Consider the following 56848-nt stretch of genomic DNA (forward strand, 5'->3'; position numbering starts at 1 on the left):
TCCACTTATCCACAGTAGCGTAGTATCCTGCGCTCTGTTTCCCCCTGGTCATTTTTCAACCGTAATGGGTGGTCAATTTTAAACCGGTATCAACACTATCGATCTTGCGCAATAACTCAGGTAATTCTTTTTCACTCAATCGCGCGTGATTGGTTTTCTTAACAGGCTTCAATACATCTGAAGGCTTTATATCTGCAGTTGGGTTACGTTCCGCTAATTCATGTGCCACGGCATAGCGCATAACCTGCCCGCACAAGGTCAATACCCGCTTGGCAATATCGAGCGCACCTCGTGATTCAACCTTCCGTATCAGCGCTATCAAATGCATGGCTGTGATGTCATTAATCGATTTTGCACCGATGGCCGGGAGTATATCCGCTTCCATGCGTCGCATCGTATAATCTGCATGGCGTTCTGTCTTGTCATGTTTCCAGTGATTCCACCAAAGACGGGCAATCGTTTCAAAGCTGTTCGCCGCTGCTATCGCTGCCTGTTGTTTCTCTGCCTTGCGGTTTTCAGATGGGTCTATACCTTTGACTAGTAATTCCTTGAAGCGGGCGTGTTCATTGCGGGCTACTTTTAATGTCACATCAGGATATACCCCTATGGAAAGCATTCTTGCAGTGCCATTAAAACGATAACGATAACGCCACCATTTAGCGCCGGAAGGTTGAACCAATAAAACGAGTCCATGACCATCAGGGAGTGAGAAGGGCTTTTCTTGGGGTTTTACTGCTTTGATAATTGAGTCAGTCAGTTTCATGTGAAAACACCCTCTGCCAGTAGCTTGCACAAATATGTGAGTAACATTTTCATGAGTATTATAGTTACTCACGATCTTACTCACAAATTTATCTTGTTACTCACATTTCACATAATTGGCTACGGTTAACAAATAATCAGCTAAACTTATTGTTTGTACGGGTCTTGTTGGTGTTGTTGGGTATTTATTGGCAGATAAGTGGCGGAGAGGATGGGATTCGAACCCATGTGTCAAGTTACCCTGACCAACTGATTTCGAGTCAGCGCCGTTATAGCCGCTTCGGTACCTCTCCATTGATTGTGAATTATCTATCTTTTGCTATTTTATTTGCGACTGAACGCACATGCTATGAAGCAAACTAATATTGCGCATCAGTTGCAATCACACCACGCATTTTTTGCAGCGCTTTGGCTTCAATCTGGCGAATACGTTCTGCTGATACACCTAATTCATCAGCCAGGTCATGCAACGTTGCAGTATCTTTCTCTCTTAACCAACGAGCCTCAATGATGTGGCGACTACGATCGTCCAGACAATCCAGAGATTCCTGTAAGCTTTTTTCGCGTAAGTGTCTGTTTTGCTCACTTTCTAAAATTTTTGACGGTTCTGTGCCATCCGTTAAATAACTGATTGGATTGAATGTGCCTTCTTCTTCATCAGTCATGGGTTCGAGTGAAATATCTGAGCCATTGAAACGCTTTTCCATTTCGACGACTTCTTCGGATTTGACACCTAATTGTGTAGCCATAGCATCCACTTCCTGTGGATTCATCGTGTCCAATCCTTGCTTCATGCTTCGCAAGTTAAAGAATAACTTTCGCTGCTGCTTAGTGGTGGCTATTTTAACCAAGCGCCAATTGCGCATGATGAATTCATGAATTTCTGCTTTGATCCAGTGCACAGCAAACGATACCAGACGTACACCGCGTTCAGGATCAAAGCGTTTGACTGCCTTCATTAAACCAATATTGCCTTCTTGGATTAAATCAGCTTGTGGCAGACCATATCCTTTGTAACCACGTGCGATGGCAGCCACAAAACGCAAATGTGACAATATTAATTGTTGTGCAGCTTCAATATCGCCATCACGCCACAGACGCCGCGCCAATCTAGTTTCTTCCTCTTGGGAAAGAATGGGAAAAGAATTAGCAGACTGAATATAACTTTCAATACTGCCGCCCATTGCAGGTAGTGTTAAAGCATTCGTCATTATAATAATCTCCTAATGATAATCTGTGTTTACTCTTTATCTTTCTGATTTTTATTCTAGCACTCTGGAAATGAGAGTGCCAATTTTTCGAAAAGTTTCGCTATCGAAACCGCTATTTTATCTCGGTTCAATTTGCCAGAGATGGCTTGCAACCGATAAACGCGCCCCCAACCATCCTAACCAGGCTGAAAACAATAATAAGCTGATGCTATCCTCAGGAGAAAGGTGTTGTAAATGTAAATCAAAGTTATAAAGTTGGACAATTTCAATGAGCTCCGCATTGACCGTTTCAATGGCGAGTGCAATGATGGACCATGCAGTAATACCACCAGCCAATCCTTGAATGGCACCGAAATATAAAAAAGGGCGACGAATAAAGCTATCGGTTGCGCCGATTAATTTGGATATCTCGATTTCATCTTGCTTGGTAAGAATCTGCAAGCGAATCGTGTTGAACATGATGGCAATAATCGCAATACTCAACAGAATTGCCAGCATAAGCACAACAAAACGCCCCAGCTTGAGCAGTGCGTGCAGGCGTTCTACCCAAGCAGAATCAAACTGCACGTGTTCGATTGCCGACCATTGCTGCATTGCAGCCCGCAATTGCTCCAATGTTTCAGTGGTGTTTTTCAGTGTATGCACAATGAAGGCATCCGGCAGCGGGTTGCGTATTAGGCTGGCAGTGAGATTGTCGAGTCCGTTACTTTGCTGTAACTGATGCAGCGCAACATCCTTCGAGACAAACTGAAAACTTACGACTTGCGAATTTTCTTCCAGCTGTTGTTTGATTCTTGCAATATCTTCTTTTTGCGCATCCAGTTTAAGGAATAAACTCATCTGTGGAGAGCTTGCCGTTTGCCCGGAAATAGATTGCAGATTCTCCATGAGTACATAAATACCTGCCGGCAGACTGAGGGCAATACCCATCACAATGATACTAAGCAAACTGGTAACCGGCGTAGAAATCAGCCGCTTGAGCGTAATAAAAAATACAAATCCGTGCTGCATCAGCCAAGCGCGTATCATACTGCCAATTTTCCTTGCTTTAGTGACAGAATATGATGTTGCGTATCTTCCAGTAAGGAAGCATCATGCGTTGCGATCAATACTGTGACCCCCACCTGATTGAACGACGTGAACATAGCCATGATATCGCGCGCATATTCAACGTCCAGATTACCGGTCGGTTCATCGGCGATCAAAATGTTCGGACGATGAACGACTGCACGGGCAATGCATAGTCGTTGCCTTTCTCCACCCGATAGCGCAATGGGCATAGCTTTTTCTTTTTTTAACAAACCGACCTTATCCAATGCTGCACGGACACGACTGGCTACCGTCTTGTTATCAAAGCTGCTGATTTGCAACGGCAATAAAACATTGTCAAAAACATTGCGATCAAATAATAGCTTGTGATCCTGGAAAATGAAGCCGATTTTACGACGCAAATAGGGAATCGCGCTAAGCTTGAGTTGCGCGATGTTTTGCCCGCTGATCGTAATGGTGCCGGAAGTCGGACGCTCAATCGCAGCGATTAATTTCAGTAGGGTGCTTTTTCCTGCACCCGAGTGACCAGTCAGAAATACCATTTCACCGGATGCAACGGTCAGATCAATGTTGTTTAATGCAACATAACCATCCGGATAGCGTTTGGAAACATTCTTGAAGATGATCATATTTGTGTTCGTGTTATCAATCGATCAATCAAACATTGCTTCGACAAACGCTCTCGCATCAAACGGCTTTAAATCATCCAATCCCTCGCCAATACCAATAAACCGTAATGCCGGCGGATTCTGCGGATATTGTCCAGCAATGGCGGCTACCACCCCTCCTTTGGCGGTGCCGTCCAGCTTGGTTAAGACCAAGCCGGTGACATGCAGTGCCTCATCAAAGGCTTTAACCTGAGTAATTGCATTTTGTCCTGTATTGGCATCCAGTACCAGCAACACTTCGTGTGGTGCATCCGGCATGGCTTTGGCGATCACGCGTTTTACCTTTTTAATTTCTTCCATTAAATGTAGCTGTGTCGTCAAACGGCCGGCAGTATCTGCCAACACAATATCAATACCACGCGCTTTGGCTGAATTGACTGCATCAAAAATTACTGCAGCCGGATCGCTTTTTTTATCCGGATCGCTATCCGGTGCGATGACGGTGACATTATTGCGTTCGCCCCAGGCAATCAGTTGTTCGCGTGCTGCCGCACGGAAAGTGTCACCGGCGGCCAAGAGCACCGATTTGCCTTGTGCTTGGAAATATTTGGCAAGCTTGCCTATGGAAGTTGTTTTTCCCACACCATTGACACCTGTTATCATGATGACGAAAGGTTTCTGGGCAGTGGTATCCAATGGCTGAGCAAGCGGTTCCAGCATGGCGATGAGCAACTCCTGAAGCACTTGTTTTAGCTGTACAGCATCCGTTAGTGCATCGCGCTTTACCTGTTTGCGCAGATCTTCAAGTAACTGATGCGTTGCATTAACGCCAATATCGGAAGTTAGCAAAATAGTTTCCAGTTCTTCGTAGAGCGCTTCGTCTATCTTGCCACCGCTAAATAGGCCTGATAGCTGCTTGCCAAAATTCTGCCGAGTACGTGCAAGACTTTGTTTAAGCTTGCTGGCGAAGCTTATTGATTCATCGGGACGGGATTCTTCTGGTCCTGCATCCGGTGTATCCACTGTTTCAACGGGATCTGCAGGATTTTTTTTGGATTTAAAAAAACTAAACATTCTGGTAGGCTCTAATATGCATTGAAATTCTCAAAGCGCAATTTTATTCTGTTTACTCACACTTAGGTTAGTAAAAATGAAACCTGACTACTGTATTACTTTTTCTCGCTTTTTTTCGTTCTTTGGATGGCTCATGGCAAGTCAGCTGATCGCATTTCCGATATTTGCCAACCCGCATGAGTATCTGCTTGATAATGGATTGAAATTGATTGTCAAGCGTGATCATCGTTCACCTGTTGTGGTGACACAAGTCTGGTATAAGGCGGGCAGTATTGACGAAGTCAATGGCGTAACCGGCGTGGCTCATGTGCTGGAGCATATGATGTTTAAAGGTACAGCAAAAGTGCCGAATGGTGAATTCTCAAAAAAAATCGCAGCGGCCGGCGGACGTGAGAATGCTTTTACCAGTTACGATTACACTGCTTATTACCAGCAACTGCATAAGCGTAATTTACCCATGGCGATGGAACTGGAAGCGGACCGGATGCGTAACCTGATTCTGACAAAGGAAGAGTTCGCAAAAGAAATCAAAGTGGTTATGGAAGAACGGAGATTGCGCACTGACGATCAGGCACGCGCTCTACTCTATGAAAAGATGATGGCTGTTGCTTACCAGGCGCATCCTTACAAAAATCCGATTATTGGCTGGATGAATGATTTGGAGAATATGCATGTAGAAGATGCGCAAGACTGGTATGACCATTGGTACGCGCCTAACAATGCCACGTTGGTCGTGGTTGGTGATGTTGAAGCGGATGAAGTGTTCAGGCTAGCACAGAAAAACTATGGTGTTATTGAAAAGCGCCCATTATCACCAATCGATACACGAAAACCACAAACTGAGCCGCCACAAATCGGTACTAAGCGGATCACTGTCAAAGCGCCGGCAGAATTGCCTTATCTCATCATGGCATATCATGCCCCGGCGATTAGAAACGTCGCCGCAGATTGGGAACCTTATGCGCTGGAAGTGCTGGAAAGTGTATTGGATGGCCATGCCTCGGCAAGACTGAACAAATCATTGGTGCGCGAAAATCAAATCGCCAATTCGGCAAACGCTAGTTATAGCGCCATGGCACGCGGCCCGAGCATTTTCTTTCTTAGTGCCGTACCCAGCGCAGGTAAAACGGTGACAGATCTAGAACAGGCATTACGTGGCGAAATCGAAAAAATCGTTAAAGAGGGTGTCACCGCAGAAGAATTGGCGCGTGTCAAGGCACAAGTAGTTGCGAGCCATGTGTATCAGCGTGATTCTATTTTTTCTCAAGCCATGCAAATTGGACGATTGGAAAGTATGGGACTGTCTTATCGTGACATTGATACCATACTGGAAAAATTGAAGGCAGTTACTGCCGAACAAATACGCGATGTGACCAAAAAGTATTTCAATGATGACAGCCTGACCGTAGCGGTACTAGATCCACAACCATTGGAACAAAAGGCGCCCGCGAAGGCAAGCGGTGGATTAAGACATTGAATCCATAGATGCTCTGACAGTTGCTTGGGATAAATCAAGTGACTGTCAGAGCAGCAGGGTGATCTTTTCAGCTTCTTAAACGATTATTATTTTTTTGTATCGCTAGGTGTATGATCCCCATCTTTTGAATGACTGTGTTTATGTGCGTGTTTCATTTCTGTATCATCTAGAACACCATCTTTATTGGCATCTTTTTTATCAAACATGGCTTCGTGATGCTTCATGAACTCTTCTTTACTGATTTTGCCATCTTTATTGAGATCCACTGATGACATTTTATTACCACATCGATGGCCGTGGTGGTCGCCTGATTTCACGTCGGCATGACCAGCGGCTTGTCCGCCTTCTTTAGGCGCATCAGCAGCGGAAATTGCCGTTGCGCTGAATGTGAACAGAAATACAGTGCCAACGGTAATAGCAATCAAATTTTTTTTGTGGAGCATTTTGTTTCTCCTAACTTAATTTAGTGAATGAATGAAAGGTGAAGCTTCTCTTTCACTTTTTAGAAACTGAATAGGTCAGAAAAGTTCGGAAAGCTGTCAGAAAACACGAGTCCTGGTAATATGCTGTTCAAGCAACAATAAAATGCTGACGGTAGTACTTGAGTTCATTGATGGAATCATAGATGTCCGCCAAAGCTTCATGTTTGCTTTCTTTAGTTAAGCCTGACACAATCTCCGGCTTCCAGCGCTTGACTAGCTCTTTAAGCGTACTGACATCCAGATTGCGGTAATGAAAGTATGTTTCCAGATGCGGCATTGAGCGAACCATAAAGCGCCGATCCTGGCAAATGGAATTGCCGCACATGGGAGACACACCGGAAGGCACATGTAATTTTAGAAATTCGATCATCTGTGCTTCAACCTCGGCTTCGTTGAAGCGAGACGCCTTAATCTTATCAATCAAGCCGGATTTGGAATGTGTAGACTTATTCCATTTGTCCATACCATCCAGAATCTCATTGGGCTGATGTACTACCAAAACAGGGCCTTCAGCAATGGTGTTGAGTTGTGAATCGGTAACCACCAACGCTACTTCAATGATACGATCGGTATCCGGATTCAGTCCAGTCATTTCCATGTCGACCCAGATGAGGTTATTGTTATCTTGTGCCATAATGATTTTTATATTTTTTGAATGTAATGTTTTTAATTGTGTCATATCGACATCAGTCCGTCACTGTTAAAAACCCTTTAACTCAATTTATAACCTATGCAAACATTTACATTGATTTTTCTGATTGCGCTGCTGCTCACAACCGTGACTCAGATCTGGTTGTCAGTCAGACATATTCGCCATGTACGCGCTCACCAGGGCAAGGTGCCGGAAGAATTTGCCAGCCATATCAGTTTAAGTGATCATCAGAAAGCGGCGGATTACACCTGCGCCAAAACACGGGCGGGGTATCCGAGCATATTGTTGCACGCGGGATTGCTACTCGTTTTTACGCTAGGCGGCGGTTTAAATGTCCTCAGTGAATTCTGGGCGGGCTGGTTGAGCGATCCCTTGGCGCATGGTATGGCGCTGATTATCAGTACTTTCTTTATCATGAGCGTCACTGAGATTCCATTGAGTTACTACCGCACTTTTGTGATTGAAGAGAAATACGGTTTTAACAAAATGACTCCGGTCATGTTTTTTACCGATCTGATCAAACAATCCGCACTGGGTTTATTACTGGGCGTACCCTTGCTATTTTGCGTATTGTGGTTGATGGAAAAAATGGGGGAAAACTGGTGGTTGTATGCGTGGTTTGCCTGGATCGCTTTCAATTTATTTATCCTGGCGATTTTTCCCACCTGGATTGCGCCGCTGTTCAATAAATTTACGCCATTGGAAGATGCCACGCTTAAGACGCGCATCGAACAACTGATGAACAAATGCGGCTTTAAAGCCAGCGGATTGTTTGTCATGGATGGCTCGCGCCGCAGCAATCATGGCAATGCATATTTCACCGGGTTCGGCAAAACCAAGCGCATCGTTTTCTTTGATACCTTGTTGTCACGCCTGAATCCAGGCGAAATCGAAGCGGTGTTAGCGCATGAACTGGGGCATTTCAAGCATCGCCACGTAATCAAACGCATCGTGATATCGTTTGCCATGAGCTTGGCTTTTTTGTGGATACTGGGATATTTGATGGGACAAAGCTGGTTTTATGAAGGCCTCGGTGTGCCGGTTGCAACTGTACCGTCAACTGCGATGGCACTGTTACTGTTTTTCCTGGTGATGCCGGTGTTTACCTTTCTGCTACATCCGATATCGAGCATTTACTCACGCAAACATGAATTTGAAGCCGACGCCTATGCTGCACAGAATTCATCCGCAGATGATCTGATTCATGCATTAGTCAAATTGTATCAGGACAATGCTGCTACGCTCACGCCGGATCCGCTGCATTCTGCTTTTTACGACTCACATCCACCGGCAGCCATCAGAGTGGCACATTTACAAAGTCAGGGGTAATCATGAACAACATCGTGTGCGATCTTACTTCTAAGCAGTGCAAGCCTTGTGAAGGTGGTGTACCGCCATTGTCTGCCGATGAGGTTGCTGCCTTTTTGCAGCAAATTGAGGGATGGCAATTACAAAATAAGCAGATCAGTAAAACTTACGCATTCAAAAATTACTATCAGACCATGGCATTTGTGAATGCAGCAGCATGGATTTCCCACCGGGAGGATCATCATCCGGATATGCTGGTGGGTTACAATCAATGTGTGGTCACGTATACGACACATGCGATTGATGGCTTATCCGAGAATGATTTTATCTGCGCGGCCAAAATCGACAAGCTGTTTTCAATTTGAGTGCGCGCTCCAATAACGCTAAGCAGCAGACGGAGCGCTTAGGCGGACAGGTTATCGCCACATTTGGGAGGCACTGTTCCGTTGAAACTGAAACGGGTGAGATCGTATCCTGTGTAATGCGTGGCAAGAAAACCGGCATTGCTTGCGGCGATCAGGTTGAGTGTCAACTGATCACGCCAGGGCAGGGTGTTATCGAAACCATAAAGCCGCGTACATCACAGTTATACCGCAGTGACGCCTTCAAAGAAAAAATCATTGCCGCCAATGTGACACAGATCATTATTGTGGTGGCTGCGATTCCGAGCTTTAGTGAAGAATTGATCAATCGCTGCCTGGTCGCTGTTGAGAGCGAAAATATTGCTGCATTGATTGTGCTGAATAAAGCCGATCTCGCAGAACCTACCCGGGCGGCAATGGATACCCTGTCGCTCTACGTGAAGCTTGGCTATCCCGTATTACAACTCAGCGCGCTCCAAGATGTTTCTGCGCTTCAGCCCTATTTGCAAGGCCACCTCAGTGTATTGGCCGGCCAATCCGGCATGGGCAAATCAACATTGCTCAATACGTTGATCCCACAAGCTAAGCGCGCCACGGCAGAAATCTCGGTAGCATTGGACTCCGGTTGCCACACCACTACGCATTCACAGCTTTATCGCATCGATGCGAACAGCGCCATCATTGATTCCCCCGGGTTCCAGGAATTTGGATTGCAGCACATTAAAGATGAGAATCTGGCATGGGGATTTACCGAGTTCCATCCTTATATCGGGCAATGCAAATTCAGTAATTGCCGCCATAACGGTGAACCAGCCTGTGCTGTGGTATTGGCAGCACAGGAGGGGGAAATTCATCATAAGCGCTTGGCTTTTTATCATCGATTGCTGCGTTAACTTCTGATGCCTGCCATTAGTTGATCTTTACGTTCAAAAGCTGATGCAGATCGATCATCTGGCCTAGGCGAGCATGAAAAAATCATCAGTCGGCACTTAAGTTTCCCCTAATTCCCTCAGGTTTCGATGGGAGCAGTATAAATTCTCAGAGATTTCAGCGTTTGCTAATTCGCAGGTATTCGAACATTTATTCGGCTTCCAAGCGTTTTGCAGGGTATGTACATTCTCGGATAGCCTGACCTTGAAGATCTTGGCAGATGTTTTTCACTAAGTTTGATGTATAAAGACCGCCATAAGCAATCAATTGTTAATAGAAATCTGTGGTTAATAGCTACATCATGCCTGCAACCAATAGAAAGACCGGGCAGGAATCATTAGATTCTCATTTATAGCAGGCATAGACTCTCCATTACATAAATTTTTGATTGAATCGTACTGAAAAAACCCCATACGCTGTAAAGGTGATAGATTCAAAAATTGCGGTTCAGCATCAAAGTTTCCAATGATTAAAACTCTTGAACTGCTATTGATTTGGTCAAATCGTGAAAACACAAAAAGATGGGGATTATCGACGCTCAATAATTCACGATTGTTTCTATCTGCAAAAGCCGGTATTTCCTTACGTATAGAAATCATTTTCTTTACTGCATTGAAGATGCTGTATTCGACTGTTCCTGGTTGTGTTCTTTGCATAGCTTTTTCCCAGTCCATCTTCGGACGATGTACCCAGCGACTGTCGTTGTTTTTTGATTCATCATTAAGATAAGAATCATCATTTAGTGTTCCGATGGCATCTCCGTAGTAAAGCATCGGAATCCCGCCAAACGAAAGGATCATTCCGTGTAACAGGAGAATAGTTTTGATGGCCATACTAATGGCATCGGGGTCGTTATTTTTCAGTGCACGTTCGAGCCCAGCGAGTGAAGCCAACGATCCAGAGATACGTGCATCGCCGGTCTCCGAATTTCTTCCGAAGGCAAGTCCGGCCGCGAGTGATCCTTCGTAATTTCCAGTAAAATAATCAACCAGGAAGCGCCGATGCGACAGCGGTTCATATCCTGCGGTGACAATGTCAGCGTCGCTGAAACCCCAGCCAATATCATCATGACAGCGCACATAATTGAGCCAAGTTGCCCGCTCAAGTTTTTGAGGAATATCATGTATCCCTTTGTTGAGCAGTATGGTTTTTTTGGTTGCCACTGCATCCCATAGCAGTGCCATAAAAGTCGCGTTATAAGCGATTTCGCACTCTTTAGCATTGATGGCATCTTCACCGAAGTACTTGATTATCTCGGTAGGTGCAACGATAGCCTCCGCGATAAATATCACACCGGGAGCGGTGACTTGGCAGCAATCCTTCATCAACTGCAAAATCAGGTGCGCTTCGCGCTCATTCTGGCAAGAACTGCCCATTTTCTTCCACAGAAATGCCACTGCATCAAGCCGCAGAATATCTGCACCGCGATTGGCCCAGAACAGAATGATGTTTAACATTTCTATAAAAACTGAGGGGTTACGGTAGTTTAAGTCCCATTGATAGTTATTGAACACGGTCATCACCCATTTGCCCATCGACTCATCCCAAGTGAAGTTGCCGGGTGCAGTTTCTGGAAATACTTCCGGCATGGATTCTTCATAGATATCCGGAATCGATCGGTCATCAAAGATGAAATAATAGTCCTGATATGCCTTGTCACCTTCTCGTGCTTTCACAGCCCACTCATGCTGGTCGGAGGTATGATTGACAACCACATCCAGTGTCAGAAGCATGTCACGTTTTTTCAGATTAGTAACCAATTTATCGAAATCTTCAAAGGTACCGAAGCGGCTATCAATCTTGCAAAAATTTCTTACGGCATAACCGCCATCACTTTTGCCTTCGGGGCAATCGCAAATGGGCATGATGTGCACTAGATTAACTCCCAATTCTTGCAGGTAACTCAATCTAGGCAGCATGTCCTTCAGGTTGTCAGCGTATCCGTCGCAGTACAGTGCCATGCCGACCCATTTCTGATTTAGAAACCAGTTGTGATCTTTTTCGCGCTCAAGATCAATTTTCTTAAGATGACCGGATCTGCTGCTATATTGGCGCATTAGCGTCTCTACTAGCTGTAGCATGTGCTTTTTGAAATCTGGATGATCTCCATAAAGCGTATTGAATAGCGAGTAAATAGCATAGAAATTTGCTCCCAGCCGAGTATAGAAAAATTGCATATTCTTCTGCGGCTTATTTTTTTTCTTCAGCTCAACCAAAATGTCATTGAGCAAAGAATGTGAAATTTGTTCATACATAAATATATACGCTTAGAGTTATTTGTTTTTCTCAATCCGCCAGTTATAGTGCGCCAGGCCTTCCAGAATACCGTCAGCTTGGTGACCCTGCGCAAAATATATCTGCTCCAGGTCGCGCAGTGGCTCGAGTTCCGAACTGTAGTTACCAACCACAATGCCTAGCGTATCACCGAGCAACATTTCCTTGTCATTGCCAGAATCACCTACCACCAGAAAATCCTCTAGAGGCAATCCCCACTTGCAGGCTAGATAGCGGATGGCATGCCCCTTGGAGGCACGTATCGGCAAAACGTCTAAAAATTTTTCGTGCGAATAGATAAGCCGCGCATGCAAACGATGTTCCCGTAGCAATCGGTATAAATCCTGCAGTGAGGGCATCTTCTTTGATATTACGTTATAGCTTAGCTTGAATTTACGCTGGTTCTCGGCAGCTTGAAGTGTCAATCCAGGCAGGCCGGATAAAACTTGCTCCAGTGCATCACGTCGCCATAGATGGGCAATGCGGTTGGCCCATCCGACATCCGGTTGTAGCCTGGGGCCATAATTGATTTCGCTTCCAACTGAGGTGATTAGTACATTCGGAATTGGAACCCGCGCATTCTTGAGAACTTTCACTGCACTTTCCAGAGAGCGCCCGGTAGCGACACCGAAAGCTACTGATCCCGCATGTTTTTTTAGCCAGCTAATCAATTGTTGCAGCCCTTCTTTGTTCCCAAGCAAGGTGTTGTCTATATCGCTGACCAAGGCTCTTCGCGCCAGCGGCATGGGTGATTTGCCGTCTTGCATGGTGAATGAGATCTGGCGTCGCATGCGCTTGCGATCACGACGCAGTATTCTGCGCACTTCCTTCATATATTTGCTTACGTGAGCATCCCAACTATAGTGGCGGCGTGCGCCTATGACGCCATTCTTTGACCACGTCTGCCATTGCTGTTTGTTCGATAATACATTGGATAATGCTGCAGCAATATCAACCGAATCCAACGGATTCACCAACAAACCATTACAACAATTCGCCAAAATATCCCGCGGTCCGCCATCTTCGGTAGCTACAAATGGCAAGCCGCTCGCGGCGGTTTCAATCAAGGTCAAGCCAAATGGTTCAGTGAGTGCCGGATTGACAAATACACCGTGGCGGCGCGCAGCCAGCCGGTATAGCTCCGGCACATCTTCGGCGGTATGGTGTTTGGGTATCGCCACGCGCCCCCATAAATCATAACGATCTATATCCAGCAACAACTCTCTCAGTACTTTCTGCGAAGCGTCATCCAGTTCACGAATGTCATCACGATTGCCGGAGACGATAACCAGATTGGCCATTTCCTGTAGCTCGGGATTACCTCCATAAGCTTCGATCAGACCTTTTAGATTCTTGTGAATGGAAGGACGGCAAATTGCGAGGATTATCGGCTTGGCTGGATCTGATAGAAATTTATCTACCATTTGCACAACATTAGGATTAATTTTTCTACGTCCCGGCGGCGAGAAGCGTGTAATGTCTGTACCTGGTGGAATCACGACAAAGCGACTACGATTATGATTGTGATACATGCCATACTGCTCGACAACCTCTTGCCGCGTGCTGGTGACTACCATGTTAGCGCTTACCAGCAAATCCTCTTCTACCGCGATGCGGCGTTCGAAGTTGAACTGACGTTCAATAGCGTGCTTTTTTCGGCCACTTGCCAACAAGCACGATTGCTTAGGGCGCCCCAACGAGTGCCCCGTATGCACTTGAGGTATACCTAAGAGTAGGGATAGCTGCTGCCCTACATACCCTGCGTCGGCGTAATGTGTATGTATCAAGTCCGGTAATCGGCCCTGTTGACGCAAAAAATGCAAACTGCGATCCACCAGTTGATCGAGATGAGGCCATAGCAATTCCTTGCGTATGTAATGCGATGGACCGAAAGGTAGGCGCAGAATACGTGCACCGTTACCAATTTCTTCAATGGGCTGGGAATAATCTGAAGATACTGCGGGATCATCAACCAGCCGCGTCAGCAAATCAACTTGTCCGACATCGCAATGGCGTGCCAATGCACGCACAAGCTCCACCACATAGGTGGTTTGCCCGCCAGTATCGGCATCTCGCCCCAACTCCATGTTATTTCCTCTGATCAGGCCGTGCGGACTGATCATCAAAATGTACAATGGATTTTCGCTATTGATCAGACCCATCGTCATATATTCCAATCCTTTATGAACGGTTCATAAAAAACCGGAGAATCTGGAATTGCTCCTTGTATTTCGCACAAAGTAGCGGCAAAGGCATTGGCGCGTAACAAGGTAAGCTTAGTCGGCCAACCGCGCAATACACCAAGGATGTAAACAGAGGCAAAACCGTCGCCTGCACCAACCGTATCCACCAGTGGTCGTGAAGATGAGGAGCCGTCAACACTCTCTACCTTTCCCTCGCTATCGAGTTGCCAAGCTCCCTGTTCACCGCATGTAACCAAAACGCTGTCCAGACCAAAACCTCTGATCAACGCATCAACATTTTGCACTTCATTTTGACCGGACAGCTGGAATAACGATGTCAGTATATCCAGCTCTTCCTGATTTATTTTTACCAGGTTTGCGCGTCTCAGCGAGCGCTCTATGGTGGGTGCGTCATACCAAGGTTTACGTAAATTGATATCCAGCAAACGTGGCGCGTCGCTGCTGCGAATCAACGCGCTCAGGGCTTGGGCGGATTTTGCACCGCGCTGGGCCAAGGTGCCAAAATATATCAGTTGCGGACGCACTGCCAAAGTAATCATATGCGTTATGCCAGCATGTATGTAGTCATACGCTTGTTCCGGTAGAATTTCAAAGCGGTGTTTGCGTTCTTCCATGTGCACCATCACTTGACCAGTCGGATGAGAAACATCAAGCTGTATACCGAAATCATCCATGCCGGCATCCTTTATCACCGCAAGCAATTCACGGCGAAGTTCGTCGTCTCCAGTGCGCGTTATCAGTACTGGATGCAATCCAAATGCTTGCAGATGACGTGCAACATTGAACGGCGCACCTCCAAACACTTTTCGGTCATCGAATATATCTGCCAGTACCTCGCCGAATAATAAAATTGTTTCTGCTTGAGTGGGTGTCATAGATACTAGTTACCATATCACAAAAATCAATCACCCCAGTTGAACTCGGTGACGATGACTCCATGGGCGATGCCGTGGGCGCACTTAGATGTCCTGTGAACAACGCATGCGGCTGGGCAACTGGGATTCGGGGGGACCAAAGAGGAAGATAGTGGATCGCTCCTAGCGATACCAGAAGCAATGATTTCTCAGGTAGCTCCATAATCCATAGTGCAAATGAAATCACTACGGCCGAACCTAGTTGTACACCAAAGAAGACGAATGAATGAGTGGGTGTTTATTCATTGAAATCTTCGTTCTTAACAATTGGTATTGACTACGTTGCACATGGCAAAATGATTATTATGAACAACATAGTACAAATTGTCTAAGTCTAACTTGAACTGAGTACTGTAACGACATCTAAAACGGTGCAACTTACAAAAACTGTTTACAGATGTCGTTTTATTCAGGTTTTAAGAAGGCTAAAACTTAATGGTAGCCATGGTATATCCATAATTGGTATCAGCGGAAATACCTTGTGAGACCTTATCAAAGTAATCTCCCTTGAAAATATGACTATACCCTATATCAAAGCTCAAACGTTTCAGGTAACTCCACTGGGGATCCCATCCGAGACTGACATCAAGCATATTTCCTAAAAAGCTACCTGCTCGACCAGTCTGATCTTGTAAACCGCTACCTACATACGCACCATGCTTATCGGCTAGCCAATATGCTCGGTGGGACAGCATAAGCCTGACCTGAGGCGTGGGTATCAACGTCGCGCGGAAACCAACAGGAGAAAGTAAGTTGGAGGGAAAAAATGGCCCAAACATCCCAGTTGGTCCATACTCTACGCGACGTTTTGCATAGAGAATATCGAAATTTTTGTTAGGATCACGACTGCCTGAGGAGAAATCGAATAGGTAGACCAACCTGGTAGGCATATTCCGATCGGAAATTTTCGTATCGAAAGAATACCCAACTTCTCCATGATGGCGGTGCGCAAAAAGGCTTTCATCTTGAGTATCTCCAAATTGATACATGGATTCAATCTCATAATCAAGCTGACCTTTTGTAGGTTTGGCAAACACTCTAAAACCTGTCGTCGATAAATTGCGTTGCCTAAGTTTATTGCCTTCGTTTAATTGTAAGAAATAGGCGTCTACATTAGCCCATGGAAGATCACGGTTGGTAATTTGTATGCCCGAAAAATAGGTGGCAGGTGTGTTCCAATCCAGTGTTGTGGGTTGCCTGTCGACGGGTCGTGTACCAAAAATCAAAAGTCCCCATTTTTCTTTATCATTGCCAACCGTAAATTTCATCCCATCAAATGTTGGCGTGAAGGTGCCCCAACGATGCCCCCCTAACAGACGCGCCTCTCCTGTTTCCAGCAGGAATCGTCCGACTTCAAATTTTGCGCCATATCCTGTTCCAAATAAATTGTTAGTCACAAGTCCAGCGTGAAGTTGAGTAAAATCAAAGTGATTAGCAAAAACCGGTGAATGATCTTGTCCAAAATTTGCCATCGGAGCACGTATATCTGTCAACTCCATTGTAAGCCGAAGAGGGTCTATAATATTTTTGATCTCCATCAAGAACCTTGTCCGTTGATGAATCTGATCGTTAAAACCCGGAATATTTCTTGTAAAACCATGGTCATATACGTCGTAGCGCGTTCGGTGCTCAATGGCTATATTGAGCCAATCTGGCGTCATCGTAGCAAGCGGGGTTTTGTCTTCCTCCATCAGCTTGGTTAAATTATCAAAGTCAAATCGAGTACGCCCTGCAGTTTCTTGCGCACTGAATGGAGCATCATTGCCATTGCGTGCCGTAGTATTGTTTCTGAAGATAACTGATGATTTTTCAGCTTTCTTTTTTTTCGTTTCTTCCGTTTCTTCCGCTTCTGCAGCGAATGTATTATTATTCCACGCTAAACATCCAAATATGAATAAGATCTGCAAGCCGGTTATTCGCATATTGTTCCGTGCCATTTTCTTATGCCTCTCTTTTTTTGTAGTAATCAAAAACAGAACAGTTTTATGAGTTTCATTTAAATATTACTAAAGAATAATGAATGGCAATATCCGTGCTGACACGTAAGGGGAAGCCCTTATATGCTAGCAGATTTGCAGAAAAGAATCGGAGATCGCCGTAAGCTTTCTTACATTTTTTCCACGATATTTGCTACAGGAATATAATTTGGTTGATGCGCTAAAAGACTTAAGTTTCCAAGCAGTATTCAATGCGGCAGAGGATGCAATGCTTTTGATTGAAGATTCTGGTCACATAGTGTTGGTAAATCCGGCTGCACAGAAATTGTTTGGTTATGCTGAAGATGAGCTAAGGGGGCAAGCGATTGAAATGCTTATAGCGCCACGATATCAAAAACAATATAGCTACTATCAAGAACTTTTTTTTAGCAAGCCGGTAAAACGTTTCATGAGTGCTGCCAATGAACTTGTCGCATTAGACCGCGACCGCAAGGAAATATTGTTAGATATTAGCCTCAGTCCCATAAAAGCACAGCGTCAACTTTATGCCTTGATCATATTTAATGTTACCAGCCGACGACTTGAGGCCGAGGAGGCGCTTCGAGCCAGCGAAGAGCGCTTGCGCTTGGCCAAGCAGGCAGCAGGTTTAGGTATTTTCGATTACGACCTCAAACGTAATATCGTTTACTGGGATAAACAAATACGCAAACTATGGGGTAATGATTCCGATGAAACCATAAGTTATGAAGAATTCGTAGACAGGATACACCCCAAAGATCGTGAGGCGAGACAAGCAGCCATTGATTATGCAATGAATCCTACTGGTAACGGCGAATTCAAAGCGGAATATCGCGTTGTTAATCCAGTCGATGGCGTTGAACATTGGATATCTTCAGTGGGGCGAGTGTATTTCGAAAATGAACGTCCGAATCGGCTGATAGGCGTGACACGGGACGTGACAGAGCAGAAAAATATCCAGAAAAAGCTACAAGCGCAGCGCCATGAAACAGAAGATATCCTTAAACAACAAGTGGCGGCGCGAACAGCTTCTGCGATTGCCCATGAGCTTAACCAGCCGCTAGCCGCAATTTCTGTATATAGCGAAGTAATGTTGCACACATTACACAACGATGATATCAACTTCGAAAATCTAAAAAGAGTGCTTAAAGGCTGTGTGGAACAAGCGCAACGTGCTGGTCGTAGTTTACATGAATTGCTTGCTTTTCTACAGAAAGGCGAATTAGTGACCGAGCGGTTAAATCTCAATGATGTTGTAAACGAAGCACTAAAGATTGTATTTGATGATGATTATGTGAGATTCAATCCAGTGCTTCAACTGGAGCAAAATATTCCCGCTGTTCAGTGTAATCACACTCAAGTACAGAAAGTTTTGGTAAATCTATTTAGAAATGCGGCTGAAGCTATGCGTGCAACAGATTTACCAACATTAACGATTACAACTTCGATGCAAACTTTGTCTGGAAAAGATATGGCTATGATAATAGTACAGGACAATGGGCCGGGTCTTGATCATGACATGGCTAAATGCATATTCGAGCCATTTTTTACGACCAAGCCAACGGGTATCGGTATGGGACTGGCTATTAGTCGTGCATTGATTGAAACCAATGGCGGTCAACTCTGGGTAGATCTTGATGCTAAGCCAGGTGCTAAATTCCAATTTACTTTACCTTTTGCGCCATGAGCACTCATGAACCAACCGTTTTTATCGTCGATGACGATGCGGCGGTGCGAGACTCACTCACGCTGATGATTGAACAGGCTGGCATTAAAGTACAGTCCTTCGAAAATGCGAAAACTTTCCTGCATGCTTATCGACCAGATTTTTTTGGTTGCATCATCATAGACATAAAAATGCCAGAAATGGATGGTCTGCAACTTCAAGAAGAATTATCTCGGCTTAAAATCGTAATGCCCATCATTTTCCTGACCGGGCATGGCGATATTCCGATGAGTGTCAAAGCGATCAAGGCTGGGGCGGTAGACTTTCTGACAAAACCGGTGATACGTGAGAAACTCTTAGTCTGCGTGCGCGCCTCGCTTGTAGAAGCTGAAAAGAGGTATGATGAGCTAGTACATAATCAGGATGTGATATCCTGTCTGCAGAAGCTCACTGAGCGTGAACGGGAAGTGATGATTCTAGCTGTTCAAGGACGTTCCAATAAAGAGATTGGTTGTTTTCTGGGCATTAGCTATCGCACGGTAGAAATCCACAAATCCAAGATCATGCAGAAAACCGGTGCAACCAATTTGCTTGATCTAGCACGTATTGTCAGTGAGAGCGATAGGAGCCGATAAGCTTGATGATCGGTTACATTTATCAATACCCTATGGTCTTGCCACGGGATCGTTTATTCCTAGAGAATATTTGATCCTTCCTTTAGGTCATTCATAAATAAAAAGCCCGCCGAAACGGATTGTTATGTCAAGAATTCTTTCTGTGAAGAGTTTCCGGCTTCTTAAGAGAAGTGGTATTTGCTCCGGGGGGAAATTTTTTTAATTCAGAATCTTCTTGATCTTCTTTGAAGTTTATTACTTCTCGTCCTAGTTGGTCACGAGCTACGTCAGAATCTTTTAATTGGGGAAATATCTTTTTTTTTCTTCTCTCACATGATGTTCAATATATTCTTTTAATACCGTAACTTTTGCGTGATAATAGCTTTCATCCGGACTCATGGCTTGTAATTCGGCTATTAATTCTTTTGCACCAGCGTATTCGACATCTGCCTCGTCCATTAAATCTTCATCGTCTATAACTACGCTTGCTACAGAATAAACTATTGTTTCTTCTGCCAATGTATGGAGAGTTAGTTCTGTACATATTTGTTGCACAATTTTTGCTTTTTTATCATTACTACCTTTTTTTTCCTGAAGTTCTTCATATTCTGCAAAAAGAGATTTAATCTTTTTGTGGTCTTCTTTTAAAAGATTAGTCAGATTGGTTCGAGCAATTTGGTTTTTATTTTCAATGGTTTGATTTGTCATAATGCAACTCTTTCTTATAATGAAGAAGAATTGATTATGCTTAGATACCTACCTACCGTCAGTACGTAAACACACACACGCGAGTTACTACCTATGCAATTAAGATATTGGAATGAAGTGAGATCGGGTTGGTAGTTAGTTCGTAAACGAGCAGATGTGTAATCACTTTCAACCAGGCCGTTGAAAAACTATCTGCGTTGCCGCTACGGTGTTAAAAACAAGCTCAAAATGCTCATTTATTACGCATAAACTGCGCTTTCTCGCCTGTTTTTGCCTTGTATCGGCTACCTCGAAAACGTTTTTCAACTGCCTGCTAGAGAATCTCTCCATGCTTCCAGTTCGCCCAGTATCCTTCCGACACTTCCGTCTGCTTGATATGTCTCACGCAATACCGCAATCTGCGCGGAGAATTCGGCAAGGGTAATGCTTCCGCCGCCAATACCTTGCGCCAGACGTTGCAGACGCATCTGTTCCCAATGTTCCATTTCTGCTGATGTCAGTGTGTCCGGCCAATTACGGGCGCGATAGCGAAATAGCAGCTCAGGAAGTCGCTTGTCATGAAAATCAATTTGCATCTTTGCCAGTTGTTGCGGTGAAGCGCGCCGTATCCGTGCCAACGATGTAGCATCCGCATTATCCAGAAAACCATCATACAAGGCCGCATCCACATCACCGGACGATTCAAATGTTCGGCTGGTATACGCGGCGGCCACGCGCTGAAAGAAATCCTGATGCGTACACAGTGTTTGCCAATGCCGGTAACACGCGTCCATATCGAGCGCGATGCGTTCAGCGGCTTCAACGTCCAGGGCATTGCGCGGCGCCAGTGCTGGGCATTTATTGATCTTCACCGATTTCACCGGCAGTCGTTGCATGCCTTCGGGCAACTCGTCGTTGCGGGTAAACAAATATTGACTCAGATCGTCCACGCTGAGCGGTAGAAACATGTCCGGGTCATGCCGCAAATCGTACACCAACACGCTGTTGTTGTTACCTGGCTCTGTGATCAATGGCATGACCAGAGAGGTGCAGCCGGTTTTTGCCGGATACATGCGCGTGGTATGCAGCACCGGATTGTGGGTGACTAGATCAAGCTGGCCTGCCGCCTTGCGCTTATCCCGCAATTGCAACAGCCAGTCGTACAGACGCGGTTGTTGCGTGCGCAGCAGACGTGCCAGCGCAATGGTGGCGCGCACATCGGATAACGCATCATGTGCGGATTCATGCTGAATGCCATTGGCCGCCACCAAATCTTCCAAGCGGAAACTGGGTTGGCCTTCTTCATGTTGCGACCAATGGATACCGGCGGGGCGCAGGGCATACGTCATGCGCACCAGATCAATGATGTCCCAGCGTGAATTGCCTTGCTGCCATTCCCGTGCATAGGGATCATAGAAATTGCGGTACAGCGTAAACCGCGTGACTTCATCGTCAAATCGCAGCGAATTGTAGCCGACACCACAAGTGTTCGGCTGCGAAAATTCGGCATGGATACGCGCGATAAATTCCGGTTCTGGTAGCCCTTTTGCATCAGCGAGTTGCGGTGTAATGCCGGTGAGTAAGCAGGCTTCCGGGTGCGGCAGGAAATCGCGAGCTGGCTTGCAGTAAATAACCAGCGGTTCGCCGATTTCGTTCAGTGCCTCATCGGTGCGCACGCCCGCAAACTGGGCGGGGCGGTCGCGTCTCGGGTCGGCGCCAAAAGTTTCGTAGTCATGCCAGTAAAAGGTAATGGGCATCGTGCGTATGGATTTTAAAAAATTAAGGAGCCGCTGAATACTTGCTCGGCAACTGGCTCATTGCGCAATTATAGTGGTATCTTACGCAAAAATTCTTAAACTCAATGAAAGGACAAAATAATATGGCACGTAAACTCATCAGCTCAGGTTCCACCTTTGAACACGAAATCGGCTACTCGCGCGCGGTGGTCGAAGGCAATTGGATTCTGGTTTCCGGCACGACCGGCTTTGATTACAACAAAATGACCATTTCCGATGATTTATTGGAGCAGGCGGAACAATGCTTCAAGAACATCGAAGCGGCACTCAATCAAGCCGGATCAAGCATGAAGGATGTCGTGCGTGTCACGTATGTGTTTCCCAAAGCGGAAGATTTTGAAAAATGCTGGCCGATCATGCGCAAGTATCTGGGCGATGTCAGACCGTCCGCCATGATGCTTGCGGCGGGTTTATCCGATCCGCGCATGAAGATTGAAATTCAGGTGACAGCTTATCGTGATTGAAAACTGATGACAGGAAGAATGGGGGTTTCTGTGTTATGGATCAATAGAAGAGCTTTTAACATTGCTCCAGTGCTGAGCTATCAATGATGATTTTTTGAACGGTCAATTTTTATTCATACTAAAAAGCCTGATCAATAGAATGCCAACCATGCCACCTGCTGAATCAATGAGGAAATCGGTGACCAAGGGAGTTCGTCCGTTGATATAGAGTTGTACAATCTCAGTGCCGCTGGCCATCATCAGAATGATGGCCATGATTTGAGCCACAGGCTGTTTTTTCAGCATTAAACCAAGAATCAGTCCCAGTAAGAAAAAGAAGCACACGTGCCAGACTTTGGATAAATCCCATGGAATGATTGTTTTAAACGCAGGACTTTCTGCGTCAATCTGCGTTTCGACTTGATGCGATACTAAGTCTTTCATATAACCCGGCAGGCTCGTCCCTATGACAATGGAAATAAAGGCAAAAGCCAGCAATACACGGGCAAGCGTGGATCTTTTATCTGCAAAAAGGCATGAGCCGACCAGTAACAGAAAAAAAGCGCCCCATGAAACAAGAGTAATATTTCTGATCCACAGATAGGCTTGGGTTTCGCTCACAGGATAAAGCTGCATATTCCTTACTTGAAGTGAACCCGTGGATTGATTGAGTTCTGCGATCACGCGGACGCCTTGGGTTTTAGGCGTCACGTAAAAAAAATTATGGTAATTTTTCCAATCATGGGTGCCGGTCAGCGAGGTGACAGTGAGTGGCAGATCCCAACGATCCTCCTTCCCATCATTTTGCACCAATATCAGTCTTGCTAGGCTCCATGGCTTCTTGCCTGGTACCACGTTGTCGCATTTGACCTCAGCGGAAAACATTAATACTGCACCATGTTCAACCGGTGGAAGATACTGGTGAACGCTGACGCCGGTTCGCGGATCACTGGAAAAAAGCGTCAATTGATTTCCCACGACATCAATCCGGTTGTCTCCGGATACCTTGGAAATCCAGTTGCCGGTCAAAAGCTCGGATCCAACTTGTTGATAGCGATCAACCCATATTTGACAGGCAAAGGTTGCAGCTACCAGAAGAATAAAGAGAAAGCTATTTGTTTTGAACAAAGGCATACGATAGATACTGGAATGTTTTTATATCAGGGTTGCTATTAAGTTTTGGACCAGGAAATGCTATCACCTCTCCAATGAACCCCGGTTTATCTATGTATGCCGACAGGCAAGGCGGTTTGCAACGTTCTTTAATCTAGAAATATTGAACCATTAAGGCTATATATCCAACAATAAAAATAGCCATGACAATAATAACAAGCTTTTTCATCGAGTTAGCTCCTTTCAGTTAGATGTTGATTAATCATTGCTGAGTAATAGCACATAAGTAAAACGCATCCTATACTTTGTCGTCAAGTGCTATTCGTTTGTCTTTCTTTGCGTCATTCGAGTTCGGATCATTGTTCGTTAAGATATTAACAGAGCGTTGTGTGGTGGAGATAAAGTCTATGCCCTTTAATCTGTAGTAGCTCAAACTCGATCTAACGGCTTTAAAAGCTAATCATCCCTGCAGTCTTTATGTGACGAATGCCACAACGATGCGTTTGAGAGTCTCGAGGGAATAGTCATATAAATAGCTGTGAGTGTGATAAATGTCATAGAGAATTCATTGACCTTGCAATATGATCCGCGCTGTAACGAAGAAGCTGATTGCCGAGAATAAAGGTAATGGCTTGTGAGTTATGGCGGCATTCGATTGAATTTCAAACAATACTAAAGGAGCACAAGATGGGGATGCATAATATGTCTGCTTTGAAATTGGTTAGGATTACACTGATGGTTCCGGTGTTGCTATGGCTAAGTATGTCTCTGGCCATCGCAGCACCGCCTTCCAATGACGACTTTGATAGCGCCATTACAGTAACTGAGCCGCTGCCATTTACTGATGGTACGAATACGCTTGAGGCGACAACGGCTCCGGATGATCCGGATTGCTTTGGACAAGGACCTACAGTGTGGTACTCATTCACCCCAACCGAAAACATGCGAATCCAGGCCAAAACTTTTGGCAGTGATTACGATACCACTCTTTCAGTGTATACCGGCACACGCGGCAATCTCTCTCAAATTGCCTGCAACGACGATGCAGGAAGTGTTCAGTCATCAGCGGTTTTCGATGTTGTTGCTGGTCAGACTTATTTCTTCATGGTTGGAGCATTTGGCGGTGGAGCGGGTGGCAATTTGGTATTCACAGTCGCAACAGCTCCACAGCCCGTTACAGTCGACTTCAGCATTGATCCGATCGGTTCATTGGATCGGGTAGGAAATGTCACAATCCGCGGTATCGTGAACTGCTCGGCGCCATTATTTATTAACGTGTCTGGCGAGCTTAAACAAAATACCGGACGCGTCTTTATCCTGGGTTTCTTAGGTACTGCCTTTATGTGTAACGGTAGCAATACGCCATGGGAAGCGATAGTCATTCCTGAAAATGGACGCTTTGCAGGCGGACCGACCAAAGCCTTTGCGAACATATTCGCTGTTGATCCGAATACAGGTGAGTTTATCCAAAGTTCAGCATCTGCTACCGTGAAGCTGAAACGTTCACAGTAACCTCTTGGTAGTACCGACAGATTACTGGGGGGGGGATCTGTCCCTCTCTATTATTATTTTTAGCAAATAAGTGATCAAGGAAATCAGGATAAAGATAATGTGCGTTAGGGATCGGGCAGCATGCCCTCAGAGGGGGCATATCCTTCGCGCCAGTCGGCGACGGCTACTCTTATCTCGCAATAATCTGACAGGTAAGGCTTACAAGGCTTTGGAAATATAAATTTTAAGTCAGGCAGATGGATTCAAAGAGTTTATTATGACATCTCGCACCACTTGAGCGCGATAACTTGATCTAGATGGAAAGCGTAACAGTTTAAAACCAGCAGTCATGCATGCTTTTTCTACGAAACTGCTTTTAGCGCGCGCTTCTCGCCGGATATTGTTGGTATCATCTAACTCCAAAACAGCAACTATCGTGAGCGTTCGTTTTTCACAAAGTATGTAATCAAAATGCTGAGGCGGAATTCTATAGATTGCAGCACTACAACTTCGTACATTAAAAATTTCATCCGGCGTAAGCACGTCAGTAATACGCACTTTTGCAAATATCTCATAATCATTTGATAAAGATTCTTTTAACGCGAGCAAAAAAGAATGCTCGGTGCTAGAAAGTATTTCTTCCTGGGACTCATATTTAAAATGAGAAGATTTCTTGCGAAATTTCAACAATGTAAATGTCTTACTAAAAATTGCAACAATATTCATAATTGAATGTTAGCTGACCAAAGAGTAAGGTTATCGGCAATAAAGAAGGAGCTCTAAAGGCGTTCGGAAAAATAGTGTGACCGGGATAAAGAAAGCCTGTTTTAGTCAAGCGTTAAAAACTGTTTTATAAAAAGCACATTAGATTACTATTGAATATATAATAAATAACTCATTGATCAATTTGATAGCTTGTCGATAATTACAAAATGAAAGAAGAAATTAAACAAAGATTGGAAAAGCATGAAACCTGGCAGCGTGTACTCTATATGTTATTTTTCATTTTCATCTATACGATTTCAAAATTTCTAATTGTTGGTGTCATGTTATTTCAGTTCGTTACTATTATTTTGACCGGTAACATAAATGAGCAATTGCTGAAATTTGGCCAGAATCTGAGTACGTATCTTTATCAAATTACAATATTTTTGACTTATAACAGCGAACAACGTCCATTCCCCTTCAGCGCATGGCCAGATGGCGCACCTAATCAGAAAGCTTATTATCTTGACGAATAAATGCACCAGGATTTAACTTAAAATGAAGGTTCTTTACCGTCTTTAGCAATGGGGTATTTTGCTAGAATGTGGGTAACTTTTACTTCACACAAAGCTACGTGGTTGTGTATAAAAGATTGTGCGGCTTATCTTCATGTGCTAGTTCAGGTCCACCTCGACGTGATGCGCTTGGTGGTCGTCTATCAGAGGAATCATGCCTTGTGGTCGCCCTGATTCATCGACACCCACGCTATCAACCACGGTACCATCCACTGTTACATGGATCTCATGGTTGGGTTTCTCACCGTTGCATTTGATGGTGATGTGATAGAAAGTTTCGCGAAAGCGGTAGTGAATACTGTACGATTTCCAGTGCGCCGGAATACACGGGGTCATGCGCAGATGGTCCACTTCCAGTTGCAGACCCAACAGCGTTTCCACGGTCAATCGGTACATCCAGCCTGCCGCCCCAGTGTACCAAGTCCAGCCACCCCGCCCAGGTGTGGTGCTGCACCATAAATATCCGCGCACATGACGTACGGCTCAACTTTATAACGTTCGATTTCCGCAGGTGTACGGCCATGATTGACGGGATTGAGCATGGCGAACAATTCCCACGCCCGTTCCCGGTCGCCCAGCATAGCAAACGCCATCGCGGACCAAATCGCAGCATGGGTATATTGGCCACCGTTTTCACGGATGCCGGGCACATATCCTTTGATATATCCGGGTTCAAGTTCGGATTTGTCGAAGGGTGGATCGAATAACTGGATCAACTGTGTATCGCGTCGTATCAGACGTTTATCCACCGCGGCCATTGCTTGGCGTGTACGCGCGGAATCGCCGCCGGAAATAACCGCCCAGCTCTGACTGATTGAATCAATCTGACACTCATCATTGCTGGACGAGCCCAGAGGTGTGCCGTCATCGAAATAGGCCCGCCGATACCAGTCGCCGTCCCAGGCATTTGTCTCGATATGGTCACGCAACAGCGAAGCCTGTCCGGCGCAAATATCAGCAAAGGTTGCATCCCCCCGACTCCGCGCCAAATCGGTAAACACCCGAAGGTTGGCGTACAAGAACCATGCTAGCCAAACGCTCTCGCCCTTGCCGTCACGACCGACGAGATTCATGCCATCGTTCCAATCGCCGCAGCCCATCAGCGGTAATTGATGTTCGCCAAAGCGCAAGCCGTGTTTGATGGCGCGTACGCAATGTTCATAAAGGCTTGCCGCTTCCGTCGAACGTTGTGGCTGGTCGTAGTAAGCTTCTTCTTCCGGATATAACTCGCGGCCTTCCAAGAAGTGGATCGATTCGTCCAGTATGCCGGTATCGCCGGTCGCCAACACATAGCGGCAGGTTGCATACGGCAGCCACAGATAATCATCGGAAAAATGGGTGCGCACGCCCTGCCCATTGGGCGGATGCCACCAGTGTTGCACGTCACCCTGAAGGAATTGCCGCTCGGCGCAACGGATCAATTGTTCGCGGGCAAGCCACGGTGTCGCATGAATCAGCGCCATGGTGTCTTGTAACTGATCGCGAAAACCGTAGGCGCCGCCCGACTGATAATATCCGCTGCGGCCCCATAATCGGCAGGATAGTGTTTGGTAAATTAGCCAGCCGTTGGTCAGAACATCCAAACCAGGATCCGGTGTCTCCACATGCACCGCACCCAAGGCGTGGTTCCAGTGCCCCCAAACCCCCTCTAATGCTTGCCGTGCACCTGCGAGTCCTCCATATTGTTGGATGAGTTGTTGCGCTTCTTCAGTATCGTGGGCTGCGCCGAATATAAATACGATTTCCTGCGCTTGTCCTTCAACCAGTTCGATTTGGGTCTGGATTGCGGCGCATGGGTCCAGGCCCGCACCGGTCTTGCCCGACAGGCGTTTGCGGCGCATCGCTGCTGGGCTGGCCAGCGAGCCGTTACGACCAATAAACTCGGTACGATTTCCGGTCACCGAACGCGCCTGTTCGCTGACTTTCGCAAAAACGATTCGTTTGGCATATTCACGACCATAGGCATTACGGGCATACAGCGCTCCGCTATGTGCATCTATTTCAGTCACAATGTGCATCAGATTGGTATGCCGCCATTCACCGAGTACCAGCTCCCAGTAGCCGGTGAGCGACAATCGCCGCGGGCGCTTCGAGTGATTGTGCAGCTTGATCACCACGAATTTCACTGGCGCATCCATGGCAACGTAGATTTTCAGTTCCGAAGAAATATCAGTTTGGTCATGCTCGAACACGCTGTATCCAAATCCATGCCGGCAAACATATCCGGACTGACCTCCGGACGGTAATGGTGTCGGTGACCAGAATTCGCCGGTTTCTTCGTCGCGAATGTAAAACGTCTCGCCACTGCTGTCACTCAGTGAATCATTGTGCCAAGGGGTCAATCGGAATTCGTGTGCGTTCTCCACCCAGGTATATGCACTTCCGCACTCACTGACAACGGTGCCGATGTGCGGGCTGGCGATAACATTGACCCACGGTGCGGGTGTGCTTTTACCGGGTTCGAGGGTGATGACGTACTCGCGCCCATCGGGCGTAAAACCTCCCAAACCGTTGTAGAAAATCAGTTCGCGCGCTAACAGCGGGCTGATTGATTTAGCGACCGGCAGCAGCCGGGGTTCCAGAAGATCCGAAATACGTTCAGCCGATACGCGGCGTTCCAATGGGTCGATTAATGTTTCGGCGGTATCGCTGAATACGATGCGCGCGACAGTCTGCAGCAAGACTCGCTCATCTTCGGTCAGCTCTTCGGTGCGTCGCACGAAGACGCCACCTGGCTTGTCGATGATTTGCGCTTCAGGTCCCGCGTTGATCAGCCCCATGATCTGATCGTGCAGAACCGCCCGATAGCCCGAAAAATCCTCGTTCACGATTACCAGATCAGCTGCCAATCCCTTCATCCGCCAATAGGCATGGGCTTGCAGCGCTTGTTTGATCAGGTCTATACGGTTGAGATTGCCGATTCGAATCAGTACGATCGGCAGGTCACCCGAAATGGCAAAGCGCCACAGCCCGAATTGCCCCAACTGGTTGCGCGCAATCATGCTAGGGGCAGCGCGCCGCAATGCATTGCTGTATATGACGGAACTCGCAAGGCGACCGTATACTTGGGCATCAGCTTCGGTGGCGTTGAGGTTGCGTAGCACTTCCTGACTCTGAAACCATGCCATTTCAAAAGCCCGTTCCACGAAATGCCGGTCGCAATAATTATCCAACAACCCCAAGGCCGTCTCGCGCGTGCTCGCAACACCGGAGATGATCTGTAGCGTGGCCGATTCGTCCGGTAACAACGTAATAGTGCGGCGGATTGCCACGATCGGATCGAGCACTGAGCCATCCGTGTCCGACAGGTTTGACGCGCGATTACTGGCATCCAGCACTACTGGATTGGCCGCTGTTCGCCCCCGCCCGATGAATTGGGCGCGATCCGTCTCATAGGACGGTTCATCAATCACCGTACCCGGAGCCGCCAGTAAATGGAACATCCAGGGTATCTGTTCTTGCGGCGTGCGCCGTCGCCGCGTACAAAGGATCGCCTGTCGATCGCGGACAATTTCGGTTTGCACGAACAGATTGCTGAAAGCACGATGAGCCAAATCGGAATTCAGCGGCGCCAACACCACCTCCGCATAACTGGTTACTTCAATATGACGCGTACGGGACGATTGGTTGGTCAGTGTGACACGGCGAATTTCCACGTTGTCCTCGGGTGAAACGCTGATTTCAGTATGCGCTTCGATCGCATGATCACGGCGACGATATTCTGCACGCCCTTGCACGAAGATCGCCTCGTAGTGATCGGCCTTGCATAAAGTGGGTTGATAAGCGGTGGACCAATACCGCCCGGAATCACGGTCGCGCAAGTAAATGAAAGTACCCCAGCCATCGGAGGTAGCATCCTCACGCCAGCGGGTGACGGCCAGATCACGCCAGCGGCTGTACCCGCCGCCGGCATGTGTTGCCATGACATGATACTGGCCATTGGATAACAAGTGTACTTCCGGTATCGGTGTGTTCGGGTCGGTGAACACGCGCATAATCGTGCCAGATTCCGGGACTGCCGGGCGTGCAGCGGCACTGACTTCCGCGGCATGGGGGTGTAATGTTGCCCCTTTTTTCGGTATACGCTCTTGCAACAACAATTTTGTCGCCTGGACCAACGGATCCGACATGAAACGGCGCTGCATCGGACAGTTAAGCAATACCTGTTCAAAAGCTAATAGGCTCATGCCCTGGTGATGCGCCATGAAGGTGCGCACAATGGTGCTGGTCTTGCCACGCGGCACACGTGATGGCGTAAAATCGACTGCTTCGTAGAATCCATAGGCGCCGAGCAAGCCGCTGGCAGCCAGCGTCTGCAAATTGCGGCACGCTTCGCGCGGCATCAGCGTCAGTGCCAGTGCGCTGGCGTAGGGCGCAATGACTAGATCATCTCCCAGCCCTCGCTTGAAACCCAACCCTGGCACACCGAATGCCCGATATTGATAGACTTGGTTGATATCGGTGGCGTTATAGCAGGACTCGGAAATGCCCCAGGGCACATCGCGTTGCCGACCGTATTCGACCTGGCGCGACACCGCAGCTTTGCAGGTTTGCTCCAACAACGTGTTGTCGTAGCCCGGCATGATCAGACGCGGCATGAGGTATTCGAACATCGAACCACTCCAGGAAATCAGACTGACATCTCCGCCATGGCTGGTCAACAGTCGGCCTAGCGCAAACCAATGCTTTTGCGGTATTTGCCCCTGTGCGATGAGTAGAAAACTGGCCAGGCGCGCTTCGGATGCCAGCAGATCATAGCAGGATTGATCGCGACGCCGTTCGCCGACATCGTAGCCGATAGCCAGCAAATCCCGCGATGTATCGTAGAGAAATTCAAAATCCATAACGGCAAGTTTGCGGCAACGATCCGCCAAGGCATTGATGGTCCTAATCCGCTCCAATGCACCCTTGGCAGCTCCAGCGGACTGCCGTGTTTGCATATCTGCGGCGTTGCCTTCGGCCAATTCCGCCAGTGTCGGGATGTGGTTGAATGGCTGAGGTTTGGGAACCAGGTATCGCAGATCCTCTTGCAGTGATCGAATCTGCTGATCAAATGCCTGCGCCCAGTAATACAGCTCGCCATCGATATCGATATCCGCGGGCAGACAAGCGATCATCTCCTCGCTGATATGATACATCTCATCCAGTATGCTATCGATGGTCGCCAATGTGTGCGTCGATCCGTTCAATGTGAGTGCGCTCAGATGGGCCTCAAGCGCCTCGATTTTCTTCGCAAGATCGGAGATGGGTGATACGGGTACGTGTTCGACAAGCGCTCGCAAGGTATCCTGCAACCCATGAAATGCATTGGCTGACAGAATCGGTTGGTGTTTCAACTCGATCAATCCCGCTTGCAAGGTGAGCAAGCTACCGGCGAGGTTTCCGCTGTCCACTGAAGAAACATATTGCGGATGTAACGGTTTCAGTGTGCGCGTGTCGTACCAGTTGTAAAAATGACCAAGGTAGCGTTCCAGTTTTTCCATCGTCTCCAGCGTATTTTGAACCAATCGCAGGAATTCGCCGGCGGCGATGTAACCAAAATCATAGGCGGCCAGATCCGCCAGCAATGACATGCCGATATTCGTGGGTGATGTACGCGTGGCAATGGCGGGCGCCGGATATTCCTGAAAATTGTCGGGTGGCAACCAGTTGTCTTGTGCACTGACAAATTGTGCGAAGAAGCACCATGTGCGGCGCGCCGATGCGCGCAGGAATATACGTTGATCGCTCGTCAGCTGAGGTGCCGTGGATAAAAGCGGTTTGCTGATCCACCAAGCGACAACAGGTGATAACAACCAGGCTAGCAAAATAGGTGCACAGAACAACAGTTCCGTTGATTGACTGCTTGTCAATGCCAGGCCCAGCGCTATTGCCACAGTAGGCGCAATCCACATTTCTTTCACAAAATCGACCAACGTACGGCACGCATTGCGGCGCGTATAGGATGGTAAATGCCACAGCATCAAGCCGTGTCGCGTGAACAGCATACGCAGTCCCGAACGTAAGATGGCGCTCAGGCTGATCAGCGTGTCGTAGGGCAACAGAATCAACGTCAACAAAGCGAGTGCGATGGGGTGACCCGCTGACTTGCTGGTCAGGCTCACGTGCACCAGCCAGTCACGTTCTTCCGGTTTACGGATGAATTCGATGATGCTTCTCAGCAGGATAGGCAAGAACACCACGCTTGCAACCAGCACAATCCACAACCATGCTGGCTCCGGGCCGAATAACCAGCCCCCGATTAGCAAGGCCAGTAATGAAGGTGACACAAGGCTGCGTCGCAGATTGTCGAATATTTTCCACATCGACAGCGCAGTCAATGGATTCGGTTGCCATTTTGCTTTCGATTCATTGGAGCCGGGTGGTCCGGGCACGCGTGGGAGCAACCAGCCGGCAAGCTGCCAATCGCCGCGTATCCACCGGTGCCGTCGGCTAGCCTCCATGGTGTAACTGGCCGGATGCTCCTCAATGAGATCGACATCGGTTACCAGTGCCGAACGCGCGTACCCGCTTTCCAGCAAGTCGTGACTGAGAATAAGATTTTCGGGGAAACGTCCATCAACGGCCTGACGAAAAGCATCGACATCGTAAATGCCTTTACCGACAAATGATCCTTCGCCGAAAATATCCTGGTAGACATCGGAGACTTCGCGTGAGTAGGGATCAATGCCCGACTCACCCGCGAACAATTTTGTGAATCGCGATTGGCCTGCGCTGGTCAGGCTGATCGAAGCGCGTGGTTGCAGGATTGCGTAGCCTTCGACGATGCGTCCACAATCAGCATCGTATACCGGCCGATTGAGCGGATGGGCCATGTTACCGATCAGGGTGCGTGCCGCATCGCGGGGAAGTTGCGTGTCGGTATCCAAGGTGATGACATACTGAATCGATTCGAGTATGGACATCTCTCCGACGATATCCGAAAACGCCGTTTTTTCGCCACCGCGCAGCAAGGCATTGAACTGTTCCAATTTGCCGCGTTTGCGCTCATACCCCATCCACACCTGTTCGTGTGGATTCCATAGCCGTGGCCGGTGAAACAAATAGAAAATGCACGGCCGGTCGTCAAGATAGGTGGCATTGAGCGCCTGGACGGCAGCACGCGCATAGGCGAGTAATGCGTCGTCCTGCGGCTGCGTGCGTTGCGGCGCATCACGAAAATCCGTCAGCAAGGCAAAGAACAAATTGGGATCACGATTACCGAGATAGCGGATTTCCAGCGCTTCAAGAAGATCATCAACTTCTTGTGGTTTACTTAGCAAAGTGGGGACCACGACCATAGTGCGGTGGGCCGCCGGAATACCGTGAGAGAAATCCAGTCGCGGCAACGTACGCGGCGACAGAATGAGCGTGACCAGCATATTTACTAGCGAGATTGCCAGTGCTGAAGCACCGATGACGCCGGTAATTGCAAAAAACCAGAAGCGCCAATCTCCTGGCCCGAGATCGTCGAATGAGAAAAACACGGTCGATGCCGCCAATGTGGTGAGCAACAGGATTGGACCAAGATAAAGCAACAGGTTGAAATGCTGGCTCGCACGACTGATCCGTAATTTCCACGGCAATCGGAAACCGACTGCGTGTTCCAGTATTGGTCGGCCGTGATCAATCAGGTAATATCCAACATGCGCGGTACGGTCGTCGACACCCAGCCGTTCTGCCGCAGCTTGCGCCAGTGCAATGACTTTGTGTGTTACCGCCAATTCACTGTGCAAACAGCCTCTCGCGATATCCTCGATAGCATGCCGGTAGCGGTCGCGAGTGGAAAAATCCTGGTGCATGTACATTTTCGCTGGATCTTCACGCAATGTCTGTTCGACAGCACTGAGCAATTCAACATAATCCCGCCAATTCATGGTATCGATAAAACGCAGGCTAACGATGCTGTTGGCGATGGAAATCTGATTAGCCGCGGCGGTTCGTCCTGCCGATTCTGACAGCTGTGTTGCAGTCACCCCCTGTTCTAACAGTTTTTGTTCGACCCAGGTTTGAACGAACGCCATGACGGATCCTTGGGCCTGAAGTCGGGCATAAAATTCCTCCACAAACGGCGCGGTCAGAGGTACATCGGCATTGGCAAACTCGGCCAGCAACTGAATCAGCTGTTTGGGCTCCTTTTCAGCCGCGGCAAGCATGCGATCCGCCCAACTGATGGCGGCGTTGAGCTCCTCGCGCCGGCGGGCGATACGCAGTGCAACACGGCGAAGATTTTCCAGTAACGCCAACTGCAGCATGATCGGAAATGCCCATAACTCGCCCAGCTTCAATGGCTCGACAGTCTGGTAGGCGGCAATGAATTGCGTAACGTTTTCCTTGTCGACACGACCATCCATGTGGGAAATCAGTTGTAATGCCAAATCATAGATGCGGGGGAAACCGGCTGACGGACCATCCGCTAATCGCGGCAACTGGCGGCTGTAACCGCGCGGCAAATGCCGGCGCGCCTGATTGATCTGCTGTTCGATGAGATAAAAATTATCAAGTAGCCACGCCTCAGCCGGAATAATTCGCTGTCCCGGCGCCGTTGCAACGGTCACGACTTCATACGCCGCGAGCAGAATACGTTCATTGTCCGCTAGCCGTGGCAACAACCGATCTGGCCCCGGATGTGGGTCGAGCTTGTACTGCCCGGCCAACATGGCCCCTTGACGTTTCAATTGCTCGATACTGAACAACTCGGAACGCAGTAACTCGGTATCGTGAGCGTTACGCAACACATTCCGAGTGCGTGCCGAAAATCCGAACGCTTTAATATTGATAATATTCTCCTTGTTCGAATTCATGGTGATCAGCGTAGTCGGAGTCTTATGACTGGTGCTTGCAGACTATTAGCTAACAGGCCATCTGTTGATCGCAGTTTTTGTTATTTTTTTGGAAAAAGAATAAGCGTAATCATCAAAAAATGGAAAGTATGCTATATGGTCGCACTTGCGTTATTTCATTTTAAGTCTTTGTGATGCTTCACATCCCCTTGGTATTTTCTTGACCGGTTTTATCATGGCATTGTTTAAATCTTAGTGGCAGTATTCGGCGGCGTCTGTTTGGCATCGCAAACAACGATAAAAGCAACACAGTATCAATGGGATAAAGAGGAGGTAGTAACCTAGATAGGCAAGTTGTATATTGTCAAAACAATTTGAACAAATGATCACCTAATCGGAGTGCACTCACTTAGAACTGAATTAGTACACAGCAATCAGTCGATTTCCTAAGATTTTGTCTGAGCCTTGGTTGCATTTGTTGCTTGAATTCTGACAAGTGTTGCTTCCGTAGTAGCTACATCATCAATCAAACGTGCAGATCATCCATTTATTGTTGAGTAATCTCAGTAAGAATGCATTTTTTATTCCAGGATTTGTCTGCCATATTCGGCCACTGCTTCTTATCAAATCCCGGTACATTTTTGAGACGACTTTTATCTGCGTTGAGTATAAAGTGTTTTTTCTCTGCATCGAACTTTAATCTGTACCACGGTACCGCAAATAACTTACTTCCTATTCCAAAGACGCCGCCAAAGGACAGTACTGCATAGCACACGCTGTCGGTCGTTATATCCAGCATGTTTTCTTTAATGTTACGCAAGTCGTCACCGTTTTGATTGCAGACATTCTTTCCAATGAGTATTTCGGTGCCCATCGAGCGAACTCCAGATGCTTTGTTGCTACCTTTGCCTTGGTGATAAATAGTATAAGTATCGAGCACTTCGTAATTCATGCAAAACTCCTATTTAAAATGTTATTGGTAAAGGATTAAGGGGCCCTACTAATATTCATTAGTTCTGATAACACGTGGGAGATATTTCCTATGCCTCGTTTTTGACGATACACATAAAATAGATTACTGTCGATTCGGTAGCGAACTTAGCAACACTAAACTAAGCATTACATCGTAATCAGGTCTATTGTTTAGATTAGAAATTAGATCTCGCTAAGTTGACTCAGAATTTAAAAATTGTTGCGCTAGAATTTCTGCCAGGAATCAACTACCCACATCGCGCTTAGGCTAACAAGTACATTGATTATTTATGATCAATAAGTTGTATGAATAATTGCGGATTTGCTCTCCAATATTCATTCGATATTTACAAACTTCTCAATAAATTCATGCCCACTACCACTCCATTCATCAGTTACTTTATGTTCTTCCGTTTCAAGTGATACCAAATAAATACGATCTTCAATGAAATCGGCAGATTTTATTTTCCATATGACCCCTCCGTGCTTCTTGGTATACCTGTATCTTGAGGAAATAACTAATTTCTCAGGCCAGGTTGAGTTTTCGTGATCATTGTTCATGGTTCTGCTCCTTTTTTGGCACTAAAAATGGCTTCAATTCAGAAGTTAAAGTGGGTTTAGACGTAATAATTTGAGAATTTCATGATTAAGATTATCACGCCAATGATTAAAACGAAATTCGGTTTTTTTCAGGTGCAGATAGAAAGTATGTGCAGGTACGTCGTTGAACTTTGCCAAACGTCTTTTTGTAAAACTCCAGAAGGATTCGATGCCATTGATATGCCGCTCACCACTGGCAAATTCCTTATCACCATGATGCACGCTAAAGTGCTTATCAAAGCCAATATCGACCGATCCGTCATAACCGCGACACCCATCAGAGCGAATCAGGGTGTTCGGTGCGGCATGCCTCCGGATAATAATGGCTTGTAGTGTTGCTCTGGAGCAATCCCTGTATAAACTTTTCCTTGACGCTTGAATACATCAAAAACGATTGTTTTGCCATAGCCCCCCACTCACTTCTCTCCCGGACGCACTGCGCTCCAAGATAAGACTCGTTAATCTCTGCAGAATCTTGCAGAGGGGAATCAAGTTCACAGCATTGGACAATGCGTTGTCGTATTTTAAGATTGAGAACGAAGATAGTATCTATTTTTAACATTCATCTCAGCAAGTTAACACACTTTAATAAGTGCTTAGCTTCCTAAGATCCTTTACAATATGTGACTCTTTGCAGAGTAGAAAGCAAGGTAGAGCTGAAGATTGATTGAAGTCCAATAGAGCAAACAATCGTGCGGTACTATGCAGCTGCATTGGGTGCGACAGGACGCCCTGCCTATTCTGAGTTATTGCTATTTTGACGCCAGAGATTCTTACATATTAGAAATCAAGTTTATGTAATTATTAAATTATATTTTACAATATATTAATACTTAAGTTGCAGGAGATTGAATCATGCCATTAGAAGATGCGATCAGAGATCATCAGACGATCACTTCGGAAGGTCAACCGACAGAAACTTTGGTGGTTGGTGTAAAGAAAAAAGAAGTGCCCAATATTATTACAGGCAACGGTATCACTACCGAACTATGGCGACCGGATTGGGATGTGGGACCCGATCAAATACGGCATATGATTCACGTTATATTGCGAGGTAAATCTATTAGCGCTTGGCATATGCATGATTTTCAAGTTGACACTTTCTTTGTGATTAATGGATCGATTAAATTAGTTCTGTTTGATGATCGCGCTGATTCAGCGACAAGAGGTCAAACTAATGTCTTTCATCTCAGCCGTATGCGCCCCACATTAATCACTATTCCTCCCGGTATCTGGCATGGTTTGCAAAATTTGGATCATACCGAAAGTAGTTTTATTAATTATTTTAACAATCCTTATATTCACGCTGAACCGGATGAGTGGCGATTACCCTTTGATACCGACAAAATCCCCTATCAATTTCAGTAAATTATTAGAAAACTGCATAATCCTTCAAATAAACTGTTCAACCATCACTATGTGAATCTGTCATGCGGTTATTCGCTCCGCCGCGATTCTCCCAACGGCAAAAGGTTGAACTGCCTGCCTAAAATATCTATTCTTTCCATCATCGGATGCCGGGGCATAAATTTGTAGGCGTTAAAATATACCTAGCTCATCGTATCTACAACACTTGGGTAATGGCTTAACTTAGTCCAATACAATGATCCGCTTAACGTAACGACATTACCATCTCGTCCGAATATCCTAAGTAGCTCGTCTTTTTGTATCTGGAAGACTAAATGATTTGTGGATACATTCCGTTACTGGCAGTACCTTTTTATGTGGTCTAGATAACTAAATTATGGAAGATTACAATGGCATTGCCTCTTTCTTGCATGCTGTTAGCGCTGAGGAACTCATTTCATGAGCTATGGCAGCGACTTTGTTCTCACGTTATTTACCAATAATCCAGAGTTGGCTAAGGCTGGCAATGCGGCTGGCATTAATCGTATTGGCCTTGACCTGGAGCGAATGGGTAAGGAATATCGTCAGGAAGCCAAGAAAGCGTGGATTTCAAATCACCAGGTACACGAACTTGAGGCTGTTCGCGATCAACTGATGCAGTCAGCACTATTTGTCCGCACTAACCCCATTTATGCCGGTTCACGCGATGAAATCAATTATTTGATTGACCAAGGGGTAACCGTGCTGATGTTGCCGATGTTTCGCACAGTTAAAGAAGCGGCTACTTTCATTGAGTTTGTTGATGGCCGCGCATTTGTTTCTTTATTGGTTGAAACGGCGGCAGCTGCCATCCGTCTGCATGAGATTATCAAACTGCCGGGCATTGATGAAATCCATTTCGGCTTGAACGATATGTATCTGGATATGAAGCTAGCCAATCATTTCGAGGTATTAACCTCCGGCTTTCTGGATAGACTTACCGATATCGCATCGACGGCTGGAGTGCCTTATGGTTTTGCCGGCATTGGCCGACCTAACGACAGCCGTTTGCCGATACCCAGCGATTTAATCTATGCCCAATACCCACGGCTTGGCGCAACACGCGCACTGGTTGCGCGCGTATTCTATACCCCTGATTTTCACGCACTAAATCTCACACATGAAGTGAACGCTGCACGCGCTATGTTGGATCATTGGCATCAAGCCGGAGCGGATCGGCAGGCTGCCGCTTTAGAGCTATTACGTACCAAAGTAGCTGAATGGGTTGCTTGATTCGCTTATATTATATCTAGCAAACCATCCGATGATTGACGCACAACTTACTTTCTACGATACCTCGCGTGCTTATTATGCAAGCTATTATCTGCAGGGCTTCGATGAATTAGCAAAAAACGAAAAACTACCAATCAGCGTTGCCCACTCGCTTCCAGCACGTTTAAAATCGGCCATTCAGGACGCTGATTGGCAACATTTATTGTTTGCGATGGTGCTTTTTAAATTTCAGCAAGGCGATTATGAATGGTACTTTTGTATAGATACGCATGATGTCAATTCGGCCGATGTTACGAATCGTACCGGCGGGTATCATTTGCCACTGCTGCATAGCGTTGATGTCTACTTTAAGGTTAACTATAACCCGGATCAAATCGAATCCACATCAGTACTTAAAGATTTTAGTCAGAAAATTTTCAGCATCTCACAGTTTTTTCCAGTACGACCGGGATCGTTCCTGTCACTTAGTCGCAGAATGTTACTGACTCCAAGATTGTTTGGATTTAAACCGGGCATCAATTATAACGCGCCTTATAAGAATTATTTTACAGATGCCAAATTTCGCTTGCGTGATCTGAAAAGTTTTCAGCCGCTTGAACAAATCCTGGTTCATCGAGAGATTCCAAAGGATATCGACGTTTTTTTTGTAACCAGTTTTCGCCATAATTTTCGCCATGAAGAAGCCATGGAGCATCGTTACCAAGTTATCAAGAAACTTTCCAGTATAGATTCACTTAAAACAGCGACAGGTTTTTCAAGCGAAAAAGCGTTACCGGAGAAATATGTCAAGGTGATTTATCCACGCCTGAATCAAGTTGGCTATCTTGAAACTATGGCGCGTGCTAAGGTCGTTATTTATACACAAGGTATTGCCGGTTGCATATCTTCCAAATTCGGCTTAGCTATGGCGCTCGGGGTCGCTGTTATTGGCGAGCCTTTAGGAAATAACCCGGACCTGTTAATCGCAAATCCACATTTAAAAGAACAGTTTTCCTACTCAGATCCGGATGAAATTGTTGAGCGCGCAGTTGATCTTGTCAAAAACCCGGAACGAGCTCGCAGATTGGGCGCCCTGAATGCACACATGTTCGACAATCAATCGGCTCCCCGCCCTACTGCAGCATACATACTCCAAGTACTACAAAAATTCCAATTTCTCGATTCTTAATATTCAGCTAGCGAAAATCAGAATAGCTGAGATGAGCTGGCGACAATGGTGCATTTGAAAGCTATTTGCACTACCCCAAGCGGGCTGCTGTCCGATCCTTAGCGCGGTTTATCTGATTCCTGGTTTCCCATTATTTTCAAACGGTTTTGATTGGTTATTTGCTTGAGAAGCTCAGTTCTATGATGCGGCATAGGAATATTGTAGTACTATTTCCATTTGGATACTTATTGCCTATAGACAAGGAACATGCCGTGAGAATTGCCGCGTTACTTTTAATTATTTTTGGTTTACTGGGTTTACTTACTTCATGCGCTCATACTAATCCTCCTCCGATGGATATGCAGGAAGCTATTCAAAGAGCGACAACGCCTTGTGATCATGAAGCACTGGCTGAGCATTATGAAGAAACAGCCAAAGAATTGCAGTCAAAGGTAAAAGAATATAAGAAAATGCTTGAATCATATGGATCAGTTACTTTTAACTATGGGAAGGAGGGACTAGCATTGCAGTCTCAGTCTAAGAACTTAATTAACTTATACGAACAAGCTATAAAAGCTAATATGGATATGGCGGATTCTCATCGAGCCATGGCCGCAGAGATTAAATAATCTTAGTTGTACCAGCTCAGTTCGGTTTTTCTGTAGATTCCTCTTGTTGCTTCTTCCACTTGTCATAGCATTCAAGACCGCAGTAATACATGATGTAATCAGTAGCCTTCACGCTAGAAGCTTCAGATATCGGTATTTCTTTAAAACATACCTCACAAGCAACTTTTTCTGGCTCAATGAGTTTATCCCGCTCAATCATTTCAGTACCTCCTTGAGAGTTGAGATCAAATGTGTTGAATAGGATTATAAGTGACACTCCAGTCAATACAAGTGTTTAAACTGCCAAACGACTACCTCAGTCCGTGAAGTGAAATATCTGTCCCAATGAATGTTCGTTGCTTCTACTCAATTGCAAAAATTGGTGGTAAGAGTTGGCAATGTCGTTGTGGTTTGATTGAAAAGCCGACCTGTAAGTGCTCAACCCAATCGCATCATCCAAATTCCAATGTCCCAACTTATTTCCTTTGAAAAATTATTCGTGCGAGTCGTTATTTTGATATAGATCAATATAACTTATTGATATGCGTATAAATTAATAAATGGAGATTTAAATTACTATCATCGGTAGACGCAAAGAGTGTTTATGTGATCGCGTTTGAGGAGTTTCGTATCACCGTAAAACAATAATTTTTCGATGGAGCGAATATTAATGTGAATATTCAAATATCTAAATCCTTGGCGACAGGGCTATTGAGTTTAATGCTTTTTCTCATCGTCACCAGCGTGCTGTTCAAGCCGGCTACCGCACTGGGAACATTTACCGACTTTATCAGCGCTACCAATTTTTCCGTCATTGGTTCCGCAAGCAGCAGCACGCTATGGGCACAAACCTTTAACGCCGGAATGCAAAAAGACATAGGAAGTTTCTCCGGCTCCGGAACTTCAAGCCTACGCAATGCTGCTTGCAGGGCTTGGTTTGCTGGGTTTTGTAGCGTGTCGTAGAAAAGGCAATGTCGAGTAAATCAGATTTACATTTTTAGCTATAAATTTTTTTGGAGGAAGTGAGCATGATGAAAAATCTTTCTTTTGGCATGAAACTAAAATTGTTGATACCTATTTTCATGAGGGCATGGAGTCTCGTTCATACAAGTCACATTGCACGACTGTCGTTCTTTGGGTTCGCTATGCTATTGCTGGGTTCTCCGGTATATGCCCAAGACCAGTATTTGTTGGTCAGTAACCGGGAAGGTCGAGATATTTTGCGTTACAACGCAGATACGGGTGCTTTCGTCGACGTCTTGATCCCCGCTCAAACAGGCGGAATGAACGTACCCTATGGCATGACGCTTGGGCCCGATGGGAATTTATACGTTACCTCATGGGCCACCGAAATTTTCCCAGACAATGATCCACGCGTGTTGAAGTTCGACAGTCGTTCGGGGGATTATTTAGGTACATTCGCATCTGACAGCGCAATGTCAGCACCTGCTGATCTTGCCTTCGGGCCGGACGGGAACCTGTATGTGGCTGATGGCAGTGCCAACGTGTTTCGCTTCGATGGAAATACCGGTGCATCAATGGGTATCTTTGCTAGCGGAGATGCGGGGGATAGTTATCGGGGACTGGCGTGGGGCCCTGACGGAAATCTGTATGTTGGGACGGTGTCGGATCATTTCGATCGCTTCGATGGTGCGACCGGTGTTTCATTGGGAATCCTACCAACACCGCAAGCAAGTTCGATACATAACGTCGCTTTTGGTCCGGATGGATTGTTGTATGGCGGAGATTATTTTGGCAACAGCATCTATGCTTATAGCTCCGTTACCGGAGAACTCGTAAAGTCGTTTGATGGATTGAGCGGTGCCAATGGTCTGACATTTGATAATAATGGCGAGCTTTTGGTATCTAGCTATTTCGAAAACCAGATTGTCAGATTTGGAAGTGATCCGGGCTCTCCGGGAATTGTATTTACAAGCGGTCATCCGCTTAACGGCCCGCTTGATCTGGTGGTATTGGCGGTACCTGAACCTTCAACCTACGTGATGCTGCTGGCAGGCCTTGGTTTGTTAGGTTTTGCAGCACGCCGTGGAAAAACAGCGTACACGACAAATGAGCATTAATTTGTTATCTATCCTATAAGGAAATCAACCAATGAATACAAGTCGAATGGGTAGTTTGATTGCGTTATCGGCATTGGGTTTGGTTTTTGCCTCGCAATCCCAAGGTGCTGCGATCATTGATCCTCACACATTGATACCCCTGCAGAATGCGACGGCAACATTTAGTCAGCATTTAGCTGCAGATTTTACTCCCGACAAAACGATTGACGGCATCATTTCCGGTACGGATTGGACGTCGTGGGCTGTTTTCCCTGATCAGTTCAATATGCAAACGATTGTTTGGGAAACGAAGAACGATCTGACATTGAATCATGGCACTGTGAATTTCTTGCTTTTTCATCAAGAATTGCTGGCTGAACCAGGACACAGTTTGGGTCATTTCCGTCTTTCATATACCACTGATCATCGTGATCAATTTGCCGATGGGTTGGCAGATGGCGGTGATGTGACAGTCAATTGGATACCGATTGATCCTACAACTATGTCATCGACTGAAGGTGAAAATTTTACGCAACAGCCTGATTTTTCGATAGTGGTATCCGGTGGAGCGAATCAGTATCCCATTTATACCATAGGTAGTGACCTTACTGCGAACGCCATCACCGGGTTCCGGCTGGAAGCAATATCGGGCCGACAACCGCTTAACGGCAATTTCGCCTTATCTGAATTCGTGGTTTCGGCTGTACCGGAACCGGAAACCTATGCGATGCTGCTTGCAGGGTTAGGTTTGTTAGGATTTGTAGTGCGCCGCAGAAAAGAAATGGCCACTTGATTCAAATATGCGTGCCATCGATTGCGGGAGCCTTGGCTCCCGTTTTTGTTGCGTGGAAACAATCCGGGCAACCGCTGTGAACTTAACATCACCTGTGTGATGTAGTATAGAATTAAAACACAACTTTATTTTATAGAGCGATGTTGCTGTCAAAAATCAAATTAGAAGGAACCAGCATGTCTCGAGCACTTTTTGTTTTTATATTTTTTGTGATTACGCTTCAGGGTTGTGCCACCTCTAGAGAGGTGTTCCTTGCCGATGGGACTAGAGGGCATAACGTCAATTGTAGCGGCTCCGGATTGAACTATAGCAATTGTCTTGAGAAAGCGGGAGAAATCTGTGGTGCGCGCGGATATCACATACTCAATCAGCAAGGTGATGTGGTTCCTTTTTCCGCAGCAATCCGTGAATTTAGCGCAAGCGCACGGACAGCGTCAGTCGGATATTTGGCGCAGTCGGGTTCGGTTGTCACGCGTAATCTGTTTATCAAATGCAAGTAACGGGGTAGCGTGGATCTGAGTTAGTACAATCATGGGCATTTCTCCAATCAAGCTTATATCCGCAAGAAATCCAATGGAGCGGCTGCAATGATTCTTTCTGCTTACGTGCAAGCTGCGAAACCTGATGTCATTCAGGTATGGGTTGGTTTGTTCGGCACTACTGATCCGCCGCCTGTGAGTTTTCGCATCAATGACATTGTAGTACATCCGCTCGAAGCACCGATTATTGCAGCGATTCATGACCGAGAAACTGATGCTGCGGGCAGGTCGCTCAATCATCGCGGGATTTTTCGGTTTGCTGTGCCGCAAGCGGATGCCCTATACCGGATCGACATAGCAGCCGGCAGCGAGCGCTATGAGTTGTTAACGAGAAGCTTGCCGAATGCGATACCACCAAAATTGGATGGGAGTTTTAACCTGCTGCTGTGTTCATGCTATTACCAGCCTGAGGATAAAGATGGTTTGCTGGGGACGATCGTTTCGCAGATTAAAGTCCAACCGCATTTGATTGTCATGGCGGGAGATCAAGTGTATCTGGATCTTCCGTCATTTGAGGATTTGCCTGAAACTGATCCGGAAATATCCCAGCGCTTGGGTAAAAAGTACCGGCGCAACTGGTTGTCTACAGCACTGAATATTCCCGGCCTCGAACCAATTCTGACTCGCGCGCCGGTGGTTTGCATTCCGGATGATCATGAATTCTGGAACAATTACCCTTTTTCACAAAAGCAGCTTCCGAATACGTGGAATGCGGAGGGGCGGAATCTGTGGGCCGCTGCTGCAAAGGCGCTGTATGAAGACTATCAAGGTTGTTTGGATGCGGCGGGCGTGCTGCGCATCGACATTCAGCCATTGAAAATGTTGTTCGTTGATATGCGTTGTGGCCGTGATCGTAATCGTGATGAATCATTTCATTACTTGACGCGCAGCGATGACACGCTGGCCGCGATCAAGCGATGGGTGGATGACCTGATTGCCGCCAAAGCGGATCATCAGCCGGCGATTGGCGTCTTGTCGTCAGGGCAGGCGCTGTTCATTGATCAGCCGAGTGAATCGGATAGATCCATAATGGATGCCGAAATGAGCAATTACGCCGAGATGAATGACGTGCACGAGCAGCTCGAACGCCTCGCTGATGCGGGCATTCCGGTAATGTATTTGACCGGTGATGTGCACTGGGGGCGTGTTGCCACCGCGCGAGATCTGCAGAGTGATCGCACGCTGATGTATGAAATCATTTCTTCCCCTGCACGATTGTTTCGCACGCCATTACTGGATTCAGCGCATGAAGCATTGAATAGCCTAAAAAGTATGTTCGGCAACAGCGATACTTGGCCGCGTCATAGCAAACCGCTGAAAACGCCTGATCGCTTCGGCAAGAATCGCCATTTTTCCTTGAAAAGTGAGTTTGAACAAGCTGGCGATCATGTGGCGGTGGTATCGTTTACACAAGCCGGGGCTGGTGTGGAATTTCAAGTCAGCTACTACGCTATCCACAAGGACAAATCAATCGCGCAATCCAGAACGACCGGAAATTACCGGCTGCTATCCATTTAAATAGGAACTTCCATGCTGAGGCAAATTCGATCCAAAGATAAATCACCCAATTCCAATGTCACCAAGCTCAAACGCTCAAAAAATGAAGGAAATGTTGCGTGGTGTGAACGGGTGATGCAAGCAATACGTGCTGCGGACAAAAAAAATACTTATATCCTGCTACTCGGTGGCTCCGATACCATGGCTTTCCGGCTTCGTGTCGCACAGTCGCACTTGCGTGAAGATATGTTGCCTTCGTTCTGGTCGGAGGCGATGTTGCTTGCGCTGCAAGACGACAATCCGCTTCAATCTACAGACGCCATCTATGTGCCGCTGATTCAACCCGAGGGACCGGCCTTTTCTCCGCGTAACAATGGCGTCGTGGCGCGGCCATTGCGAGACTTTGACAATCCGGATTGTTATCCCAATATTGCGCTGATCGCACTGCCCGTAGCACAATCCATCGTTTTGAATTATGTCGAAAAATTCCGCAAATCACGCTCGACGCTGGATGCGCTGGAACATGTTGTGCGCTGGCTGGCGTACGCTTGGGGAGCCGGGAACATTGCAAATCCGCTGTATGAAAATTACGGATTGCCTTCGGCATGTATGCTGGAAACTGCATTTGCGGCAGCAAACCTGGATATTACGCCTGGACTCGAGTCACGCGTTTCCTGTCCGGAAGCCATTTGGGTAGCGGCACGTTTCTGGCAGAGCTACTTCAAGGAATTTAAAAGCGGCAATGAGCTTGTAGGGCGTTATTGGACGCCCCATGAGTATTTAATTGATGAGCCGAAGAGAAATATGCAGGGTTGATTGCTGGCGGGTGATTCTTTGGATTGCTCATCGCAAGGAATTCACTTATCTGGAACTATCAAGAACTTGCTCACTCGACACAAACAATCTCTGAAATATGCCGAAAAATCGAATGAAGTGAAAAACCGAACCAGTCTTGAGATTCTTCGTGGTGTGCGCCAATGACGGCGCCGGAGGCTTTTTTATCGGGGTACAGCAGCAGGGTGATCGATCGTGCTTTTTCATGGGCGCAATCAAATTCATACAATGATTTAGCTGCATGATATCCACCTTTTTGCTTGTTGTCGTAGCTGGATAATATCCAGATTCTTCTGAATTGCGCGTTTTTTTGCAAAGTCTGTGGGTCAAAATAATGAGTCTCACCTGGCTTTGCCGCAGCATCCACCGCAACCCACTCAGCTTGTGCAGCTGTGGCAGCTATTAGTAAGAGAAACATCGATAAGCATTTTTTCATCATTCATCGCTATAATTGTTGCGGTTAATCTGTTTTTCTTTTCCCAGAATTTTCAAATGGCTGATAATTGGCATTAGTTTGCTATTTTCCCGCAGGTTGTTACAAAAGTGCATCATTTTGCTATGAAATAGTTCCAACTGCTGGTGTTTTCAACTATTCTTAGCAACCATCTGGTCTAGTGTCTGGTTTTCTTTTGAGCGTTCAATCGAGTGACACAACGGCGTGCCTTTTGCACATTGATTATATCTGGAACAGCGGTATATTTTTACATGCATTTCTTACAATTGAATCGATCGCGAGGATTGCCTGTACTGAAAGAATTTCCAATGGATACTGGCAGCAACCGATAGCGTTATGAATATCCTTATCTGGAGTTAATTATGGAAGAACTGAATCAAGCCTGGGTCATGTTAAAGCTTGGCGGGATTATTATCGTGCCACTGTCTTTATTGGCGGTGATCGCTTTGGCAATTATGCTGGAAAAGGCATTCGTCTATTGGCGCTACGCGCGTCTTTCCAACGATTTGTTGAATCTGGTAGAAACGTATGGTTTTAAATGGAATGATCTGGAAAAAATACTTTCCGGGCTGGACAAGCGTCATTATTACAAGCGTTTCTTCGAGGTGGTGATCTCCAACCGGCATAAACCGGCGTGGTGGACGGAATCCCGCGCTGCCGATGAAGCGCAGATCATTGAAGAATCCCTGTCGCAACGACTTTGGGCCTTGGAAACCATCGTAACGGCTGCACCGCTGCTTGGTTTGGTGGGAACCGTGGTCGGTATGATGCGCGCCTTTCAGGTGATTGGCAGCGAAGGTGTTGTTAACCCCACGGCGGTCACAGGCGGTGTTGCAGAGGCACTGATTGCAACCGTGGTAGGCTTGGCAATTGCGCTGGTGGCGTTGTTTGGGTTCAATTATTTCTCCCGTTTGCAATCGCTGACATTGGATGAAATGGAACGCCTGGGTACGCGACTGATTGATAACATTCGCCTGGATCAACAGGATAATACCCATGAAGCTCCGTAAATCGCGCACAATCCACAAAGGCAAAATCGAGATCATTCCGATGATCGACGTAATGTTTTTCTTACTGGCAACATTTATGCTGGCTTCTTTGTCGATGCAGAATCTGGATTCACTGCAGGTTAATCTGCCCGAAGGTGAAGCTGAGAAGCTTAGTGCTGAAAAGCCGGTGACGCTGACGCTGACCAAGGACAGTAAAATATATATCAATCAGACGGTTGTCACGCTGGACACGCTGGCGAATACACTCAAACCATTACTTGCCGATTCCAAACAGAAATTGATTGTATCCGCTGATAGCGAAGCACCGCAGGGCGTTGTCGTGCAAGCCATGCTGCGCGCTCGATCGGCTGGTGCACAGCATTTTCTGATTGCAGTGAAACATAAATAGTACAGCAAACATGGCAAGTTCCAGATCGACAGAAATTCGCCTATGGTGGCCGTTGCCACTGGCCGCGCTCGTCTGGTTGCTGATTATCTGGGGAGTGGGTTTTTTGTTGTCATTACCGGAAGTAGAACCACTCACGCCGCCGCCTCCAATTGCCGCCAGCTTTATCGATTTAAACGAGACAGAAAACGCTAAAAACTCGCTTCCTGCTGCTTCGCAAAGTGCGCCAACACCACCTCAGGAACAACCTAAAGTTGTAGAAGAAGTAAGGCCGGCACCCAAATTGCCGCCGCTTCCTGCACAGAGTCCGCCTTCGCGCTCGCAACCTAAACCCAAAGCCGTTGAAAAGCCTAGTAAACCAACGCCAACCAAACCTGCCAAAGAAAAAATAGTCACCAAAGTGCCGCCTAAGGCTGCTCCAGATGCGCCGACAGATTTGTCCGAATATATTAATCAGGCCAAAGCGCGCCGCCGCGCGGAAGGCCTTTTTGATAACGAGGACAGCGCTGCTGCAAGCACCGCTGCGCCACAACCTTCTGCTGATGAAATTCGCATGGCGAATGTCAGAAGGAATTTGCAGGCTCCCGGCACCAGCGGTATTTTCCAAATTCTCCGTATCGGCCCGCGCACCGCGGAATTCTCATTCCGCGCCTGGACAACGGGAGAAAGCAACCCTAGATTACAAACGATTCAAGTCGATGCCGGGCAGGGTGGCAATGTTGAACGCGCTATTATTCGTCGTATGATTGAGTTGATTCGTCAATATTATAAAGAGGATTTTAACTGGGAATCTCATCGCTTGCACCGTGTCGTTGTGTTGTCCGCGCGAGAGAAAGATTCTGCTGGGTTGGAAGATTTCTTGATGCGTGAGTTTTTTGTTAGTCCTGTACATTAGCAAAATTTCATTTAAGAAATTCTTTCAAAAAGTCGTTAGCGTTTCTGGTAGGATAATTCCTCCGACATCTTTTCGCTACACTGTAAGTTACCTGATAAATAATAACCTTCTCAATTTCTCAGTTGATATTTTTTCATGACGGCAAGCAATTCGACCATCGAAGTTACTGTAGAAAATTTACAGCTAGGCATGTATGTCAGCGATCTTGACCGGCCCTGGCTTGGAACACCTTATCTTATCCAGGGCATCCTCATCCAATCTCAGAATGATATTGATGTACTCAAACGTTATTGCACGCGTGTTTACGTGGACATCGATAGAAGTGAGTCATGTATTGCTCGGCAACATGCTTCTCATGCAACATCGGGTATTTCTCAGGATATTGCGAATAGGCGTAAGCCACAGCAACTTCATGAAACTGAATCTCTTGGCACACTGCTGCAGCGAGTAACGACCTATTCAGATATTTGTACCGCGGAACAGGAGATTCCCGCAGCTACGAAAGCATATAACATTGCATCCACTTTGTTAGTCGACATCAATAGCAACATCAAACGCAACACCAAGTTTGATATTCGCGCAGCGAAGGAAGTAGTCGATACATTATGCGAAAGTATTATACGTAACCCCGATGCGGGACTTCTGCTCGCACAGCTCAAAACTACCGGAAAGGAACTTTACGATAGCGCCATTAAAACCTCGGTTCATCTGTTGGCCTTCGGCCGTCACCTCGGTCTTCCGCGCAAGGAATTGTCACTGCTTGGTTTAGGCGGATTGTTGATGGATATCGGAAAACAACGCTTGCCGAAAGAAATACAAACAAAGAGAAGTTTATTTCTCAAACTAAATGAACGCAAGTTGATGAAAGAGCATATTTTCTATGGGGTGGAAATTGTCACACAATTAAGCGACGCGCCGGAAGAAGTGGTCCAAGTTGTTCTTCAGCATCACGAGCGCGAGAACGGCAGCGGCTATCCGAATGGACTGCACGCCAATCAGCTACATCCCTATGGACGCATGGCGGCTATTGTTGATTGTTATGAGGAACTGATCTGGGGACAACCGGGCATGCCGGGTCTGAGACCATTTCATGCACTCAAGGAGCTTCGGGATAATGCGCAGAACGGGCTCAGTTACGCATTGGTAGAACAATTTGCGCATTGTATCGGCATGTTCCCGATCGGCAGTCTGGTTGAGCTTAACTCAGGCGAAATTGCAATTGTATTGGCACATAATCGTACGCAACGATTCTTGCCGCGTATCATGATCATTTGCGACGCAAAGAAAAAACCGTATGACGCTCCCTTGACATTAGATTTGCGCTTAGCTGGTACCAACTCGGCCGGCGTTCAATATGCGATTGTCAATGACCTATCTCAAGGTGCTCATGGGATTGATGCCAAAAAGTATTATTTATAAATTACCCAGACCGATTGCTTACCCTTATGACTGTGCTTGCTTATCAGGATTTCTTGCAAACAGCATCACAAAAATTGTCCGATTCACACAACATCGGCCGGAGAAATGCTGTGCTGGTAGTAAATTTTGAACGGCTAGCAGAGCTTGATGGTGTGCTTGGGTTTGCTATGGTCGACGAGATCATCCGGAAAATCTCCTGGCAACTTAGAGATTCACTGAATCCGGAAGACTTGGTTGGGGTAACCGGGCGCTATCAAATCAGCTGTTTGCTAGTTGATCTACTCACAGATGCGCACGCGATGTTGGCTGCGCATAAGATCCTGCGGATTTTGATGCACCCGTTTGTATCGGGCAGGCGCAGTATAGTCCTGGCAGCGCGCATTGGAGTGGCGGTTAGTAATCGAGATGATCACACACTCGATCAACTGATGAGTAATGCGAGCTTGGCAATACGTCAGGCAAGACTGGAACAAGAACCTATCAAGCTTTTTGTTGCGGAAATGGAAGACCCGCTCCTGTTACAGATAGATCTCTGGTCGGATTTGGGGAATGCAATTGAAACAAGAGAGTTATATCTGAGCTATCAACCACAGATTAGTACTACGAGTGGAAAAATTGAGTCAACCGAAGCATTGCTTCGCTGGAACCATCCAAACCGTGGACCAATTCGACCTGACAAATTGATCCAGGTTGCTGAAGGCACAGAGCTCATGTCTAAACTCACTTTGTGGGTTTTTCATACAGCACTAAGAGAATGTTCCGAATATCGCAAAGCCGGGTTGGATGCAGGCGTTTCGATCAATTTTTCTGCGGATGATCTGCGTGATCCGGAACTCCCTGAGCTTGTTTTACAGGGGCTAAGCCTCTGGGGCGTACCGCCTGGTAATGTGACTGTTGAATTGACCGAGACAGCCGTCATGGAGAATCATGTAGGTACTCTGGATACCTTACACAAGTTAAAGGATACGGGTTTAAGGCTTGCAATGGATGATTTTGGAACGGGCTATTCCTCAATGGCACGAATGTTGGATCTTCCACTGGACGAAATCAAAATCGACATGGTATTTGTCAAACACATGACAACCCGGCGTACGCATGACCGCATTGTTGACTCCATGATCAACCTTGCACATCGGCTTAATTTGTCGGTAGTTGCGGAAGGGGTAGAGGATTTTGCCACTTACGAACGTTTGCGCGCATTGGGTTGCGACATGATTCAAGGCTACTTTATCGGCAAAGCCATGCCGTTGCCGGAGCTGATCGAGGCTGTCGTCAATCAATCTCCCAAATTTCTGAAAATGACACTGCAGGACTCTGCTGATAATTAATGCCATTTATCACTGCTATGTCTTATATTTCACGCTGAAAACCACACACTTCGCCACCGCCTCTTCTTCCTCTTCCAATTAGCTTCCAAGTTAAATGATCTGCCAAAGTGCGTTTGCTGCATCCGCTTCCGCACTATAATAATGGTTTTAAAGCTGCAGATTTTATGACTACAATTAAACCGCTGCCCGAGTTATTGATCAACCAGATTGCCGCTGGCGAGGTAGTTGAGCGTCCTGCCTCGGCACTCAAGGAAATCCTGGAAAATAGCGTGGATGCGGGCGCAAATAAAATTATCGTGCAACTTCAACAAGGTGGCGTCAAGCAGATTCGTGTTGCGGATGATGGAACAGGCATTGCCAAAGATGAGTTGCTGTTGGCGCTGACACGTCACAGCACCAGCAAAATCAGCACATTGGAAGATTTGCACAGCATTACCAGCCTGGGTTTCCGGGGCGAAGCGTTGGCCAGTATCGCCGCCGTGTCAAAGCTCACATTAACCAGTTGCCAGACCGGGCAAAGCCACGCGTGGCAGATACAGGTGGATGGCAAAGCTGTTTCGCAACCGATGCCTTCGTCACTGACTTTGGGGACGATTCTGGATGTCGATGATTTGTATTTTAATATTCCTGCCAGGCGTAAATTTCTAAAGTCGGAAACCACAGAGTTCGCGCATTGTGATGAAGCATTCAAGCGTATTGCGTTATCCCAGCCTGGCGTTGAATTTGTTTTGCAGCATAACGGAAAAGTGCGCCGCCAGTTACGTGCTGGCAACTCAGCACAACGAATCGCGGCAGTACTGGGCGAAGAATTCAGTCAAACGGCAGCAGCGGTTGACGAGCAGTCGGCAGACATGTGTCTGCATGGCATGGTGGCACTGCCGGCATATGCCCGTTCATCGCGGGATGCACAGTATTTCTTTGTCAATAACCGTTTTGTCAATGACAGGCTGATTGCGCATGCTTTGCGCGAAGCCTATCGTGATGTATTGCATTTGGATCGGCATCCGGCATTTGTGTTGTTTCTGGAAATCGATCCGGAAAATGTCGATGTGAATGTGCACCCGACCAAAACGGAAGTTCGTTTCCGTGAATCCCGTGCATTGCATCAATTTATTTTTCATGTGATCAATAAAGCGCTAGCCTTGCCTAACCAAGAAGTAAGAGCAGATGAATCTGTGCTAACAACCCGATCATTACCTGCTTACCCGAGAAGCAATCATGCAAGACCGAATATTGTGTCGCAACCGACCAGTTTTTATCGCACCTTGTTTGGTACGCAAGCCAATACATACCCGGCAGAGCCCGCGAACATAACGTCTGCGACACAAGTGACAGTGGAATCTGATCAACCTGTTGCGGTGGAACAAGAACAGGACGTTCATCCACTCGGTTTTGCGTTAGGGCAATTGCATGGCATCTATATTCTGGCGCAAAATGCCCGCGGTTTGGTGGTTGTGGACATGCACGCCGCGCATGAGCGGATTATGTACGAAAAACTCAAGCGGGCGCTTGATCGTCATGAAATACCGATGCAATCGCTATTAATCCCGGTTACTTTTCACGCCGACAGCCTGGAAGTCGCGGTGGTGGAGGAAAATCAGGCAACGTTGGCGCAACTGGGCTTTGAGATTGCCGTACTTTCTCCCGTTGCACTGGCAGTGCGCGCACTGCCGGCTGCTCTCCAGGATGCCGATATTGTGCAGCTGGCTCACGATATTCTGCGGGAGATCCGTGAATATGGTGCGAGCCAGGTGCTAACCGCCAAACGCAATGAGATACTGGCTACCATGGCTTGTCATGGTGCAATCCGTGCCCATCGAAGACTCACTCTTGAAGAGATGAACGCGCTACTGCGCGACATGGAAATCACCGAGCGGGCGGATCAATGCAACCACGGTAGACCCACTTGGTTTGAAACCAGCCTGGCCGATCTGGACAAACTGTTTATGCGCGGAAAATAAACCAACTGCTGGTTAACGTATAAGCCCCAAAATGAAATAATCCCGAGATTTCTTGATTCCTTCGCATTTGTTAGCAAGGTAATTCCAGTCAGTTAAGTTTTTTTGTGGTATATCACAATTAACGTTAAGCTGTTACAAATGAAATGCGGGAATACTCAATTATTCAGTAACAACTTCAACTGAAATTTTTTTACGCAATTAAAGTAAGAAAGGGTTAATGCGATGAGTATGGATAAAGTGCCTGGCGATCCTCAGAATGCAATGAATCAGACTGATCCACTTCGTGAAGTGGATGCGCATGGTGAGGATATAAAGTCCGTATCTGATGATCCCGGTTTGCTGGATCGATTGATAGCATCTGTTACAAAGCAGATAAAAACCAACTGGTTCTGGATCGCTGCATATGGCTTTAATCTCGTATATCTCATATTTGCCCTTGTCAGAGACAATCAAGGAGGTGGCGCTTCATTTACCATCCCTATACTGCCGGGGGTCATTTTTACATGCATCATTTTCATACAGATCTATGCTGATCCGATCGAATCCATTCCAGCGGATGGAATGGATCAGGATGGAAGAAAGAAGTTAGAAGAGAAGAGATCGCAGCAAAGATATAGGTGGATGGTATTTGCGTACAGCTTTATGCTGCTGTCATTGATGTTAACTTTTTATCCATTTATCAAGCCTTTTCACGACCAATCAACTGAAAGGCTCCGCGATCTACCGATTGCTGTATTTATTGGTTGTTCCTTGGATAGTACAAACAAAAACTTAAGTTGTGTTAAATCAAAAGCTGATAGCGAAGAGAAGAAACAAGAAAATGAACAAGTTGTTGGAACATGGGCTATCAATATAGGCGGTTATGTCAGCAAATGCGAAGAAGACAAAAATGGCAATGCAGTTGCCTGCCAAGTCAGCGATGGCCTGCTAGTTCCACTCTATTTCATTATTCTTGCGCTGATGGGCGGTAGTATCAGCCTGACCAGGCGACTACCAGAATTGCAGAAGCAGGTGAGTGTAGAACATATCGCGACAGAGCGGCAGCCTAATTTGACGCAATTTGAATATCGTGAGTATCTGATCTTCCAAATCGTACAATTTATTTCAGCGCCTTTTCTAGCCATTCTTGCGTATTATCTGATTGAACCCAGTAATACAACCAGTTCGGTAGCGTTAGCTTTTACAGCGGGATTTGCATCAGAAACGATTTTGTTAATGATTCGATCCATCGCAAACAAGATTACTCCGGAAACCAGTGCTTTGCTGCAATATGGTGCAGTTGTCGGTGTCATTACCTTGAGTGATAAAAGTACAGGCGCTGAGAAGCCCGCCGAGAAAGTCGAGGTATTATTATCTGAGTCGCCACAAATTCATTCAATCACTGATGAGCGAGGATTTTATATGCTCGGTAATGTGCCGGTTGGCGAGCACAGCATCAGTATTAAATTCACAGTCACAGTAGACGAAAAAGAGGAAGAAAGATTAAAGAAAGATACGATAAAGATTGAGCGTGCTCAGGCCATTGTCAAAAAGAATGTAACAATTGAATGACCACGTTCAGCCTGTTAACTGAGTTTCAGACAACCGTCTTGCTGACAAAATCGAACATATATCATGAAAAAACTACTAGTTACTTTAACATTGACCCTTATTAGCACTGTCACGATGGCGGAATGGACCAAAGTGGACGAAAGTGATAGTAAAGGTGGTTACACTGCGTATGCGGATTTGGATTCAATTCTCAAAGCAGGCAATAGAGCTAAGATGTGGGCTTTATTTGACTATCGAATCGTACAGAAAGCTGCAGGCGTTGAATTTTTATCCGAGAAAATCCGACGTGAATATGATTGTAAAGAAAAACAGATGAGAAAACTCGCGTTCTCGTTATTCAGATGGAATATGGAGAGCGGCGACCTTATTCGCTCGTACAGCCAACCACAGAAATGGGAAATCGTGCAACCTGATAGCATAGACGAGGCTGAATGGAAAGTTGCTTGCAATGAATAGTTAGTCGGTTCCGCAAAATTCACTTAGCTGTGACGGAAGCGTGATTAAGGCTAGGTGGACCGCCTCGTAATAAATTGATCTGTAGTAACCGCAAGATCTGCTGCATGGTTTTATTCATTTTTGACTGGAATTTGATGAAAGCCAGCAGCAAGTACACACATGGCAATCCAGATCTGACCTTGCTCCGGTAGTTCGTACATCTTAACGCGCGTATTATGCGATTTTTCCCAACTGTGTCACAAGCTAATTTTGCTCAAACTTCATTGGATTGATGTAATTCAGTGTCGAATGCAATCTTCTGTGGTTGTAGTAGTTAAGCCAATCAATTACTTCATCCATTGCCTGACGACGTGTTTCAAATCGCATTCCATACAATCTGCCTACCTTCAACGATCCCCACAGGCTCTCAATGGGAACGTTATCCCAGCAGTTTCCTTTTCTGCTAATTGAGCTGCGCCGCCATACTCAACCAGTATGTTCTGAAATATGTAGCTGCAATACTGACTGCCGCGGATGCCCTTCTAAATGTCAAGCGGCAATCTGTGCGCTATTGATTAAATTATTTCTTTTTCTCAAAGTGTAATATACCTCTCTAGCGATATAAC

Annotated in this window: 48 protein-coding genes, 1 tRNA gene and 2 pseudogenes; 27 read left to right on the plus strand and 24 right to left on the minus strand. The window is 46.5% G+C overall.

All coding sequences use genetic code 11. The features are described 5' to 3' along the window. Positions 1-55: 55 nt before the first annotated feature. The 6 genes from C8R34_RS11795 to ftsY all read right to left on the minus strand — a co-directional run bounded on the left by C8R34_RS11795 (position 56) and on the right by ftsY (position 4705). Positions 56-763: an integrase arm-type DNA-binding domain-containing protein gene (locus tag C8R34_RS11795; RefSeq protein WP_110340939.1), complete on the minus strand. Its 708-nt coding sequence runs from the start codon at positions 761-763 to the stop codon at positions 56-58. Positions 764-962: 199 nt separating this feature from the next. Next, positions 963-1055, minus strand: a tRNA-Ser gene (locus C8R34_RS11800). 66 nt (positions 1056-1121) lie between these two features. Continuing rightward, positions 1122-1973, minus strand: coding sequence for an RNA polymerase sigma factor RpoH (gene rpoH / locus C8R34_RS11805; protein ID WP_110340941.1), 852 nt, complete (start codon positions 1971-1973; stop codon positions 1122-1124). 117 nt (positions 1974-2090) lie between these two features. After that, the gene (gene ftsX / locus C8R34_RS11810) at positions 2091-3002 is read right to left on the minus strand and encodes a permease-like cell division protein FtsX (protein WP_110340943.1); all 912 of its coding nucleotides are present in this window, start codon (positions 3000-3002) and stop codon (positions 2091-2093) included. Beyond that, on the minus strand, positions 2999-3652 hold the full coding sequence (ftsE, locus tag C8R34_RS11815) for a cell division ATP-binding protein FtsE (protein ID WP_110340945.1): 654 nt from the start codon (positions 3650-3652) through the stop codon (positions 2999-3001). The genes ftsX and ftsE overlap by 4 nt, the downstream gene beginning before the upstream one ends. 24 nt (positions 3653-3676) lie before the next feature. After that, positions 3677-4705 (minus strand): signal recognition particle-docking protein FtsY, encoded by a 1029-nt coding sequence (gene ftsY, locus C8R34_RS11820; RefSeq protein WP_110340947.1) that lies wholly within the window; start codon positions 4703-4705, stop codon positions 3677-3679. Between the two features lie 133 nt (positions 4706-4838). Between ftsY and C8R34_RS11825 the strand changes: the two genes are divergently transcribed. After that, positions 4839-6182: a pitrilysin family protein gene (locus C8R34_RS11825; RefSeq protein ID WP_258364479.1), complete on the plus strand. Its 1344-nt coding sequence runs from the start codon at positions 4839-4841 to the stop codon at positions 6180-6182. An 86-nt stretch (positions 6183-6268) separates the two neighbouring features. On the opposite strand, the gene C8R34_RS11830 is transcribed toward C8R34_RS11825, so the two are convergent. Then, a complete protein-coding gene (locus C8R34_RS11830) occupies positions 6269-6625 on the minus strand; it encodes a calcium-binding protein (RefSeq protein ID WP_110340951.1) in 357 nt (118 codons plus the stop codon). A gap of 127 nt (positions 6626-6752) precedes the next feature. Further along, positions 6753-7298: an oligoribonuclease gene (gene orn / locus C8R34_RS11835; RefSeq protein WP_110341015.1), complete on the minus strand. Its 546-nt coding sequence runs from the start codon at positions 7296-7298 to the stop codon at positions 6753-6755. 96 nt (positions 7299-7394) lie between these two features. Here orn and C8R34_RS11840 point away from each other — a divergent pair, with 96 nt between their 5' ends. Genes C8R34_RS11840 through rsgA form a run of 3 tightly spaced genes read left to right on the plus strand, consistent with a single transcriptional unit; the run spans position 7395 to position 9879 of the window. Further along, entirely contained in the window at positions 7395-8645 is a 1251-nt protein-coding gene (locus C8R34_RS11840) for a M48 family metallopeptidase (protein WP_110340953.1), read from the plus strand. Positions 8646-8647: 2 nt separating this feature from the next. Then, positions 8648-8989, plus strand: coding sequence for a 4a-hydroxytetrahydrobiopterin dehydratase (locus tag C8R34_RS11845; RefSeq protein WP_110340955.1), 342 nt, complete (start codon positions 8648-8650; stop codon positions 8987-8989). Further along, positions 8986-9879: a ribosome small subunit-dependent GTPase A gene (gene rsgA / locus C8R34_RS11850; protein WP_110340957.1), complete on the plus strand. Its 894-nt coding sequence runs from the start codon at positions 8986-8988 to the stop codon at positions 9877-9879. Before C8R34_RS11845 ends, rsgA begins: the two co-directional genes overlap by 4 nt. A 336-nt stretch (positions 9880-10215) precedes the next feature. Here the strand turns inward: rsgA and C8R34_RS11855 are convergent, their stop codons facing one another. From C8R34_RS11855 to C8R34_RS11870, 4 genes are all read right to left on the minus strand, one after another. After that, on the minus strand, positions 10216-12171 hold the full coding sequence (locus C8R34_RS11855; protein WP_110340959.1) for an alpha-amylase family glycosyl hydrolase: 1956 nt from the start codon (positions 12169-12171) through the stop codon (positions 10216-10218). Positions 12172-12189: 18 nt separating this feature from the next. Continuing rightward, a complete protein-coding gene (locus tag C8R34_RS11860; protein WP_110340961.1) occupies positions 12190-14358 on the minus strand; it encodes an HAD-IIB family hydrolase in 2169 nt (722 codons plus the stop codon). Continuing rightward, positions 14355-15269, minus strand: a complete 915-nt coding sequence (locus C8R34_RS11865; protein WP_110340963.1) for a carbohydrate kinase — start codon at positions 15267-15269, stop codon at positions 14355-14357. The genes C8R34_RS11860 and C8R34_RS11865 overlap by 4 nt, the downstream gene beginning before the upstream one ends. A 464-nt stretch (positions 15270-15733) precedes the next feature. Then, complete coding sequence (locus C8R34_RS11870; RefSeq protein WP_258364480.1) at positions 15734-17245, minus strand: alginate export family protein; 1512 nt, start codon at positions 17243-17245, stop codon at positions 15734-15736. A 208-nt stretch (positions 17246-17453) separates the two neighbouring features. Between C8R34_RS11870 and C8R34_RS11875 the strand changes: the two genes are divergently transcribed. Both C8R34_RS11875 and C8R34_RS11880 read left to right on the plus strand, forming a co-directional pair. Then, entirely contained in the window at positions 17454-18950 is a 1497-nt protein-coding gene (locus C8R34_RS11875) for a PAS domain S-box protein (RefSeq protein ID WP_110340965.1), read from the plus strand. Continuing rightward, positions 18947-19564, plus strand: a complete 618-nt coding sequence (locus C8R34_RS11880; RefSeq protein WP_110340967.1) for a response regulator transcription factor — start codon at positions 18947-18949, stop codon at positions 19562-19564. The genes C8R34_RS11875 and C8R34_RS11880 overlap by 4 nt, the downstream gene beginning before the upstream one ends. Before the next feature lie 276 nt (positions 19565-19840). Here C8R34_RS11880 and C8R34_RS11885 read toward each other — a convergent pair whose 3' ends face one another. Further along, positions 19841-20251, minus strand: coding sequence for a hemerythrin domain-containing protein (locus C8R34_RS11885; RefSeq protein WP_258364481.1), 411 nt, complete (start codon positions 20249-20251; stop codon positions 19841-19843). Positions 20252-20553: 302 nt separating this feature from the next. Next, positions 20554-21987, minus strand: coding sequence for an exodeoxyribonuclease I (gene sbcB / locus C8R34_RS11890; RefSeq protein WP_110340969.1), 1434 nt, complete (start codon positions 21985-21987; stop codon positions 20554-20556). 122 nt (positions 21988-22109) lie between these two features. On the opposite strand from sbcB, the gene C8R34_RS11895 reads away from it, so the two are divergent. Continuing rightward, positions 22110-22490 carry a RidA family protein gene (locus C8R34_RS11895; RefSeq protein WP_110341019.1) on the plus strand — a complete coding sequence of 127 codons (381 nt, stop codon included), beginning with the start codon at positions 22110-22112 and terminating at the stop codon, positions 22488-22490. A 102-nt stretch (positions 22491-22592) separates the two neighbouring features. Here C8R34_RS11895 and C8R34_RS11900 read toward each other — a convergent pair whose 3' ends face one another. After that, positions 22593-23603: a VanZ family protein gene (locus C8R34_RS11900; protein ID WP_110340971.1), complete on the minus strand. Its 1011-nt coding sequence runs from the start codon at positions 23601-23603 to the stop codon at positions 22593-22595. Positions 23604-24284: 681 nt separating this feature from the next. Here C8R34_RS11900 and C8R34_RS11905 point away from each other — a divergent pair. Next, positions 24285-25094: a hypothetical protein gene (locus C8R34_RS11905; protein WP_132467098.1), complete on the plus strand. Its 810-nt coding sequence runs from the start codon at positions 24285-24287 to the stop codon at positions 25092-25094. A gap of 228 nt (positions 25095-25322) precedes the next feature. On the opposite strand, the gene C8R34_RS11910 is transcribed toward C8R34_RS11905, so the two are convergent. After that, positions 25323-25799, minus strand: a complete 477-nt coding sequence (locus C8R34_RS11910; protein ID WP_110340975.1) for a DUF2726 domain-containing protein — start codon at positions 25797-25799, stop codon at positions 25323-25325. Positions 25800-26005: 206 nt separating this feature from the next. On the opposite strand from C8R34_RS11910, the gene C8R34_RS11915 reads away from it, so the two are divergent. Then, positions 26006-26314 (plus strand): DUF4389 domain-containing protein, encoded by a 309-nt coding sequence (locus tag C8R34_RS11915; RefSeq protein ID WP_110340977.1) that lies wholly within the window; start codon positions 26006-26008, stop codon positions 26312-26314. A 138-nt stretch (positions 26315-26452) separates the two neighbouring features. Here the strand turns inward: C8R34_RS11915 and C8R34_RS17090 are convergent, their stop codons facing one another. The 5 genes and pseudogenes from C8R34_RS17090 to C8R34_RS11935 all read right to left on the minus strand — a co-directional run. Beyond that, entirely contained in the window at positions 26453-26689 is a 237-nt protein-coding gene (locus tag C8R34_RS17090) for a hypothetical protein (RefSeq protein ID WP_258364482.1), read from the minus strand. A gap of 47 nt (positions 26690-26736) precedes the next feature. After that, positions 26737-35136, minus strand: coding sequence for a GH36-type glycosyl hydrolase domain-containing protein (locus C8R34_RS11920; protein WP_258364483.1), 8400 nt, complete (start codon positions 35134-35136; stop codon positions 26737-26739). A 526-nt stretch (positions 35137-35662) separates the two neighbouring features. Further along, the gene (locus C8R34_RS11925) at positions 35663-36067 is read right to left on the minus strand and encodes a PRC-barrel domain-containing protein (RefSeq protein WP_110340979.1); all 405 of its coding nucleotides are present in this window, start codon (positions 36065-36067) and stop codon (positions 35663-35665) included. A gap of 356 nt (positions 36068-36423) precedes the next feature. Then, entirely contained in the window at positions 36424-36648 is a 225-nt protein-coding gene (locus C8R34_RS11930; RefSeq protein ID WP_110340981.1) for a hypothetical protein, read from the minus strand. Positions 36649-36693: 45 nt separating this feature from the next. After that, positions 36694-37219, minus strand: a pseudogene (locus C8R34_RS11935) (IS1595 family transposase); the annotation flags it as partial. Between the two features lie 323 nt (positions 37220-37542). Here C8R34_RS11935 and C8R34_RS11940 point away from each other — a divergent pair. The 4 genes from C8R34_RS11940 (at position 37543) to C8R34_RS11955 (ending at position 41082) form a co-directional block, all read left to right on the plus strand. After that, on the plus strand, positions 37543-38055 hold the full coding sequence (locus C8R34_RS11940; RefSeq protein WP_110340983.1) for a cupin domain-containing protein: 513 nt from the start codon (positions 37543-37545) through the stop codon (positions 38053-38055). A gap of 438 nt (positions 38056-38493) precedes the next feature. Then, the gene (locus C8R34_RS11945; protein ID WP_110340985.1) at positions 38494-39306 is read left to right on the plus strand and encodes an aldolase/citrate lyase family protein; all 813 of its coding nucleotides are present in this window, start codon (positions 38494-38496) and stop codon (positions 39304-39306) included. 31 nt (positions 39307-39337) lie between these two features. Next, positions 39338-40474 carry a glycosyltransferase family 1 protein gene (locus tag C8R34_RS11950; RefSeq protein WP_110340987.1) on the plus strand — a complete coding sequence of 379 codons (1137 nt, stop codon included), beginning with the start codon at positions 39338-39340 and terminating at the stop codon, positions 40472-40474. Between the two features lie 251 nt (positions 40475-40725). Further along, positions 40726-41082, plus strand: a complete 357-nt coding sequence (locus tag C8R34_RS11955) for a hypothetical protein (protein WP_165872566.1) — start codon at positions 40726-40728, stop codon at positions 41080-41082. 16 nt (positions 41083-41098) lie between these two features. On the opposite strand, the gene C8R34_RS11960 is transcribed toward C8R34_RS11955, so the two are convergent. After that, the gene (locus tag C8R34_RS11960; protein ID WP_110340989.1) at positions 41099-41281 is read right to left on the minus strand and encodes a DUF3330 domain-containing protein; all 183 of its coding nucleotides are present in this window, start codon (positions 41279-41281) and stop codon (positions 41099-41101) included. A gap of 696 nt (positions 41282-41977) precedes the next feature. Here C8R34_RS11960 and C8R34_RS17405 point away from each other — a divergent pair. From C8R34_RS17405 to C8R34_RS11995, 6 genes are all read left to right on the plus strand, one after another. Next, positions 41978-42043 carry a hypothetical protein gene (locus C8R34_RS17405; protein WP_375342128.1) on the plus strand — a complete coding sequence of 22 codons (66 nt, stop codon included), beginning with the start codon at positions 41978-41980 and terminating at the stop codon, positions 42041-42043. Positions 42044-42089: 46 nt separating this feature from the next. Further along, positions 42090-43142 carry a PEP-CTERM sorting domain-containing protein gene (locus C8R34_RS17095; protein WP_110340993.1) on the plus strand — a complete coding sequence of 351 codons (1053 nt, stop codon included), beginning with the start codon at positions 42090-42092 and terminating at the stop codon, positions 43140-43142. Positions 43143-43173: 31 nt separating this feature from the next. Then, positions 43174-43914 carry an FxDxF family PEP-CTERM protein gene (locus tag C8R34_RS17100; RefSeq protein ID WP_258364484.1) on the plus strand — a complete coding sequence of 247 codons (741 nt, stop codon included), beginning with the start codon at positions 43174-43176 and terminating at the stop codon, positions 43912-43914. Positions 43915-44090: 176 nt separating this feature from the next. Then, positions 44091-44414, plus strand: coding sequence for a hypothetical protein (locus tag C8R34_RS11985; protein ID WP_110341023.1), 324 nt, complete (start codon positions 44091-44093; stop codon positions 44412-44414). 87 nt (positions 44415-44501) lie between these two features. Continuing rightward, a complete protein-coding gene (locus tag C8R34_RS11990; RefSeq protein WP_110340995.1) occupies positions 44502-45971 on the plus strand; it encodes an alkaline phosphatase D family protein in 1470 nt (489 codons plus the stop codon). Positions 45972-45983: 12 nt separating this feature from the next. Continuing rightward, positions 45984-46766 carry a hypothetical protein gene (locus C8R34_RS11995; protein WP_110340997.1) on the plus strand — a complete coding sequence of 261 codons (783 nt, stop codon included), beginning with the start codon at positions 45984-45986 and terminating at the stop codon, positions 46764-46766. A 70-nt stretch (positions 46767-46836) separates the two neighbouring features. Here the strand turns inward: C8R34_RS11995 and C8R34_RS12000 are convergent, their stop codons facing one another. Further along, positions 46837-47202 carry a surface-adhesin E family protein gene (locus C8R34_RS12000; protein ID WP_258364485.1) on the minus strand — a complete coding sequence of 122 codons (366 nt, stop codon included), beginning with the start codon at positions 47200-47202 and terminating at the stop codon, positions 46837-46839. A 398-nt stretch (positions 47203-47600) separates the two neighbouring features. Here C8R34_RS12000 and C8R34_RS12005 point away from each other — a divergent pair, with 398 nt between their 5' ends. The 8 genes from C8R34_RS12005 to C8R34_RS12040 all read left to right on the plus strand — a co-directional run bounded on the left by C8R34_RS12005 (position 47601) and on the right by C8R34_RS12040 (position 56243). Continuing rightward, positions 47601-48248 (plus strand): MotA/TolQ/ExbB proton channel family protein, encoded by a 648-nt coding sequence (locus tag C8R34_RS12005; RefSeq protein ID WP_110341001.1) that lies wholly within the window; start codon positions 47601-47603, stop codon positions 48246-48248. After that, complete coding sequence (locus C8R34_RS12010) at positions 48235-48636, plus strand: biopolymer transporter ExbD (protein WP_110341003.1); 402 nt, start codon at positions 48235-48237, stop codon at positions 48634-48636. Before C8R34_RS12005 ends, C8R34_RS12010 begins: the two co-directional genes overlap by 14 nt. Before the next feature lie 10 nt (positions 48637-48646). Further along, complete coding sequence (locus C8R34_RS12015) at positions 48647-49528, plus strand: hypothetical protein (protein WP_110341005.1); 882 nt, start codon at positions 48647-48649, stop codon at positions 49526-49528. A 135-nt stretch (positions 49529-49663) separates the two neighbouring features. Further along, the gene (locus C8R34_RS12020) at positions 49664-50947 is read left to right on the plus strand and encodes an HD-GYP domain-containing protein (RefSeq protein WP_110341007.1); all 1284 of its coding nucleotides are present in this window, start codon (positions 49664-49666) and stop codon (positions 50945-50947) included. A 26-nt stretch (positions 50948-50973) separates the two neighbouring features. Continuing rightward, positions 50974-52275, plus strand: a complete 1302-nt coding sequence (locus C8R34_RS12025; protein WP_110341009.1) for a bifunctional diguanylate cyclase/phosphodiesterase — start codon at positions 50974-50976, stop codon at positions 52273-52275. 164 nt (positions 52276-52439) lie between these two features. Next, positions 52440-54236: a DNA mismatch repair endonuclease MutL gene (mutL, locus tag C8R34_RS12030; RefSeq protein ID WP_110341025.1), complete on the plus strand. Its 1797-nt coding sequence runs from the start codon at positions 52440-52442 to the stop codon at positions 54234-54236. Positions 54237-54458: 222 nt separating this feature from the next. After that, positions 54459-55787 (plus strand): hypothetical protein, encoded by a 1329-nt coding sequence (locus tag C8R34_RS12035; protein ID WP_132467099.1) that lies wholly within the window; start codon positions 54459-54461, stop codon positions 55785-55787. 63 nt (positions 55788-55850) lie between these two features. Beyond that, complete coding sequence (locus C8R34_RS12040; RefSeq protein WP_110341013.1) at positions 55851-56243, plus strand: surface-adhesin E family protein; 393 nt, start codon at positions 55851-55853, stop codon at positions 56241-56243. Between the two features lie 243 nt (positions 56244-56486). On the opposite strand, the pseudogene C8R34_RS12045 reads toward C8R34_RS12040, so the two are convergent. Next, positions 56487-56755: pseudogene (locus C8R34_RS12045) on the minus strand (integrase core domain-containing protein); the annotation flags it as partial. Positions 56756-56848 lie beyond the last annotated feature (93 nt).

This window comes from Nitrosomonas sp. Nm84 (genome assembly GCF_003201565.1).
Classification (GTDB): Bacteria; Pseudomonadota; Gammaproteobacteria; order Burkholderiales; family Nitrosomonadaceae; genus Nitrosomonas.

What these genes read in the sequence shown, in the direction of transcription:
- C8R34_RS11795 (WP_110340939.1), bottom strand. Translation starts at nt 763, where the DNA reads ATGAAACTGACTGACTCAATTATCAAAGCAGTAAAACCCCAAGAAAAG.
- rpoH (WP_110340941.1), bottom strand. Translation starts at nt 1,973, where the DNA reads ATGACGAATGCTTTAACACTACCTGCAATGGGCGGCAGTATTGAAAGT.
- ftsX (WP_110340943.1), bottom strand. Translation starts at nt 3,002, where the DNA reads ATGATACGCGCTTGGCTGATGCAGCACGGATTTGTATTTTTTATTACG.
- ftsE (WP_110340945.1), bottom strand. Translation starts at nt 3,652, where the DNA reads ATGATCATCTTCAAGAATGTTTCCAAACGCTATCCGGATGGTTATGTT.
- ftsY (WP_110340947.1), bottom strand. Translation starts at nt 4,705, where the DNA reads ATGTTTAGTTTTTTTAAATCCAAAAAAAATCCTGCAGATCCCGTTGAA.
- C8R34_RS11825 (WP_258364479.1), top strand. Translation starts at nt 4,839, where the DNA reads ATGGCAAGTCAGCTGATCGCATTTCCGATATTTGCCAACCCGCATGAG.
- C8R34_RS11830 (WP_110340951.1), bottom strand. Translation starts at nt 6,625, where the DNA reads ATGCTCCACAAAAAAAATTTGATTGCTATTACCGTTGGCACTGTATTT.
- orn (WP_110341015.1), bottom strand. Translation starts at nt 7,298, where the DNA reads ATGGCACAAGATAACAATAACCTCATCTGGGTCGACATGGAAATGACT.
- C8R34_RS11840 (WP_110340953.1), top strand. Translation starts at nt 7,395, where the DNA reads ATGCAAACATTTACATTGATTTTTCTGATTGCGCTGCTGCTCACAACC.
- C8R34_RS11845 (WP_110340955.1), top strand. Translation starts at nt 8,648, where the DNA reads ATGAACAACATCGTGTGCGATCTTACTTCTAAGCAGTGCAAGCCTTGT.
- C8R34_RS11855 (WP_110340959.1), bottom strand. Translation starts at nt 12,171, where the DNA reads ATGTATGAACAAATTTCACATTCTTTGCTCAATGACATTTTGGTTGAG.
- C8R34_RS11860 (WP_110340961.1), bottom strand. Translation starts at nt 14,358, where the DNA reads ATGACGATGGGTCTGATCAATAGCGAAAATCCATTGTACATTTTGATG.
- C8R34_RS11865 (WP_110340963.1), bottom strand. Translation starts at nt 15,269, where the DNA reads ATGACACCCACTCAAGCAGAAACAATTTTATTATTCGGCGAGGTACTG.
- C8R34_RS11870 (WP_258364480.1), bottom strand. Translation starts at nt 17,245, where the DNA reads ATGGCACGGAACAATATGCGAATAACCGGCTTGCAGATCTTATTCATA.
- C8R34_RS11880 (WP_110340967.1), top strand. Translation starts at nt 18,947, where the DNA reads ATGAGCACTCATGAACCAACCGTTTTTATCGTCGATGACGATGCGGCG.
- C8R34_RS11885 (WP_258364481.1), bottom strand. Translation starts at nt 20,251, where the DNA reads ATGACAAATCAAACCATTGAAAATAAAAACCAAATTGCTCGAACCAAT.
- sbcB (WP_110340969.1), bottom strand. Translation starts at nt 21,987, where the DNA reads ATGCCCATTACCTTTTACTGGCATGACTACGAAACTTTTGGCGCCGAC.
- C8R34_RS11895 (WP_110341019.1), top strand. Translation starts at nt 22,110, where the DNA reads ATGGCACGTAAACTCATCAGCTCAGGTTCCACCTTTGAACACGAAATC.
- C8R34_RS11900 (WP_110340971.1), bottom strand. Translation starts at nt 23,603, where the DNA reads ATGCCTTTGTTCAAAACAAATAGCTTTCTCTTTATTCTTCTGGTAGCT.
- C8R34_RS11905 (WP_132467098.1), top strand. Translation starts at nt 24,285, where the DNA reads ATGTCTGCTTTGAAATTGGTTAGGATTACACTGATGGTTCCGGTGTTG.
- C8R34_RS11910 (WP_110340975.1), bottom strand. Translation starts at nt 25,799, where the DNA reads ATGAATATTGTTGCAATTTTTAGTAAGACATTTACATTGTTGAAATTT.
- C8R34_RS11915 (WP_110340977.1), top strand. Translation starts at nt 26,006, where the DNA reads ATGAAAGAAGAAATTAAACAAAGATTGGAAAAGCATGAAACCTGGCAG.
- C8R34_RS17090 (WP_258364482.1), bottom strand. Translation starts at nt 26,689, where the DNA reads ATGACCCCGTGTATTCCGGCGCACTGGAAATCGTACAGTATTCACTAC.
- C8R34_RS11920 (WP_258364483.1), bottom strand. Translation starts at nt 35,136, where the DNA reads ATGAATTCGAACAAGGAGAATATTATCAATATTAAAGCGTTCGGATTT.
- C8R34_RS11925 (WP_110340979.1), bottom strand. Translation starts at nt 36,067, where the DNA reads ATGAATTACGAAGTGCTCGATACTTATACTATTTATCACCAAGGCAAA.
- C8R34_RS11930 (WP_110340981.1), bottom strand. Translation starts at nt 36,648, where the DNA reads ATGAACAATGATCACGAAAACTCAACCTGGCCTGAGAAATTAGTTATT.
- C8R34_RS11940 (WP_110340983.1), top strand. Translation starts at nt 37,543, where the DNA reads ATGCCATTAGAAGATGCGATCAGAGATCATCAGACGATCACTTCGGAA.
- C8R34_RS11945 (WP_110340985.1), top strand. Translation starts at nt 38,494, where the DNA reads ATGAGCTATGGCAGCGACTTTGTTCTCACGTTATTTACCAATAATCCA.
- C8R34_RS11950 (WP_110340987.1), top strand. Translation starts at nt 39,338, where the DNA reads ATGATTGACGCACAACTTACTTTCTACGATACCTCGCGTGCTTATTAT.
- C8R34_RS11960 (WP_110340989.1), bottom strand. Translation starts at nt 41,281, where the DNA reads ATGATTGAGCGGGATAAACTCATTGAGCCAGAAAAAGTTGCTTGTGAG.
- C8R34_RS17095 (WP_110340993.1), top strand. Translation starts at nt 42,090, where the DNA reads ATGATGAAAAATCTTTCTTTTGGCATGAAACTAAAATTGTTGATACCT.
- C8R34_RS17100 (WP_258364484.1), top strand. Translation starts at nt 43,174, where the DNA reads ATGAATACAAGTCGAATGGGTAGTTTGATTGCGTTATCGGCATTGGGT.
- C8R34_RS11985 (WP_110341023.1), top strand. Translation starts at nt 44,091, where the DNA reads ATGTCTCGAGCACTTTTTGTTTTTATATTTTTTGTGATTACGCTTCAG.
- C8R34_RS11990 (WP_110340995.1), top strand. Translation starts at nt 44,502, where the DNA reads ATGATTCTTTCTGCTTACGTGCAAGCTGCGAAACCTGATGTCATTCAG.
- C8R34_RS11995 (WP_110340997.1), top strand. Translation starts at nt 45,984, where the DNA reads ATGCTGAGGCAAATTCGATCCAAAGATAAATCACCCAATTCCAATGTC.
- C8R34_RS12000 (WP_258364485.1), bottom strand. Translation starts at nt 47,202, where the DNA reads ATGTTTCTCTTACTAATAGCTGCCACAGCTGCACAAGCTGAGTGGGTT.
- C8R34_RS12005 (WP_110341001.1), top strand. Translation starts at nt 47,601, where the DNA reads ATGGAAGAACTGAATCAAGCCTGGGTCATGTTAAAGCTTGGCGGGATT.
- C8R34_RS12010 (WP_110341003.1), top strand. Translation starts at nt 48,235, where the DNA reads ATGAAGCTCCGTAAATCGCGCACAATCCACAAAGGCAAAATCGAGATC.
- C8R34_RS12015 (WP_110341005.1), top strand. Translation starts at nt 48,647, where the DNA reads ATGGCAAGTTCCAGATCGACAGAAATTCGCCTATGGTGGCCGTTGCCA.
- C8R34_RS12020 (WP_110341007.1), top strand. Translation starts at nt 49,664, where the DNA reads ATGACGGCAAGCAATTCGACCATCGAAGTTACTGTAGAAAATTTACAG.
- C8R34_RS12025 (WP_110341009.1), top strand. Translation starts at nt 50,974, where the DNA reads ATGACTGTGCTTGCTTATCAGGATTTCTTGCAAACAGCATCACAAAAA.
- mutL (WP_110341025.1), top strand. Translation starts at nt 52,440, where the DNA reads ATGACTACAATTAAACCGCTGCCCGAGTTATTGATCAACCAGATTGCC.
- C8R34_RS12035 (WP_132467099.1), top strand. Translation starts at nt 54,459, where the DNA reads ATGAGTATGGATAAAGTGCCTGGCGATCCTCAGAATGCAATGAATCAG.
- C8R34_RS12040 (WP_110341013.1), top strand. Translation starts at nt 55,851, where the DNA reads ATGAAAAAACTACTAGTTACTTTAACATTGACCCTTATTAGCACTGTC.